This window comes from Nocardia pneumoniae NBRC 100136, from assembly GCF_000308755.1.
GTDB classification, from domain to species: domain Bacteria; phylum Actinomycetota; class Actinomycetes; order Mycobacteriales; family Mycobacteriaceae; genus Nocardia; species Nocardia pneumoniae.
In genome coordinates this window covers 1-57,671 of the sequence record NZ_BAGF01000024.1, presented here as the reverse complement: position 1 = coordinate 57,671, position 57,671 = coordinate 1, and the positions used below count along the sequence as shown (strand labels likewise).

Annotated in this window: 36 protein-coding genes and 1 tRNA gene (1 of these 37 running past the window's edge); 15 read left to right on the top strand and 22 right to left on the bottom strand. The window is 67.9% G+C overall.

The window, feature by feature from the left end; all coding sequences use genetic code 11:
• The 4 genes from ON34_RS06450 to ON34_RS06435 form a co-directional block, all read left to right on the top strand.
• Positions 1-199: the end of an NAD(P)/FAD-dependent oxidoreductase gene (locus tag ON34_RS06450; RefSeq protein WP_040775539.1), read on the top strand. 1,022 nt of this gene lie to the left of the window's left edge; the window shows 199 of its 1,221 coding nt (coding positions 1,023-1,221); the start codon falls outside the window, past its left edge; its stop codon occupies positions 197-199.
• Between the two features lie 108 nt (positions 200-307).
• Positions 308-709, top strand: coding sequence for a YciI family protein (locus ON34_RS06445; RefSeq protein ID WP_040775536.1), 402 nt, complete (start codon positions 308-310; stop codon positions 707-709).
• Complete coding sequence (locus ON34_RS06440; protein ID WP_051022202.1) at positions 706-1,971, top strand: RNA polymerase sigma factor; 1,266 nt, start codon at positions 706-708, stop codon at positions 1,969-1,971. The genes ON34_RS06445 and ON34_RS06440 overlap by 4 nt, the downstream gene beginning before the upstream one ends.
• A gap of 214 nt (positions 1,972-2,185) precedes the next feature.
• Complete coding sequence (locus tag ON34_RS06435; protein ID WP_040775534.1) at positions 2,186-2,668, top strand: NUDIX hydrolase; 483 nt, start codon at positions 2,186-2,188, stop codon at positions 2,666-2,668.
• 7 nt (positions 2,669-2,675) lie between these two features.
• Here ON34_RS06435 and ON34_RS06430 read toward each other — a convergent pair whose 3' ends face one another.
• On the bottom strand, positions 2,676-3,500 hold the full coding sequence (locus tag ON34_RS06430) for a phosphoribosylaminoimidazolesuccinocarboxamide synthase (protein WP_040775532.1): 825 nt from the start codon (positions 3,498-3,500) through the stop codon (positions 2,676-2,678).
• A gap of 210 nt (positions 3,501-3,710) precedes the next feature.
• Here ON34_RS06430 and pepN point away from each other — a divergent pair, with 210 nt between their 5' ends.
• Positions 3,711-6,293, top strand: a complete 2,583-nt coding sequence (pepN, locus tag ON34_RS06425; RefSeq protein ID WP_040775528.1) for an aminopeptidase N — start codon at positions 3,711-3,713, stop codon at positions 6,291-6,293.
• Positions 6,294-6,345: 52 nt separating this feature from the next.
• Here pepN and ON34_RS06420 read toward each other — a convergent pair whose 3' ends face one another.
• From ON34_RS06420 to ON34_RS06405, 4 genes are all read right to left on the bottom strand, one after another.
• A complete protein-coding gene (locus ON34_RS06420; protein WP_040775524.1) occupies positions 6,346-6,810 on the bottom strand; it encodes a DUF5130 domain-containing protein in 465 nt (154 codons plus the stop codon).
• Positions 6,797-7,075, bottom strand: a complete 279-nt coding sequence (gene ctaJ, locus ON34_RS06415; protein WP_040775521.1) for an aa3-type cytochrome oxidase subunit CtaJ — start codon at positions 7,073-7,075, stop codon at positions 6,797-6,799. The genes ON34_RS06420 and ctaJ overlap by 14 nt, the downstream gene beginning before the upstream one ends.
• 103 nt (positions 7,076-7,178) lie before the next feature.
• A complete protein-coding gene (locus ON34_RS06410; RefSeq protein ID WP_373291874.1) occupies positions 7,179-8,783 on the bottom strand; it encodes a glycoside hydrolase family 13 protein in 1,605 nt (534 codons plus the stop codon).
• 82 nt (positions 8,784-8,865) lie between these two features.
• The gene (locus tag ON34_RS06405) at positions 8,866-9,270 is read right to left on the bottom strand and encodes a globin (protein WP_040775514.1); all 405 of its coding nucleotides are present in this window, start codon (positions 9,268-9,270) and stop codon (positions 8,866-8,868) included.
• Positions 9,271-9,506: 236 nt separating this feature from the next.
• Between ON34_RS06405 and ON34_RS06400 the strand changes: the two genes are divergently transcribed.
• Positions 9,507-10,211 (top strand): HNH endonuclease, encoded by a 705-nt coding sequence (locus tag ON34_RS06400; RefSeq protein ID WP_174372004.1) that lies wholly within the window; start codon positions 9,507-9,509, stop codon positions 10,209-10,211.
• 4 nt (positions 10,212-10,215) lie between these two features.
• Here the strand turns inward: ON34_RS06400 and ON34_RS06395 are convergent, their stop codons facing one another.
• Positions 10,216-10,782 carry a helix-turn-helix domain-containing protein gene (locus tag ON34_RS06395; protein ID WP_040775509.1) on the bottom strand — a complete coding sequence of 189 codons (567 nt, stop codon included), beginning with the start codon at positions 10,780-10,782 and terminating at the stop codon, positions 10,216-10,218.
• Positions 10,783-10,835: 53 nt separating this feature from the next.
• Between ON34_RS06395 and ON34_RS06390 the strand changes: the two genes are divergently transcribed.
• Both ON34_RS06390 and ON34_RS06385 read left to right on the top strand, forming a co-directional pair.
• Positions 10,836-11,531 (top strand): AzlC family ABC transporter permease, encoded by a 696-nt coding sequence (locus tag ON34_RS06390; protein ID WP_040775601.1) that lies wholly within the window; start codon positions 10,836-10,838, stop codon positions 11,529-11,531.
• Entirely contained in the window at positions 11,528-11,839 is a 312-nt protein-coding gene (locus tag ON34_RS06385) for an AzlD domain-containing protein (protein WP_040775505.1), read from the top strand. The genes ON34_RS06390 and ON34_RS06385 overlap by 4 nt, the downstream gene beginning before the upstream one ends.
• Positions 11,840-12,363: 524 nt before the next feature.
• On the opposite strand, the gene ON34_RS06380 is transcribed toward ON34_RS06385, so the two are convergent.
• The 8 genes from ON34_RS06380 to ON34_RS06350 all read right to left on the bottom strand — a co-directional run bounded on the left by ON34_RS06380 (position 12,364) and on the right by ON34_RS06350 (position 24,620).
• Positions 12,364-13,029, bottom strand: a complete 666-nt coding sequence (locus ON34_RS06380; RefSeq protein WP_040775502.1) for a DUF8185 domain-containing protein — start codon at positions 13,027-13,029, stop codon at positions 12,364-12,366.
• 46 nt (positions 13,030-13,075) lie between these two features.
• Positions 13,076-13,528, bottom strand: coding sequence for an acyl-CoA thioesterase (locus ON34_RS06375; protein ID WP_051022201.1), 453 nt, complete (start codon positions 13,526-13,528; stop codon positions 13,076-13,078).
• A gap of 8 nt (positions 13,529-13,536) precedes the next feature.
• Positions 13,537-18,477 (bottom strand): NAD-glutamate dehydrogenase, encoded by a 4,941-nt coding sequence (locus tag ON34_RS06370; protein ID WP_040775499.1) that lies wholly within the window; start codon positions 18,475-18,477, stop codon positions 13,537-13,539.
• Positions 18,478-18,669: 192 nt separating this feature from the next.
• Complete coding sequence (locus ON34_RS38025) at positions 18,670-18,792, bottom strand: hypothetical protein (RefSeq protein WP_281032437.1); 123 nt, start codon at positions 18,790-18,792, stop codon at positions 18,670-18,672.
• A gap of 413 nt (positions 18,793-19,205) precedes the next feature.
• Complete coding sequence (ettA, locus tag ON34_RS06365; protein WP_040775496.1) at positions 19,206-20,882, bottom strand: energy-dependent translational throttle protein EttA; 1,677 nt, start codon at positions 20,880-20,882, stop codon at positions 19,206-19,208.
• A gap of 80 nt (positions 20,883-20,962) precedes the next feature.
• Positions 20,963-21,460 carry a single-stranded DNA-binding protein gene (locus ON34_RS06360; RefSeq protein ID WP_174372003.1) on the bottom strand — a complete coding sequence of 166 codons (498 nt, stop codon included), beginning with the start codon at positions 21,458-21,460 and terminating at the stop codon, positions 20,963-20,965.
• A gap of 161 nt (positions 21,461-21,621) precedes the next feature.
• The gene (locus ON34_RS06355) at positions 21,622-22,590 is read right to left on the bottom strand and encodes a serine/threonine dehydratase (RefSeq protein ID WP_083889177.1); all 969 of its coding nucleotides are present in this window, start codon (positions 22,588-22,590) and stop codon (positions 21,622-21,624) included.
• Positions 22,587-24,620, bottom strand: coding sequence for a bifunctional copper resistance protein CopD/cytochrome c oxidase assembly protein (locus ON34_RS06350; RefSeq protein WP_040775494.1), 2,034 nt, complete (start codon positions 24,618-24,620; stop codon positions 22,587-22,589). Before ON34_RS06350 ends, ON34_RS06355 begins: the two co-directional genes overlap by 4 nt.
• 201 nt (positions 24,621-24,821) lie before the next feature.
• On the opposite strand from ON34_RS06350, the gene ON34_RS06345 reads away from it, so the two are divergent.
• Positions 24,822-24,895: transfer RNA gene (locus ON34_RS06345), tRNA-Arg, on the top strand.
• A gap of 378 nt (positions 24,896-25,273) precedes the next feature.
• Here ON34_RS06345 and ON34_RS06340 read toward each other — a convergent pair.
• From ON34_RS06340 to ON34_RS33355, 3 genes are read right to left on the bottom strand one after another with little or no spacing between them, the layout of a single operon-like run.
• Positions 25,274-45,442: a helix-turn-helix domain-containing protein gene (locus ON34_RS06340; RefSeq protein ID WP_157172191.1), complete on the bottom strand. Its 20,169-nt coding sequence runs from the start codon at positions 45,440-45,442 to the stop codon at positions 25,274-25,276.
• 3 nt (positions 45,443-45,445) lie between these two features.
• Entirely contained in the window at positions 45,446-47,068 is a 1,623-nt protein-coding gene (locus ON34_RS06335; protein ID WP_040775488.1) for a hypothetical protein, read from the bottom strand.
• Positions 47,058-48,479 (bottom strand): hypothetical protein, encoded by a 1,422-nt coding sequence (locus ON34_RS33355; protein WP_245547907.1) that lies wholly within the window; start codon positions 48,477-48,479, stop codon positions 47,058-47,060. Before ON34_RS33355 ends, ON34_RS06335 begins: the two co-directional genes overlap by 11 nt.
• A gap of 284 nt (positions 48,480-48,763) precedes the next feature.
• Here ON34_RS33355 and ON34_RS06325 point away from each other — a divergent pair, with 284 nt between their 5' ends.
• From ON34_RS06325 to ON34_RS06310, 4 genes are all read left to right on the top strand, one after another.
• Positions 48,764-49,582 (top strand): class II glutamine amidotransferase, encoded by an 819-nt coding sequence (locus tag ON34_RS06325; RefSeq protein WP_040775485.1) that lies wholly within the window; start codon positions 48,764-48,766, stop codon positions 49,580-49,582.
• Between the two features lie 67 nt (positions 49,583-49,649).
• Positions 49,650-50,507, top strand: a complete 858-nt coding sequence (locus ON34_RS06320; RefSeq protein ID WP_245547906.1) for an ABC transporter permease — start codon at positions 49,650-49,652, stop codon at positions 50,505-50,507.
• A complete protein-coding gene (locus ON34_RS06315) occupies positions 50,500-51,327 on the top strand; it encodes an ABC-2 family transporter protein (RefSeq protein WP_040775482.1) in 828 nt (275 codons plus the stop codon). Before ON34_RS06320 ends, ON34_RS06315 begins: the two co-directional genes overlap by 8 nt.
• 2 nt (positions 51,328-51,329) lie before the next feature.
• Complete coding sequence (locus tag ON34_RS06310) at positions 51,330-52,343, top strand: ABC transporter ATP-binding protein (protein ID WP_040775479.1); 1,014 nt, start codon at positions 51,330-51,332, stop codon at positions 52,341-52,343.
• A 13-nt stretch (positions 52,344-52,356) separates the two neighbouring features.
• Here the strand turns inward: ON34_RS06310 and ON34_RS06305 are convergent, their stop codons facing one another.
• Positions 52,357-53,034, bottom strand: a complete 678-nt coding sequence (locus tag ON34_RS06305; protein ID WP_040775586.1) for a DUF4389 domain-containing protein — start codon at positions 53,032-53,034, stop codon at positions 52,357-52,359.
• 296 nt (positions 53,035-53,330) lie between these two features.
• Between ON34_RS06305 and ON34_RS06300 the strand changes: the two genes are divergently transcribed.
• Positions 53,331-53,603: an excalibur calcium-binding domain-containing protein gene (locus ON34_RS06300; protein ID WP_040775475.1), complete on the top strand. Its 273-nt coding sequence runs from the start codon at positions 53,331-53,333 to the stop codon at positions 53,601-53,603.
• Between the two features lie 58 nt (positions 53,604-53,661).
• Here the strand turns inward: ON34_RS06300 and ON34_RS06295 are convergent, their stop codons facing one another.
• Positions 53,662-53,988 carry a hypothetical protein gene (locus tag ON34_RS06295; RefSeq protein ID WP_083889176.1) on the bottom strand — a complete coding sequence of 109 codons (327 nt, stop codon included), beginning with the start codon at positions 53,986-53,988 and terminating at the stop codon, positions 53,662-53,664.
• Between the two features lie 388 nt (positions 53,989-54,376).
• On the opposite strand from ON34_RS06295, the gene ON34_RS06290 reads away from it, so the two are divergent.
• Entirely contained in the window at positions 54,377-54,904 is a 528-nt protein-coding gene (locus ON34_RS06290) for a DUF4254 domain-containing protein (protein WP_040775473.1), read from the top strand.
• Here ON34_RS06290 and ON34_RS06285 read toward each other — a convergent pair whose 3' ends face one another.
• Genes ON34_RS06285 through ON34_RS06275 form a run of 3 tightly spaced genes read right to left on the bottom strand, consistent with a single transcriptional unit; the run spans position 54,905 to position 57,496 of the window.
• On the bottom strand, positions 54,905-55,171 hold the full coding sequence (locus ON34_RS06285) for a hypothetical protein (protein ID WP_245547904.1): 267 nt from the start codon (positions 55,169-55,171) through the stop codon (positions 54,905-54,907).
• Between the two features lie 41 nt (positions 55,172-55,212).
• The gene (locus ON34_RS06280; RefSeq protein ID WP_040775468.1) at positions 55,213-56,361 is read right to left on the bottom strand and encodes a fatty acid desaturase family protein; all 1,149 of its coding nucleotides are present in this window, start codon (positions 56,359-56,361) and stop codon (positions 55,213-55,215) included.
• Positions 56,362-56,380: 19 nt separating this feature from the next.
• Positions 56,381-57,496, bottom strand: coding sequence for a ferredoxin reductase (locus ON34_RS06275; RefSeq protein WP_040775465.1), 1,116 nt, complete (start codon positions 57,494-57,496; stop codon positions 56,381-56,383).
• Between the last annotated feature and the right edge of the window lie 175 nt (positions 57,497-57,671).

The window sequence follows — 57,671 nt, the reverse complement described above, 5'->3', positions numbered from 1 at the left end:
GGGCGAATACGCCAGGGTCGTCGTCCGCGGCGACCGAGCGGCCCGCGAGTTCGTGGCGTTCTGGCTCGACTCGGACAACCGAGTGCTCGCCGGGATGAACGTGAACGTCTGGGATGTGACCGACCGGATCAAAGAACTGATCCTGGCGGGCGAGCCGGTCGATCCGGATCAGCTCGCCGACACCGGGACGTCACTGTGACGTGGATCACGCGATGAATGTGTCGAATCCGTGCGCTGGGCGCCGACCCCATCGCGGGCACCACCGGGCGCCCCACGCGGCCGAGCGCCGGAGGAGAGGAAACGAACCGTGAAGTACATGCTGTTGAAGACCTACGGACCTACCGCCTACTGCGACACACCGATCGACCAATGGTCCCCGGAAGAGATCCAGGCGCACATAGACTTCCAGCGCGCGCTGGGTGCGCAGCTCGCCGAGTCGGGCGAGTTGGTGGACGCGCAGGGGTTGGCCGCGCCGAGCGAGGCACGGGTGGTCAGTTCGGACGGGCGCTCGGCGCCGGTGATCACCGAGGGACCGTTCCCGGAGACCAAGGAGTTCCTGGCCGGGTACTGGATCGTCGACGTGGACGGTCCCGAACGGGCCTACGAGATCGCCGCGCAGGCCTCCGCAGCACCCGGCCCCGGCGGCAAACCGATCGGAGAGTACATCGAAGTTCGCGCGGTGATGGGCGCCCCTGCCACCGAGCAATGAGCGACCGGCGTGCGGTGCCCGACGACACACCGCTCCCGGCGAGCACCGAGGACCTGCTGCGCACACTGGCGCCGCAGGTCCTCGGAACGCTCGTCCGCCGGTTCGGCGATTTCGACACCGCCGAGGACGCGGTGCAGGAAGCCCTGCTCGCGGCCGCGACACAATGGCCCGACCAGGGCATTCCCGAGCATCCGCGGGCCTGGCTGACCCAGGTGGCGCAGCGACGCATGGCCGACGCGGTGCGCGCGGAGGTGGCCAGGCGGCGCAGGGAAACCACCGCTTTCGACCGCGAGGTGACCGACGCCGTCCCGGTCGACCACGACGACACGCTCACCATGCTGTTCCTGTGCTGCCATCCGGCGCTGGCCCCTGCCGCCGCCATCGCACTCACGTTGCGCGCGGTCGCCGGGCTCGGCACCGAACAGATCGCGCATGCCTTCCTGCTGCCGGAAACGACCATGGCGCAAAGGATCACGCGGGCCAAGAAGAAGCTGGCCACCGTGCAGCGGCCTTTCGCGCGGCTCGATGACGCGCAGTGGCGCGAACGGCTCGGCGCGGTCCTGCACGTGCTGTACCTGATCTTCAACGAGGGACACACCAGCAGCTCGGGGCCGGCTCTGCAACGCACGGATCTGGCCGACGAGGCGATCCGGCTCGCCAGGGCGGTGCACCGGCTGCTGCCCGAGGACCCGGAGGTCACCGGGTTGCTCGCGCTGATGCTGCTCACCGATGCCCGCCGTGCCGCCCGCATCGGCGCGCACGGCGAGCTCATCCCCCTGGCCGAACAGAACCGCGCGCTGTGGGATCGGGCACTGATCACCGAGGGAACCAGGCTGATCACGGGCACGCTGACGGGCGGCCTGCGCGGGCCGTACCAGATCCAGGCCGCCATCGCGGTTCTGCATGCCCAGGCCGCCCGCCCCGAGGACACCGAGTGGGCGAAGATCCTGGCGCTGTACGACCGGCTCGAGCAATGCACCGACAACCCGATGGTGACGCTCAACCGAGCGGTGGCACTGGCGCTGGTGTCGGGGCCCGAAGCCGGTCTCGCGCTGGCCGGGACACTCGACGACAAGCTGGCGGGCACGCACCGGCTCGACGCGGTGCGCGGCCATCTCCACGAGATGGTCGGCGACGTCGACGCGGCCATCGCTTGGTATGCGAAGGCCGCCGCGCGAACCACCAGCATCCCTGAACGCGACTACCTCACCATCCGCGCAGCGCGGCTACGTCACGCCACGCGCACCGATCTCCCCCGGTAACCCGGAGAAGCTCCTCCGCAATTCACTCGGCTCCCAGATGTTTCGCATGGGGGCAGCGTGCGAGGCCTCAGGCGAGAATCCGCGGCCCACCCGAGGCGCGAGCGGCAACTATGCGGAGAGCAGCAGTGCATACGCGCGCGTCACGGCTGCTTCGGCGGCGTGCCGGGGCAGGGCGGAGCGAATTGCCGACCACAGCGAGGGCAGACTACGCGGTGTGGCAGACAAACACAGTGCGGGCGTCCTGCTGTTTCGCCGGAGTTCGGGCGGCACCGTCGAGGTTTTGCTCGGACACATGGGCGGGCCGTTCTGGGCGCGAAAAGACCTGGGGGCGTGGTCGATTCCCAAGGGTGAGTACGAGCCGGAGACGGAGGACGGGCGCGCCGCGGCGGCCCGTGAGTTCGCCGAAGAGCTGGGAGTGCCCGCTCCCGCCGGTGCGTGGCTGCCACTGGGCGAGGTGCGCTACGGCAGCGGCGCGGGCAAGAAGATCCTCACGGCGTGGGCCGTGGAGGGCGATCTCGATCCCGCGGACGTAGTGCCGGGAACCTTCCAGTTGGAGTGGCCGCCGCGCTCCGGCCGGTTGGTGGAGTTCCCGGAGATCGATCGCGCCGAGTGGTTCGATCCGGCTACCGCGCGGGACAAGCTGGTGGCGGGCCAGCGGCCCTATCTGGACCGGCTGACCGAGCAGCTGGCGGGCTGACCCGCCGCTACGCCCAGGTCCGGCCGGTGATGAGCTCGTAGGCCTCCACGTACTTCTGCCGCGTCGCCGCGACGACATCGGCGGGGATCTCCGGGCCGGGCGGCTCCTTGTCCCATCCGGTGGAGGTGGCCCAGTCGCGGACGAACTGCTTGTCGAACGAGCGCTGCACGCGACCCGGTTCCCATTCGGCGGCGGGCCAGAAACGCGAGGAATCGGAGGTGAGCACCTCGTCGCCGAGGGTGAGGACATCGCCGTCCCAGCCGAACTCGACCTTGGTGTCGGCGACGATGACACCGCGTTCGGCGGCATGCGCGGCGCCGCGGGTGTAGATGTGCAGGGTCAACTCGCGCAGCCGCTCGGCGACCTCGCGACCCTCCTGGTTCACCACGTCGGCGAAGGTGATCGACTCGTCGTGTCCCTCGGACGCTTTGGTGGTCGGCGTGAAGATCGGCTCGGGCAGCTTGTCGCCCTCGCGCAGCCCCGGCGGCAGCGCCACCCCGGACACCGTGCCCGTCCGCCGGTATTCCGCGAGACCCGACCCGGTCAGGTAGCCGCGGGCGATGCATTCCACCTGCACCATCTTCAACGGCTTGACCCGGATGCCGCGGCCGGCGAACTCGGCGGGCACGTCGATGGCGGAGACCACGTGATTGGGCACGTCGGTGAAGTACTCGAACCACCAGTTCGACAGCTGCGTCAGCAGCGCGCCCTTGTCCGGGATCGGCGTGGGCAGCACCACGTCGTACACCGACACCCGATCGGAGGCGACCAGCAACAGCGTGTCGCCGTCCTCGTACAGGTCACGCACCTTCCCGGCGTGCACATGCTTCAACGTCGAGCCTCCGAATCCGTGATGGTCTGCACCAGGCACAATACCGCCGCCCCTTGGGCCGGCCCGGTACGCCGTCCACCTGCTGCGCTCGGCCGCTGCCCCGGACGACCCGGGTTACTGGCGTTGGCCGGAAAGTCCCGCGCGACCGGCCGCCCTTTGATGGCATTGTGGGTGGCGCACGTGCCAGTTCTTCGACCACGAAGGAGCCTTATGTCCGCACCCAACCTCACTCGTGAACAGGCGATCGAACGCGCCTCGACGGTGTCGGTCGAGAACTATCGCATCGAGCTGGACCTGACCGACGGGGCGGGCAAACCCGGCGAGCAGACCTTCTTCTCGCGCAGCACCGTCACCTTCACCGCGACGCCGGGGGCGAGCACGTTCGTCGACATCGTGGCGCGCGGCGTGCGATCGGCGGTGCTCAACGGCGCCGCGCTGGACGTCTCCGGCTACGACGAGTCGACCGGGATCGCGCTGAACGATCTGGCCGAGCGCAACGAGCTGGTGGTGGAGGCCGACTGCGAGTACTCCAATACCGGCGAGGGCCTGCACCGGTTCGTCGACCCCACCGACGACGCCGTCTACCTCTACTCGCAGTTCGAAACCGCCGACGCCAAGCGGATGTTCGCCTGCTTCGACCAGCCCGACCTGAAGGCCACCTTCGACCTCACCGTCACCGCGCCGACGGACTGGCAGGTCGTGTCCAACAGCGCCGTCGTGGAAACGCTCGCGCCGCAGCCGGGAAAGCACGTCTTCCGCACAACGCCGAGAATGAGCACCTACCTGGTCGCGCTCATCGCGGGGCCGTACGCGCAGTGGACCGATGTCTACACCGACGAGCACGGCAGCATCCCGCTGGGTCTCTACTGCCGCGCCTCGCTGGCCGAGTACATGGACGCCGAGCGGCTGTTCACCGAGACCAAGCAGGGCTTCGGCTTCTATCACCGCAATTTCGGCGTCCCCTACGCGTTCGGCAAGTACGACCAGCTGTTCGTGCCGGAGTTCAACGCCGGTGCGATGGAGAACGCGGGCGCGGTGACTTTCCTGGAGGACTACGTCTTCCGGTCCAAGGTGACCCGCGCCTCCTACGAGCGTCGCGCGGAGACCGTGCTGCACGAGATGGCGCACATGTGGTTCGGCGACCTGGTCACCATGAAGTGGTGGGACGACCTGTGGCTGAACGAGTCCTTCGCCACCTTCGCCTCGGTGCTGTGCCAGTCCCAGGCCACCGAATACGCCAACGCGTGGACCACGTTCGCGAACGTGGAGAAGTCCTGGGCCTACCGGCAGGATCAGCTGCCCTCCACGCACCCGATCGCGGCGGACATCCCGGATCTCGCCGCGGTCGAGGTGAACTTCGACGGCATCACCTACGCCAAGGGCGCCAGCGTCCTGAAGCAGCTGGTGGCCTATGTGGGTTTGGAGCCGTTCCTGGCCGGGCTGCGCGCGTACTTCGCCGAGCACGCCTACGGCAACGCCACGTTCGACGATCTGCTGGCGGCGCTGGAGAAGTCGTCCGGGCGGGATCTGTCCACCTGGGGCGCGCAGTGGCTGAAGACCACCGGCCTGAACATCCTGCGTCCGGACTTCGAGGTGGACGCCGACGGCAGGTTCAGCTCGTTCGCCGTACTCCAGGAGGGCGCCCAGCCGGGCGCGGGTGAGCGGCGCGTGCACCGGCTGGCCATCGGCGTCTACGCCGATCAGGACGGAAAGCTGGTGCGCACCAAGCGCGTCGAGCTCGACCTCGACGCCACCGACCGCACCGAGGTACCCGAGCTGGTCGGCGTGCCGCGCGGCCAGTTCGTGCTGCTCAACGACGACGATCTCACCTACTGCTCGGTCCGGTTGGACGCCGACTCGCTCGACGTGCTGGTCAACCGCATCGCCGACATCGCCGAGCCGCTGCCGCGCACGCTGGCCTGGTCGGCGGCCTGGGAGATGACTCGCCAAGCCGAGTTCCGTGCCCGCGATTTCGTCGCGCTGGTGCAGCGCGGAGTCGGCGCCGAGACCGAAATCGGCGTGGTGCAACGCCTTCTGATGCAGGCCAACCTCGCGCTGGGCAGCTACGCCGACCCGGCCTGGGCCGATGCCACCGGCTGGCCGGACTACGCGAACCGGCTCCTGGAGCTGGCTCGCGAAGCCGAAGCGGGCTCCGATCACCAGCTGGCCTTCGTCAACGCGCTGACCGGCGCGAAGCTGTCGGACTGGCACACCGAGGTGCTGCGCGAGCTGCTCGACGGCGACCCGGCGAAGGTCGGACTGGCCGGACTCGTGGTGGACACCGACCTGCGCTGGCGGCTCGTGTCCGCGCTCGCGGCGGCGGGCGAGATCGATGCCGACGGACTGGAAACACCCGTCATCGACCAGGAGCTGGCAGGCGACCCCACCGCTGCGGGCAAGCGTCAAGCGGCCGCGGCCGCGGCGGCGCGCCCGATCGCCGAGGTGAAGGAACAGGCGTGGACGACCGTGATGCGCGACGACTCGGTGCCCAACGTCACCGCCCGCTCGATCGTCGGCGGCTTCGCGCCGCCCGGACAGGGTGACCTGCTCGCCCCCTACGTGGAGCGGTATTTCGCGGAGATCCCCAGCGTCTGGGAGCGCCGCTCCAGCGAGGTCGCCCAGACCGTGGTGGTCGGCCTCTACCCGCAGTGGGCGATCAGCGAGGACGCGGTGTCCGTCGCCGACAAGTTCCTCGCGGGCGACCACCCGCCCGCCCTGCGCCGCCTGGTCAGCGAGGGCAAGGCGGGCATCGAGCGCTCCCTGCGCGCCCGCGCCTTCGACGCCCGGTCGTAAACGAAACCGGCGCGTCCACCCCGTCGAAGGGGTGGACGCGCCGGGTTACGACCTACCTCCCGATGGCCGCGGCCATCACGCGGACCGCCGAGACCAGGCCGTCGATCAGCTCGCCCTGCCGGAACGAACTCAGCGCCGCGGTGACGCCGAGCTGGCAGACGCGATCGTTCGCGCGGTCGGCGACCTCCCGGCCCGCACGCACCTCGATCGCCTTTTCGTTCGGCGAGACGGCGATGAGCACCGAGTGCGCCGCCTCGGGTGTGCCGGGGAAGAGGGCGTCAGCGCCCGCGGCCGGGTCCTCGCCCAGATCGCCGATGTAGACGTTGAAGCGCACCTTGGTCGCGCGGGTCGCCTCGGTGAGCACGTTGTCCATCGTGAGCCGCTCGTGGTCGTTGAACGGCGCTTCCTTGAACACGTCGCCCGCCTCGTGCACGCCGGAGACGCGCCCGCTGCTGGTGATCGCGTATCCGTGCGGCAGATCGGCTTCGACCACCGCGGGCCACTTAGAACCTGCCACTTGCCCGTCCTCCGATCAGTTCCACCTCGGTGGACTCGATGGCCGCATGCTGCCCATGCGGCGTTTCCGGAAAGTGGTGACCCGAGCCGATCACCTCTCCGGTGGCACTCCACAGCACCGGCGGCTGGGTCCACTTCTGACCGAGGGTGAAGTGGACCGGCTTCTCGCCAGGCAATGGCTTACCGAGAAACGACAATCCGGCGATGACGCCGTAGATCACCAGCGGGATGCCGGCGAAGATCAGCACTGTCTCGAGAATGCTCACGGGTCAAAGGTAGACGATCGTGTGTAGTAGTTCTGCGTCCGGTCGAACCGTTGGCCGGTCGATGTCGCCGTCGTCACGCCGTGACCTGGGCTTTCGGCCTTCCTCAGACCAACCAGGCGGTCGCGTTCGGCGGCAGCTGCCCGCCGTCGGACGGCGCGCTGGCCAGCAGCACCTCCCCCGGCGGCAGCTGGATCGGCGCGCCGGAGGCGTTGAGCACGCAGACCAGTCCGCCGGATCGGCGGAATGCCAGACAGCCCGGCGGGCTGCCGTACCACTCGATCCGGTCCCCGGTGAACTCCGGACGCAGCCGACGCAGTTCGATCGCCATGCGGTACAGCGACAAGGTGGAGCCGAGTTCCTCCAGCTGCGCTTCGACCGTCAGCCCCGCCCACTCGGCGGGAATCGGCAGCCAGGGCCTGCCGGTGGTGAACCCGAACGGCGGCTCGGCGCCCTCCCACGGCAACGGCACCCGGCAGCCGTCGCGGCCGCGCTGGGTGTGCCCGGAGCGCTCCCACACGGGATCCTGCAGCACCTCCTCCGGCAGGTCGTCCACGTTCGGCAGCCCCAGCTCGGCGCCGTTGTAGATGAACACCGCGCCGGGCAGCGCGAGCTCCAGCAGAATCATCGCCCGCGCCCGCGCGACACCGAGCGCGCCGCCGCCGTACCGGGTGACCTCGCGCTCGATGTCGTGATTGGACAGCGTCCAGGTGGGGACGGCGAAGACCGGCCCGACGGCGGCGAGTGAGTTGTCGATCGCGTCGCGGACCGCCTCGGCGCTGAACGCGGACTCGGCGAGACGGAAATTGAACGCCAGGTGCAGTTCGTCGGAGCGGACGTACTCGCCGAAGCGGGTGTTGTCGTTGACCCACACTTCGCCGATGGTCACCGCGTCCGGATACTCGTCGACCACCTTGCGAATCCGGCGGTGGATCTCGTGGACCGCGGGGTTGTTGAAGCGGGGGTCGGTGTCGTCGTGTGCGAGCAGCGCCGAGACGGCGAGCTCGGGCATGTCGGGCAGGCCGTCGGGTTTGGCCATACCGTGCGCGACGTCGAGCCGGAACCCGTCCACGCCACGGTCGAGCCAGAACCGCAGGGTCTGCTCGAAATCGGCGGCCACCTCGGGATCGGCCCAGTTCAGGTCGGGTTGCTCGCGGGCGAAGATGTGCAGGTACCACTGGCCCGGTGTGCCGTCGGGTTCGGTGATCCTGGTCCAGGCGGGCCCGCCGAAGATGCTCGGCCAGTTGTTCGGCGGCTCGGCTCCGCCGGGTCCGCGGCCGTCGCGGAAGATGTACCGCTCCCGTTCCCGGCTACCGGGGCCCGCCGCCAGCGCCGCGCGGAACCACGGGTGCTGATCGCTGGTGTGGTTGGGCACCAGGTCCATGGTGACCTTGATCCGGCGGGCGTGCGCCTCGGCGATCAGCGCGTCCATCGCGGCGAGACCGCCGAAGAGCTGGTCGATGTCGCGCGGATCGGCGACGTCGTAGCCGCCGTCGGCCATCGGGGAACGCATCACCGGACAGACCCACAGCGCGTCGACGCCGAGCAGTTCGAGGTAGCCGAGTTTGTCCCGGACTCCGCCGAGATCACCGACCCCGTCGCCACTGGAATCCGCGAAGGATCTCGGATAGACCTGGTAGAACACGGCCGACCGCCACCACGGCTGGGTGGCGCGATCCACCGGGGCAGTTACGGCTGATGCATCACTCACATCCGCAATAGTGCCAAAGCCGAACTTTCGCCGACCGCAACGCGGTCGAACGCAGCCCGGCCCGCCGCGCGAGCAGGCGTGGTCAGAACGGGGCGTTCACCAACGAATTGGCGGCCATCTCCAGGTAGTCCAGCAGCGCCTTGCGGTGCTCGTCGTCGAGGATTTCGGGCTCGATCTCCGCGACCGCGATGCGCATGCAGCGCAACCAGGCGTCACGCTCGATCGGTCCGATGGTGAACGGCATGTGCCGCATGCGCAGGCGCGGATGACCGCGCTCGTCGGAGTAGGTGCGCGGACCGCCCCAGTACTGCTCGAGGAACATCCGCAACCGGCGCTCGGCCGGAGCGAGGTCCTCCTCCGGATAGAGCGGACGCAGCACCTCGTCGGCCGCGACCTCGCGATAGAACGTCGCGACGATCCGCCGGAACGTCTCCGCCCCGCCGACCGCCTCGTAGAACGACGTCGCTGTCTGCTCGCCCGAAGTCATAGACCCTCTCGATTCACCGGATGCGCCGCTGTCCATTGTGCCCGCGGCAACGCGCGGCTGCTGTTCCGCGGCCGCTCAGCGCCGGGAAACGTCGCGGCCGGGCAGCTCTTCAGCCACAGTTAACCGGACATTGTTGGAAATCACCGTGCAATGCCCGACGTTCCATGGTCAACTGGGTGACAGTCTCTGCTCCGCAGATACCACATGATCCTGCCAATCATGAAATCGAGGTCGAGATGAAGCAGCGGCATAGTGCGCGGTCACACGAGGTGCGAGCGCACCGACAACTCCAGCCCGCCGACGTCCACAATCGTGGGTCGGGGGCTACTCCGCTGCACATCTTGTCCGAACATTATCCGGGTGGACATCGTGGCCATCACGACCATGGCCCCCGCCCCACCGCACCGCCCGCCGAGGGCACGAACTGGCTCAAGACCAGGGTGCTGCTGCTGAACGCCACCTACGAGCCGCTCACCGCTTTGTCCGCGCGCCGCGCGATCGTCTTACTCATCTGCGACAAGGCCGACGCCGTTCATCACAACGACGAGGGACCGGTGGTGCACTCCGCCGAGACGTCGGTCGCCATCCCCTCGGTGATCCGCCTGCGCAGTTACGTTCACGTGCCCTACCGCGCCCGGGTGCCGATGACCCGCGCCGCGCTCATGCACCGGGACCGCTACCGGTGCGGCTACTGCGGCGGCAAGGCCGAGACCATCGACCACGTCATCCCGCGCAGCCGGGGCGGAGAACACTCCTGGGAGAACTGCGTCGCCAGCTGCGCGCCGTGCAACCACCGCAAAGCCGACAAGCTGCTCAGCGAGCTCGGCTGGACGCTGCGATCCCCGCTGGTCTCGCCGAAGGGCCCGCACTGGCGCCTGCTGTCCACCACCGCGGAGCTCGACCCGGTGTGGTTGCAGTATCTCGGCGAAGGCGCGGCCTGATCGCTCAGGTGTACTCGATCACCAGCGTCGCCCACGTCGGCGAGGCAAGGGCTTCGAACACATGCGGCCGATCGCCTGGATAGGCGATGTAGTCGCCGGGATGTAATTCGACCGGCGCGTCGACGGGACCGACCAGCGCGCGTCCCTCGGCGAGCAGCACGTGTTCGACGACGCCCGGGATGTGCGGATCCGATCTGCGCGCATGCCCGGGTTCGGCCGTGATGCGGAACAGATCGCGCCGTGAGTTCGCCGGACCGGCGGCCAGCAGCGTCGCTCGATACTCCGACTGCTCGGCGGCGACCACCGGCCCTTCGCCCGCCCGGATCACGTGCACGTTCGGGCGCGGCGGGTCGAGCAATCGGGAGAACGGCATGTCCAGCGCGACGCACAACGCCCACAATGTCTCCAGGCTCGGATTCCCGGTCCCCGATTCCAGTTGCGACAACGTGGATTTCGCGATGCCTGCCCGGTGGGCGACCTCGCTCAACGACAACCCGGCCCTGGTGCGCTCGCGGCGCAGCGCGGCGGCGATCACCGCCTGGGGCGTCGTCGTCGCGTCCTGCTGCGTCATGCCAACAGAAAACCATATTGACGAACCGGCCTGCCATGTTCACCATAGAAAACATGCGTTCGATATGGCGAACACTGGGCCGGGACGAGGTGATGGGCATCGTGGCGGTCTGCGCCGCCGTCGGCGTCATCGGGATCTCCTACGGGGCCACCGCGGTCGGTGCGGGCTTCCCGATCTGGTTGCCGGTCCTCCTCGGGTGCGTGGTGCTCGCCGGAAGCTCGGAATTCCTTTTCCTCGGCATCGTCGCCACCGGCGGTAGTCCGATCGCAGCGGTGCTGGCGGGGCTGCTGGTGAATGCCAGGCACCTGCCGTACGGACTGTCGGTCCCCGACGTGGTCGGCACCGGCTGGCGCCGCACGCTCGGGGTGCATCTGATGAACGACGAGTCCGTGGCACTGGCCATCGCGCAGCCCGACGCGCGGCGCAAGCGGGCGGCCTATTGGGTCACCGGCGCCGGAGTGCTGCTCGCGTGGCCCAGCGGTGCGGCGATCGGAGCGTTGATCGGGTCGGTGGTCCCCGACACCGCGGCCCTCGGATTGGACGCGGTGTTTCCCGCGGTGCTGCTCGCGCTGGTGCTGCCTGCCCTGCGCGATCGCGCCACGCTCGGCGCGGCCGCCGCGGGCACCGCGGTCGCGCTGGCCAGCGCACCGTTCCTGCCCACCGGACTGCCCGTCCTGCTCGCTCTTTCGGGCGTGCTCGTCGCGGCGCGCGAACGACCGGATCCGGCCGTCCAGCAGGAAGCGCGATGATGCTGGCCGCCGGAATAGTCGCCCTCGCCGCGGGCACCTACGCGTTCCGCTGGGCCGGTCCGGCGCTGCGCGAACGAGTCCGCATTCCCGCACGCGCGGTGCGCCTGCTGGAGATCGGCGCGGTCGTCCTGCTCACCGCACTGGTCGCCGTCATGACCTTGCCGCTCGGCACGGGTGATCTCGGATTCGCCGTGCCCGCAGGAGTTCTCGTCGGCGGAGCACTCGCCTGGAAACAGCAACCCATCCTGGTGGTGATCCTGGCCGCCGCCGCGACCACAGCGCTGTTGCGCCTGCTCGGCGTCTCCTGACCAATCCGAAATCCGTTCTCGGCCAGGCTTTCCACAGTACTCATCCGGGACGGCGCCGTCCCCTCCTACCGACGGCGCCGTCCACTCCATCGATCGTTTGCGGGCAGCCATGTGATACAAGGGAATTCGCCCCGGAACCCAAACACGCAATGACCGTGCTTTCGCAGAGCACAGCAATCGCCTGACCGCGCAGCAGGATCCGTGGGTCCCCCGATCGAGTCGCCACCTGCGGGCACTGGCCGGCAAGCCCTCCGGATAGCGCACCTCGATGGCGCGCTGTCCATCGCACAAAACCGGACCGACCCAACCCCGACTGTGGATGTAGCGATCGCCTGCCATCGCAACACGTCGGCCCGGCCCTTGTTTTCGAGCGAAGCGAGACCGAGCATTCCCCGTTCGCGGCCCGGCTCGCGTCCGAGCGGCCGCCGCGCAAGCGACGAAGTCGCAAGCGGCGGTCGCTCGGACGCGAGCCACACAGGGGCCGCGAACACGCAGCGCCGCAGGCGCTGCAAATCAAACACAGCTCACTGCGGCAGCAGGGGGATTCCGCCGCCGATGCGGCGGGCAACCGAGCCGTAGCGAGCGTCCAGCCGCAACCATGTCCTGGTCGCGCGGACCCGAACGATCTCGGCGGGCGGGATGCGGCGCGGATCGGCCTTCTCGCCCGAATGCGGGATGAAATCCATTGCGGTGAGCGCGAAGACGACCCGCATCGGCACCTGTACCTGGGTGCCCGCCCCGGAAACGGTCAGCACGGCCTGGTCGAGCAGCGAGGCGGGCGGACCGTGGCTGCTGCCGTGTTCCTTCGCCAGCCGCGCACCCTGTTCGGCGAGTTCGACCAGGGTGCGCGCGGGCACGTCGTCGACATGCGCGAAGCCGTCCGCGGGCGGCAGTGCGCCACGCCAGGCGGAGTCCATCGAATATCCGAGGTCGATCGGGCTACCGGCGGCCAGCCCGGCCAGCACCAGCTCGGCGCCGACGGTCACATCGTCGACGCCGAGCTCGGCGACCACGGTGCGCACCGCCAGCGCCTCGAAACCGGTCGCCACCCATGCGGCGACATAGTGTTCCCCGCGGCGGCGCAGGCGCACCACCGCCGCGGGATCCAGACGCGCCGCCCTGGTCAGGAAGGTCGCCAGATTCTCCCGCTCGGCGGGATCGGGTACGTGCAGCACTCGTTGTTCCGTCATCACGGCTGCTCCGCCGTCACCGCTGGACGACCACCGACGCGAGGGCTCACTCCATCCACTCGGACAGATAATCGCGCTCGGCGTCGGTGAGCCTGCGCAACCGCTGCGCCCGCATGTCGAACGCCGCGATCTGGGTGGACGCCACCACCGCCGCCGGTGAATCGGGCTCGGCGCCGGAGGCGCGCACCTCGTAGCCGATGGTGAAGTCGACCGCGCGCACCTGCTCGATCCACATGGCGATATCCAGCGGCGTGTCCTCGTGCCGCAGCTGGCCGCGGTAGCGGACCCGCAGGTCGGCGAGCACGCAGCCCTCGCGCAGCGGGGCGGTCGGGCGGCCGTCCTCGAACAGCCACGGGATCCGCGCCTCCTCCAGCAGCGTCACCATGCGGGCATGGTTGACGTGCTGGAACACGTCCATGTCCGACCATCTGACGTCCACTTTGGCGTGGAAGCGTTTGGGCAGCACCAGGCTGCCCGCCGCTCTCCCGTCTCCGTGCATAGACCTCGTCACCGTGGTACCTCCGACTGAGCGCCCACCCCGCTCACCATGCTCCGCACTTGCCGCGCCGCAACCGACAGCGTGGCGAGATCGTGGGTCCCGGACTCGAACAACTCCGACAGCGCCGCCCTGGCTCGGCCGAGGCGGGACTGGTTCTTCGACTCCCAGTATGCAATCTTCTCGTCCGCCGTCTCCTCGGGGTCACCGCCGGAGAGCACGTCGAGGGTGAGCGAACGCAGCGACCCGTACATGTCGTCGCGCAACGCCAGCCGCGCCAGCGCGTGCCAGCGGTCGCCGCGTTCGAGGTGGCTGACCGCCTGCAGCAGCCAATCGATCTTGAGGTGATCGTTGAGCGCGTAGTACAGCGAGCCGACCTCGTCACCGTCCCGATCGGTGATGTCGGCGATGTCCACGATGTCCAGCAACGGGAACAGGTTGAGCAGGCCGAAGACCTCGGTGGCCAGATCGGTGGGCGCACCGCGCGCGATCAGCTCGGCGGACTGGTCGGTGAGCGTGGACACGTGGTGTCCGCGCAGCCAGCCCGGCACCTTCGGTGCGAGTACCCGCACCTCGTTGCGGTACCGGCTGATTTCCGAGCCGACCGCGATCGGCTGCGGCCGGTTGCTCAGCAGCCACCGCGACGCTCGATCCAGTGTCCGCTTGGTCTCCAGCTCGAGCAGGTCGCGCACCGAGGTCGGCGCGTCGCATGCCCGGATCCGCGTCCACATCTCGTGCAGGTCGAAGATGCCGCTGGCCGCGGCGAAGGCGCGTACCGCGTCGGTGGTGGTCGCGCCGATCTCTTCGTTCAACCGGTGCGCGTAGGTGATACCGCCGTAATCCACCATCTCGTTGGCGATCATGGTGGTGACGATCTCCCTGCGCAGCCGGTGCCGCTTGATCGCCGCACCGAAACGGCTGCGCAGCGGCGTCGGGAAGTAGTCGGGCAGCCGCGCGGCGAAGTACTGGCTGTCGGGCAGGTCGGAATCGAGCAGATCGGCCTTGAGCGACAGCTTCACGTGCGCCATCAGGTTGGCCAGCTCCGGCGATTCCAGACCACCGCCGTCCTCCAGCCTGCGCTTCATCTCCTGATCCGAGGGCAGCGCCTCGAGTTCGCGGTCCAGGCCGCGGCGCTGCTCGAGATCCTCGATGAGCCGCATCTGGACACTGAGCATCTGCGGCGCCTCGGTGCGCGAGATTCCCATCAGGAAGTTCTGCGCCACGTTGTCCCGCAGGACCAGCTGCGCGACCTCGTCGGTCATCGAGGCCAGCAGCGGGTTGCGCTCGGTGTCGGGCAGCTGTCCGCCGGAGACGACCGCGTCCAGCAGGATCTTGATGTTCACCTCGTGGTCGGAGCAATCCACACCCGCGGAGTTGTCCAGCGCGTCGGTGTTCATCTTGCCGCCGTTGCGGCAGAACTCGATGCGCCCCAGGGCGGTCGCACCGAGATTGCCGCCCTCGCCGATCACCTTGACCCGCAATTGGTTTCCGTTGACGCGGACCGCGTCGTTGGACTTGTCGCCCACCTCGGCATTGGTCTCGGTGCTGGCCTTGATGTAGGTGCCGATGCCACCGTTCCACAGCAGGTCGACCGGCGCGAGGAGGATCGCGCGAACCAGTTCCGGCGGTGCCAGCGATTCGACATCGTCGGGCAGTCCGAGCGCCGCCCTGGCCTCCGGGCTGATCGGCACGGCCTTCACCGTCCGGTCCCACACGCCTCCGCCGGTGCTGATCAGCGAGGCGTCGTAGTCGGCCCACGAGGAACGCGGCAGGGCGAACATCCGCCGCCGCTCCGCGAAGGAGACGGCCGCGTCCGGGTTCGGGTCGAGGAAGATGTGCCGGTGGTCGAACGCGGCCACCAAACGAATGTGCTCCGACAACAACATCCCGTTGCCGAACACATCACCACTCATGTCACCGACACCCACAACAGTGAAATCCTGCGTCTGGGTATCGATCTCCATCTCACGGAAGTGCCGCTTGACACTCTCCCACGCACCCTTGGCCGTAATCCCCATCGCCTTGTGGTCATAACCCGCCGACCCACCAGAGGCGAACGCATCACCCAGCCAGAACCCGTAGCTCTGAGCCACCTCATTGGCGATATCCGAAAACGTCGCCGTCCCCTTGTCCGCGGCCACCACCAAATACGTGTCGTCACCATCGCGGCGCACCACCCGAGCAGGCGGCAACACCTCACCGGTCGCCCGATCCACATTGTCGGTGATATCCAGCAAACCGGAGATGAAGGTGCGGTAGCAGGCAACACCCTCCGCACCCAACGCCTGCCGATCCGCCACCGGATCGCCAGTCGCCGCGGGCGGTTGTTTGACCACGAACCCGCCCTTGGCACCGACCGGCACGATCACCGCGTTCTTCACCGCCTGCGCCTTCACCAAACCCAGAATCTCGGTCCGGAAATCCTCCAACCGATCCGACCACCGCAAACCACCACGCGCCACAGGACCGAAACGCAGATGCACGCCCTCGACCCGCGGCGAATAGACGAAGATCTCGAACTGCGGACGCGGCCGGGGCAATTCGGCGATCTCCTGCGGTTCGACCTTCACCGAGACGTAATCGCGCGACCTGCCGTCCCGGTCCGTCACGTAGTAGTTGGTCCGCAGTGTCGCCTTGATCAAGCCCAGCATCGCGCGCAGGATGCGGTCCGCGTCCAGGCTGACGACCTCATCGATCCGACCGCGGACCTGGATCTCCAGTTCGGCGGCGTGCTCGGCGGAGACGGTGTCGGGATCGAAACGCGCCGCGAACAGGTCGACGAACAACCGCGCGATATCCGGATAGGTGAGCAGCACACGGCAGATGTTCGCCTGGCTGTACGGAAAACCGGCTTGCTGCAAGTACTTCGCATACGTCCGCAGGATGGAGACGGCCCGCCACGGCAGCCGAGCGCGCAGGACGAGCTCGTTGAGGCCGTCCGCTTCCGCGAGGCCATACCACATCGCCTCGAACGCTTCCACGAACCGTTCGCGCAGACCTCGCACCTCCGCCTCCAGCACGTCGGCGCGCTTGGAGGACTCGAGCAACTCCGCGTCCAGATCCCGGTCCAGCGAACTGCGCAGCAATTCCGGGCGAGCCAGCAGACCGAAGTCGTAGATCCACCGCTCGCCGCCCGCGCCGCCGTCGGCCGCGGTCTCCAGCTCGACCTGGTACGGCCGCTCGTCCACCACCTCGACGCCGAGACTCTGCAAGACGGGCAGCACCTGGCTCAGTGAGATGCCCCGCCCGCCGATGTAGAGGGTGAAGCGCCACAAACCCGGCTCCGAATCCGGCTTGCGGTACAGGTACTGGTCGATGCCGCCGTCCTGCAGCCGCTCCAAGCGCACGATGTCGGCGAGCGCGCGAGCGGCGGAGAAATCCTGCTTGTAGCCCTCGGGAAAGGCTTCCGCATACCGCTGCACCACGGCGGGATCGAGCACCGTCGACGTACTCACCTCGTCGTTCAGGTGGTCGTCCCAGGTGCGGCTCGCCTCGGCGAGCAGGTTCTGCAGGCGCAATCGGTTGGCTTCGGAGGTGTCGGCGGCCGGTGGCGCCTGACGCGGAGCGCCGGACTCGGCCTCCGCCATCCGCACCGTGAAATACACACGGGCCAAATCGCTTTCGCCCACTCGCGCGGAGTAGTCGATGGACACCCCGCCCAATTCGCGGACCAGGATGTCCTGCATCTCCAGCCGCACCCTGGTGGTGTAGCGGTCCCGCGGCAGGTACACCAGGCAGGCGACATAGCGGCCGTAGGTGTCCGCGCGCAGGAACAGGCGCACCTGGCGGCGCAGGCCCACGTTCAGCACGGCGGTCGAGGTGCGGCGCAGCGTCTCGGCGTCGGAGGAGAACAGTTCCGTGCGCGGGAAGGACTGGATGACCTCGAGCATGGCTTGACCGGAGAACGAATCCAGATCGAATCCGCTCGCCTCGATCGCCGAACGCACCCGGCGTTCGATCACCGGAATGTCCAAGACGTTCTCGTGCACCGCGGTGACGGTGAAGACGCCGATGAACAGATGCTCGCCGACGATCGTCCCGGTCGCGTCGAAGTCGGCGACACCGACGAAGTACGGGTACACCGAGCGGTGCACGGTGGCGGGCACCAATCCCTGGGTCAGCGTGAGCAGCGGACGGTCGCCGCCGTTGACCGGAACGTGGAAGTCGGTGCCGACGTCCGGCCGCAGCACGCCGAGGCAGGTGCCGGGCAGCGCGGTGGACGTCTCCTGCCCCTGGTCGGCGCTCAGGCGGTAGCGGGCATAGCCGAGGACGGTGAAGTTTCCCTGCGCCAGCCAGCGCAGCAGATTGGCCGTGTCGACCAGATCGGTGGCGGCGAACGGCGCCGACCCGGACCGCGCGGCCAGTTCCAGGTCGTCGGCCAGCTTGCTCTGCACGTCCCGGATGGCCTCGGTGTCGCCGATCACCTGGCGCACGTCGTCGACCACGTCCGGCACGGCGGCCTCGACCCTGGCCAGCAGCGCCGGACCGGTCGACGGATGCAACTGCACGTGCATCCAGGATTCGCGGAGCGCGCCCGCGCCGGTGCCGTCGACCTCGTGCGGCGCGGCGTGCGTCAGCCGCCCTTCCTCGTCCCGCTCGACCTCGAAGATCGGGTGGATGATCTCGCTGACGCTGACACCCATCCGGCTCAGCGACGAGCTGATCGACTCCACCAGCAGTGGCATGTCGTCGGTGACGATCTGCACCGCGGCGCCGATCCCTGACCCGTCATCAGGGTGGTACACCCGCACCAACGCGCGACCGGGGAGGCGAGTCACCGCCAACTCCATGTGCCGGCGGAAGATCTGAGTGATGCCCGTGATCGCACAGTCCACATCGCCCGCGTCGACGTGGCGGAAATACGCTTCCTCGAGCGTCGCGAGTTCGCCGCGCAGCGACTGCGGCAAACCCGCGGCCCACGCCGCGCTGGACAATTCGGACGAGACGGTCATTTTTCGCCAACTCCCTCGGATATCGGTTCCGTAACAAAGTGACGCCGGTCCGAGAGTAACTGTGCGCCGAAGACGCGCGGGTGAATTCCCTTCCGGTATCTGGGTGTTCACCACGGCCGCGGAGTTCGCCGCTCATGTGCCGAGGTCGAACGGTCGAGACCTCGGCGCCGTACAAGATCGGACCCGCGAACGTCAGGTGAGCGCTACCGGTCGTATCCGCGGCGGCAGTGGCGCCGTACCGGTACCTCGGGTCAGCTCGGCCACCGCGTCGGTGGTCCCGGCCACCGATTGCTCGAACTGCGCCTGCGCATTCACAACTCCCACCCTAGCGAGCTACGCGCGGGTAGGTGTCACTCCTGTTCCGGGTTGTCGATCAACGTTCCGGATTCCGCTTCGTCGGGCCAACCATCCAGCCGCTCAGCCGCTGACGCGGGGACCCTGCACGCCACGCCCGGGATATCAGCAAAATACCAGGCCACAGTCGAGATCCGCCCACTCCGCGCACCGCTGCCACTTATCGGCCGGAGGTCGCCTCAGCCAAAATATGGCGCCGCGAACCTATCTGATGCCAGAACCCTCGTGCCGGACAGCCTGGTCCGCTTCCGACCCACCGGTGCAGCCCGGACGGCCCGACGGCGGTGGCGATACCTGCCGCCGTCATCAGAGAAGAGAGACCCGGCGAGCGGGGATGGGTGCGGATCGGCTGCACCCATCCCGCCGTAGCCGACCTAGCCGCGAGTCAGCTTCCGGTGCGTAACCCGGTGCGGGCGGGCCGCTTCCGGGCCGAGACGCTCCACCTTGTTCGCCTCGTACGCCTCGAAGTTGCCCTCGAACCAGAACCACTTGGCGTCGTTGTCCGCGTCGCCCTCCCACGCCAGGATGTGGGTGCAGGTGCGGTCGAGGAACCAGCGGTCGTGCGAGATGACCACGGCGCAGCCGGGGAACTTCTCCAGGGCGTTCTCCAGCGAGCCGAGGGTCTCCACGTCGAGATCGTTGGTCGGCTCGTCGAGCAGGATCAGGTTGCCGCCCTGTTTGAGGGTCAGCGCCAGGTTGAGGCGGTTGCGCTCACCGCCGGAGAGCACGCCCGCGGGCTTCTGCTGGTCGGGACCCTTGAAACCGAAGGCGCTCACGTAGGCGCGCGAGGGCATTTCCTGCTGGCCGACCTCGATGTAGTCCAGGCCGTCGGAGACCACCTGCCACACCGTCTTCTTCGGGTCGATGCCCGCTCGGTTCTGGTCGACGTAGCTCAGCTTGACCGTATCGCCGACCTTCACTTCGCCGCTGTCGGGCTGCTCGAGCCCGACGATGGTCTTGAACAGCGTGGTCTTACCGACACCGTTCGGCCCGATGACACCGACGATGCCGTTGCGGGGCAGGGTGAACGACAGATCCTTGATCAGCTGGCGGTCGCCGAAACCCTTGTCCAGGTGCTCGACCTCCACCACCACGTTGCCCAGACGCGGGCCGTGCGGAATCTGGATCTCTTCGAAGTCCAACTTCCGCATCTTCTCGGCCTCGGCCGCCATCTCCTCGTACCGGCCGAGGCGGGCCTTGTTCTTCGCCTGCCTGGCCTTGGCGCCGGAACGCACCCAGGCGAGTTCTTCCTTGAGCCGCTTCTGCAGCTTCTGGTCCTTCTTGCCCTGCACCTCGAGGCGCTCGGCCTTCTTCTCCAGGTAGGTGGAGTAGTTGCCCTCGTAGGGGTAGGCACGGCCGCGGTCGAGCTCGAGAATCCACTGCGCGACGTTGTCCAGGAAGTACCGGTCGTGGGTGACCGCCAGCACGGCGCCCTGGTACTGCGCGAGGTGCTGCTCGAGCCAGTTCACGCTCTCGGCGTCCAGGTGGTTGGTCGGCTCGTCGAGCAGCAGCAGGTCGGGCTTGCTCAGCAGCAGCTTGCACAGCGCCACCCGGCGGCGCTCACCACCGGAGAGATTGGTGACCGGCTCGTCCGGCGGCGGGCAGCGCAGCGCGTCCATCGCCTGCTCGAGCTGCGAGTCGATGTCCCAGGCGTCGGCGTGGTCCAACTCCTCCTGGAGCTTGCCCATCTCGTCCATGAGCTCGTCGGAGTAGTCGGTGGCCATCAGCTCGGCGATCTCGTTGAAGCGGTCGAGCTTGACCTTGATCTCGCCGAGCCCCTCCTCGACGTTGCCGCGGACGGTCTTCTCCTCGTTGAGCGGGGGCTCCTGCTGGAGGATGCCGACCGTGGCACCGGCGGCGAGGAACGCGTCACCGTTGTTCGGCTGGTCCAGTCCGGCCATGATCTTCAGCACGCTGGATTTCCCCGCGCCGTTCGGGCCGACGACGCCGATCTTGGCGCCGGGAAGGAAGTTCAAGGTGACATCGTCGAGCACGACTTTGTCGCCGTGCGCCTTGCGAACCTTCTTCATTTGGTAAATGAACTCAGCCATAAGTGTGCAGCCTATCGGTGCGGGAAACGAGGGGACGAGGCAGAGCTACCACTGCCGTCTGGACGAAACCGGTCATGCGATCAAGTGCCGACGGGCTCGGGCGCGCTGCCGCGGGGAGGTGTGGAGCTTGCGGCCGCGACGTCCTCCCCCGGCGCGTCGCCGACCGGCTCGTGACTTTCAGCGCTGGAACCCGCCGAAGTATTCCGCGGCGCGAGATCGGACCAGCGCGTGACGTGCGCGGCACAGCGGGACAGGTCCGGGCCGACCGCGGTCGCGCGCATCTCCAGATCGCGCCGCTCGACGCCGTCCTTGCTGCGGTACTCGTGCGAGCGCAACTGACCGTAGGCGATGATCGGGTCGCCGCGGCGCAGGGACGCGTCGACACCCGCCACCAGCCTGCGCCAGCAGCTGACGGTGAGATACAGCGTGCCGTTGTCCACCCACTGCCCCGAGGTGTGATCGAGCCTGCGGGAATTACTCGCCAGCCGGAACGTGACCACCTGTTCGCCATTGGTCAGGTCCCGCTTGATCGGATGAGTAGCGATCGTCCCGATGACGGTCGCGTTCGCCTCGTACATTGTCACACCCCTTCGCATTCGGGTCCGGGCTGGTCCGGATTTCCTCCCCCTCCAGGAGGGCCCCTTCAGCGTGCTCGGAATCCACCCACGCCGGGAGACCCGATCCGCGATTGTGCACAACTATCCGACGTGTGAAAATGAGATGTTTCATACATGCCGGGTCAGAACACCGCCACGTCGGTGTTCGCACCGCACAGGACGACGATCGGTCGTTCATCCGGCGCGGGGACGTACACGCCGCTGTGAATGGCGGCCAGCGCGGTGGCTCCGGTCAACTCGACCAGGATGCGGAACTCGCGCCACAGGTACTCGCGCGCCGCGCCGATCGCGTCCTCGCTGACCAGCAACGACCGCACACGGTTGCGGCGGGCGACATCGAGCGCGATGTCACCGATCCTGGTCGGGCCGAGCGAATCCACGGTGACCCGGGACCCGACCACATCCACGGGACTGCCCGCCTCCAGCGCCGCACCGAGGATGGCGGCGCCCTCTGGCTCGATCCCGATCACCTGCTGACGGCGCCCGAGCGCGGCCGCGACCCCGGCGACCAATCCGCCGCCGCCCACCGCGGCGAGCACCGGCGGTCGTCCTCGCACCTGCTCCTCGAGCTCCAGCCCGAGCACGCCGATCCCGGCCACCACGGCGGGCAGATCGTAGGCGTGCAGCAGCAGCGCGCCCCGATCGGCGGCGAGCTCGGTCGCGTGCCGCCGCGCCTCGGCGTAGCTGGTTCCGTACCAGAGCACTTCGGCGCCGTGCGACCACATCGCGGCCACCTTGGCGTGCGGCGCGGTCTCCGGGACGACCACGGTGCAGGACTTGCCCAGTCGCGCGGCGGCCAGCGCGGCCGCGATGCCAGCGTTGCCGCCGGACGCGATGACGACCTGGTCGTTGTCCTGCCCCGATTCCAGCAGCGCGTTCAGGCTGCCGCGCACCTTGAAGGTCCCGGCGTGCTGCAGGTGCTCGAGCTTCAGCGTCACCGGCACCGGACCCGACGGGCTCTCGACGGACGTGTGGAAGACCGGGGTTTTGCGGATCTGCCCGGCCATCCGCCTGCGCGCGATTCGCACGTCCGACCGTTGCACCCGCCCGATCGGTCTGTGTGGGGAGACCGTGGTGGCGCGTTCACTCACTTACGCACTTCTCCATCTCGCTTGGCCAGTTCGGCGAACATGGCGTTGTGTGCGGCGAGGGCGGCGTCGTTGTCGCGTTCGGCGGCTCGATCGGTGCGCTGCGCGAGCCGCTGGTCGCTGCGGGACCATTGGATCAGCAACGCCAGCATCACCACCACCAGGGGAACCTCGCCGCTTGCCCAGGCCAGGCTGCCGCCGGTGCGTTGGTCGCCGAGCAGATCGGCGTTCCAGCCGAGGCCGAGGCCGCGGTAGAACCAGCCACCCAGCACCGTCGCCATGCTCATCAGCGCGATCCCGAAGAACGCGTGGAACGGCAGCGAGCCGAACACCATGGCCAGCTTGGTCAGCGGCTGCACTTCCCTGGGTTTGGGATCGATGCCGATCACCACCCAGTAGAACAGGTAGCCGCTGAGCAAGAAGTGCACGTTCATCAGCAGGTGCGCCGCATGCGAGTCGGCGTAGGTGTCGAAGATGCCGCCCAGGTACAGCGCGTAGAAACCGGCGACGAAGATCGCCGAGGCCACCACCGGGTGGGTCAGGAAACGCGATACCGGGTTGTGCACCGCGGCCAGGAGCCATTCCCGCGGACCCGGCACACCGCCGCGGCCAGCGGGCTTCAGCGCCCGCAGCGCCAGCGTCACGGCACCACCCAGCGCGAACAGGATCGGCGCCAGCATCGACAACGCCATGTGCGCACCCATGTGCACGCTGAACATCGCGGGCGAATACCGGCCGACCCCGGAGGAGGTCGCGATCAGCAGCACCACGCAGCCGGACAGCCAGGCGAGCGTGCGCCCGACCGGCCACGCGTCCCCGCGCGCACGCAGCCGCCGCACACCGAGCAGATACAGCACCGCAAGCACGATCGACAGCGTTCCGAAGATCAGGTCGAACCGCCAGTCGAACAGCAGCCGGGCGACGGTCGGTGGCCCGGCCAGGTTGTAGCCGAGTTCCACTTCCGCCGGGGTGGGGACCGAGTCCGGTGGTGGCGGCGGCGTGCGCCCGAGTCCCACCGCGAGGCCGACGGTCGCGGCGAAGATCAGCACCTCGACGCCCGCGTATCGGATCAGCGCGGCACGATCGCCGGCGTCCGCCGCCAGAGCGGGCAGCGCGGCGCGGCGCTGGAGATAGCCGAACACGCCCAGCAGCACCAGCGCCGCGGCTTTGGCCAGCACGAGCCTGCCATAAGTGCTGGTGAACAGCTCGTCCAGCGGTACACGGACCCACGAGTTGAGCACGCCGCTGACCGCGATCACGGCGAAGGCGACGGTCGCGGTCAGTGAGAAACGCCGCGCCGCCACGTCGGTGTACGCCCCGCCGCGCAGGGCGTGCGCCAGCACCGCGAACAATCCGCCGACCCAGACCGCGGACGAAACCAGGTGCAGGATCAGACTGTTGGTGGCGACGTCGTGCGATCCACCCGAGGACGAATGCCCGGTCAACGCCAACGGCATCATTGTGATGATCGAGGCGCCGAACAACGCGGGCGTCCAGCCCCAGCGCAACGCCAACCTGCACCCGACCGCGACGACCAGCGCGAAGATCACGGTGGTGCGCCAAGCGCCGGCCAATTCGATCTGCGCGATCGCCCGCCACAGACTCTCCGGCCGGAGGATGTCGGTCACCGGCTGGCCCGTGGTGTCGGAGACGGTCAGCGGCACGAGCAGCGCGGCGCAACACGCCCAGACCAACGCGAAATTCGATGCCCTGCGCACTGCGCGGTATCCGCCGACGTCCAGCAGGCCGTTCGCCTGTGGCGGCACCAGGAACGCCGCGAACAGCAGAGAGCCGACCGTCAGCGCCGCGGAGAGATCGGCCAGCGCACGGACCGCGGGCAGGCCGTAGGTGGTCGACGCGCCCGGGTCGGGAATGCCGAGCAAGCTCAGCGCCTGCGCCGCGGACAGCCCCACCACCAGCGCCGCGACCACGGCCGCGATGGCGCCGGACAACGCCGTGACCGCCGCGAATGTCGCCCCGGGCCGGGAAGCCTCGGCATCGGGTGCGGCGGACGGGGCAGACGCGGACGACATGCGATCGAGCGTAGTTCGGCTGGTATTCCGTGGCCCGGTCGGGTTTGGGCGGATATTCTGGGCCGCGGATCACCACAGTGCGTCGACTACGGTCTCGGGGTGGCTGAAACGTTGCTACTGCTAAGAAACTGGCGACCTGGACGGTCGCTATAATTGGCCCGCTGGACAGCACGGCCAATGTCGGCCATGGTGGAACCCACTGCCTCCGTAGCTCAGTTGGATAGAGCAAGGGCCTTCTAATCCCTAGGTCGCAGGTTCGATTCCTGCCGGGGGCGCAACAGCACTGGTGACCTGCAACGATGCCGGTCCCCAGTGCTATTACCCGCTCGCCGCGAAACTCAAACACCCCAGAAATCTTCGCCGGGCCGCCCGCTCGCCGGGTGAGTGGTGCGCAGACCGGCCCGGCTTTGCCGAGACCTTCGCGAGCCGGTTGCGGGCGGCACGCCGCCGCACTCGCGACAGGCGCTGTGCGTACCGGAGGACCGATCGTCGTGGACGTCCGCGACGAGGCGCCCCACCCGGACCAGCCGCCACCACGGCGTGACGGCGCACGAACCCGGCGGCGAGGTGACGAGCTCGTCCCGGCCCCACGGAAGCCGGGCGATCGGCTGATGTGCTTCAAGGCGAGCGAGGGCAGGCGACTGCGCCACTGCCTAGGGTGCAGGGCCCGGCTCATCGGTGCCGGATTGCGCTGCCGCCTCCGGAAAGAACTTTCGCAAAAACGCGGCAGCGACATTCTCCGGCGCGGCCAGCGCCTCGAGCGCGCGCCGCGCTTGCTCGAGGGAAACCTGAAACTCCCTGGTACGTGGGTCCGATGCGCGCTCTTTCATCGCCCATTGGGTCAAACTCAGGCCGACGTGGGCGGCCAAGTCCTTCTGAGACATTTTCCTGCGCTTGCGCGCGGCTGCGATCCACGCGTTGGGGTGCGGGAATTTGGTATCGGTCGGATCGGGTAGGTCGTCAAGCTCTGAGCTGTCGATCGGCCGGGACCACGGAGTGGTACGCGACGGCTCGGGGCGATGGGTGGAATCAGCCGGGTCGAACGCTCCGGTCCGATTGCTCGAGCGTGACCACGGCGTCGACTGATCCTGGGGGCGGGTCCCGATGAGCCCGGATGGGCGATCGCCTTCCTCTGGAGCCTGTGTCGTCACCATGCTGGGGTTCGTCCCGGTCAGCGTGGCGATCGTCGCGGCCGAAGCATCCTGGGCGTGCCGCCATGCGTCGATGGCCGCGGCCTCCGCACCGCGTACGGGTGGCTGTTCATCCGCGTCGGCGGACTCGTGCGGCCGACTGCCGATGAACCCGTCCGGCCGGTCCGGGCCGGACGGCGTGATGGTCTCGTCGGACAGCGTGGGGGGCTCGTAACCGAGACCGTCGATGCGGCTGCCGATGTAGCCGTCGGGCCGGTCTTGCGTGGTACCCGGACGATCGTGTGGCCGACCGAAGATGACGACCACATCATCGGTGTCGGGGTGGAACAGGACACCGTCGGACTCGGATACCCATCTGGTCATCCGCTCGTGGAAGGCCTTGAACACCGGCGCAACCTGTTCAGGTTCGGCGCCTGGGTCACAGTCGCGGTACTGCACGATGATGTGCGCGCCCTGACGATATACGACTACGTCGACGTGTCCGGGCGCTCGGCGCAACGGGCCCAGCGTCAATGGCACCCGCACCTCGTCGGGGCTTTGGGTGATCATTCCGCTATCGGTCCGCACCCAGAAACGGTCGTCGTACGCGCGGAAGGTCGCCTCGATGCTGTTCAGCAGGCCCCACTTGCGCATCGTGAACAGATCCGGCAGCGATGGCAGTTCGCCCTGCCACAGTCGGCCGAGGGATTCGTTGTTGAAACCGGTGTCGGTGAGGTCGAATCCTCCCCGCATCAGCACATCGCGTAACTGGGTTGTGCACATCGGGTCGGACAGGCCGCCCAATACATAGGGAGACAGTTGCCCAACCGGGCGGCCGTCCTCGTCGGTGTAGACCACGCCCCAGCCGGCCGCCTCCTCCCCCATGGCAGCCAGCACGTGCATTATGTCGGCGTGCTCGCTCTCACCGACCATCCGGCCCCACCGGTCCATGACAAAGGAAATCCCTTCTTTCCCGGTCCGTAGTGGTTCCAATGACATACCTTGCGGCGTGAGGAACTGTCCGTCGTGCACGCCGAGCACCCGAGGCCGGAAATTCGTGCCGATGACTTCCCGATAGTCGTCATCGGTGAACGGTTCCTCGGACGTCACCGGATGCGAGTCATAGGCGGGCCGAATAGGTCTCGGCATTTCCGAACCGTGGCGGGCCAGGATGTCGAGGTCAGCTACGACCCGGGTCACCATCTGCGGCAGGAGTGGATTTTCCTCGAGCCCGAGAAGAGTGCTCGACCGCATCTCCGATGCCACGGCGTCGGCCGCGTATGCCATGGTTTCGTGAATATCGATGCGCAGCTGAAGTAGCGACAAGCCCGCGTCGGCGGCGGGCCGGGACGATCCGAGACGCTCCACCGCAGCCGCGACCGCCTGGTCTACGTCGCGAAGCCGATCCATTGCCTGCTCGACATCTCGGGTTCGGGTCAGGAAATACAGTGCCGCGCGGTAGGCATCCGGAATGTACTGCGTGGCCGCCGCGCCGAAGTCGCGGTCCGAGCCGGCGAGCGCGCGCGTGAACTCGGCTGCCTTCGCCGGCAGCGATCGCAGTGACCGGATCAGTTCCGAATCCCAATCGCCGCCTTGGTGTTCGGTCAGGAACGCGTCGGCGACTCCTGCCCAATCCGTTGCGTCGACCCCGGCGGCCTGGTCCAGCTCGGCGGCCACCAGCAGCCGCTCCGGGAATCGGGTCAGCAGGTCGAGCAGACCGTCGGGATCATCGGCGAAGGCCGATGGCAGCGCCGCTGCCATCGGCAGCGCTCCGATGATGTGGAAGACGGCGGCCGCGGCGTCGGCTGCGGTCTTGGCATCGGTGATCGACGGTCCAGTGCTGCTGTCGGTGAGCCGCTGCCATCGCTCGGCCACCAAGGCGATCTGTGCTCGTGCCGTCCCGATGGCCACGTCGACCGCGGGTGGCCGCCCGCGATGCACGGCTGCCACATGAGCCGACGCTTCAGCCTGCTTTTCGGCGAGGAAACGCTGTAGTTCACCATCCGACAGCTGAGCGGCCCAGTCAGTGAGTCCCTGGTGCGTGGCATGCACCGGATCCGGCATCGAGCGCTCGTCCCAGACGGCTGGATCTTCTTCGAATGGCTGCCGACCGACCGGCTCCGGTGTGGAATCCGACGGGCGGCTGCCGATGTAGCCGTTCGGTGGACCTTCCGGTGGTGGTGTCGAGGGTGCGGACGCCGCGGGTATCGGTAATCCGCTTTCGGCGACCTCCGCGCGCAGGAGTGCGAGAGCTTCCGTCTTTCCCGTCCATATCTCGCCGACGTCCATCCTGAGCACTTCGCGCATCCGGGCGGAACCGGTCACGCCCCAGACCGCGAGGCGTATTCCCGCCTCGCCGGTCTGCCGCACGAAATCCTCGGACAGCAGCGGGTATGGGATCGCGATACCGGTAGCCCCCGCACGGCGCGCATCGTCGATGATGGCGTCGATCCTGTCGGCCCCCGGCCGCAGCGCGCGAGCCATCCAGCCGGCGGCGACACGCATCCCCTTGCTGACTACCGTCAACGTGTTGACTATCGCCACGCGCTGCCAGTCCGGCGCAAATTCCTCGGCTGCCGTCAACACCCGGAGGTCGAACGCGTGCAGCTCCCCGCGTATGCCGTGTCGCTCCAGCGTGGCCGCGATCTCCGCCACCTTCGCCCGGACCTCCGACTCGGACCAGGCGGGCCCCGCGGCCACCTCCACCGACAGCACCGCATCCTCGAAGGCTGCCGACCGGCACATCACGTCGAGGGCAGCCATGTCCGCGGCAGCCCGGCCCACCTCCACGACGATCGCATTCACCCCGATCGTCAGGGCGTCGGCACACGCCCGCCCGGCATCCGCGAGCCCGGCTTTCCCGAGTCGCACCGCGAGCCTGGGTCCCACCCGGGCTGCGTCGGACTGACCCGCCGCCGCTTCTGCTGCCTCGACCGGACCCGACGGCAGCTTGCCGACCCCATCGATCGCCGCAGGTCCCGGCAGGTCACGGCGGGAGGGGTGATCGCCAGGTGCGGCGAGTGCCGCGTCCAATTGCGGCGCACGGCGATCACGGGCCGCGTCGACCACCGTCGCTCGGATGCGGTGCATCACCGTCGGATTGTCGACCGTAGGCCGGTGCTGCTCCGTCGGCACCTCATCGCCCCGCCCGGCAAGACACCACGCCGCATGCCGCAACGACTCCGTGGGCTGTGCGGCACCGACCAACGAATACTCCAGGTACTCGCCGTGCCCGTCGAAGGGAGCCAGCGAATACGGGAAACCGCGTTCGGCACGCAATCGCGTCGCATTGGTGTCGGTGGCCGGATCGGTGCCCAGCCCGAATGGCCCGTCACCGAGCAAGCGGCCCCGCGTATCGGGCGCATCCCCGCCGAAACCGGTGACCGGGTCGTCGGACTGGGCCAGCACCCAGGCGTAGCGACAACTGGCGTCCGTGGCGCTGTCGAACCGTAGACCGCGCCCGGGCGAGCCCATGACCACGCCGTGTTCGAAGATGCCGTCCAACCGGCCACCGACCCCGCCTTCGGCAACGACCGGGGTCCCGTAGCTGTAGCCGAGCTTCGACATTCTCGCGTTGGTCACCGCACGCGACGCCAGCACGTCGCGGGCGAACAGCCTGCCACCGGCCTCGGCCAGTTCGGGCCTGGAGGCCCAGGCTTCCTTGTTGTTGGCGGGCGCTTCGTAGCCGATCCAGCACACCACGGCGACCTTGGCGGAACGGTCCGCCCGCACCAGCTCCTCGTACAAATTCCGCGCACTGCCCAGGCGGGCCGGCGCCGACTGCAACCGGGTGTTGACACCGTCCACATACCAGACCACATGGTCGGCGTCCTCGAGCCGGCAGTTGCCGATGACGAACGCGCCGGATCCGTTGCCGCCGAACGCCTCCGGATCCAAGGCCAGTGTGGCGACGACCGGCCGAGGGATGTCGCGGTGCACAGTGACCGAACGGGTGAGCGCCTCGCCGACGGCGTACAGGTTCCGGAAAATCTGGCGCTCGGTCCGACTCGCGTTCTTCCTGCCTTTCGCATGGAGATCGGAGATGGTGGCATATCGCCAATAGTCGTTCGCGTAGTTCGCCACCTCGGACGGAAATCCCGGGGCGTTGCCCACGATCCCGGGGTGGACCGCCACGACCGCGCGCTGCTGGTCGCGGTGCAGCGAGTCCCACCACCGTTTGTTGTCGGCCGCAAGCCGACCGGCCCTCGTGAAGTCGTCCGGCAGACCTCGATGCAGCAGGACTTCGGGCCTCGCACCTGGGCCGCCGCGCTTCTCGATCGCGCTCCGGGCGAGAGCGGCGTCGCTGCCGGTCTCGCTCAACGTGGGCATGCCGCTGTGTGGGTCACGCGGCAGGATGTCGGCGTAGACGGACTCGGTCTGCTCATCGACGGCGCGTTCGATGCATTCGGCGAAGCGGATCCACCCATCCTGCATGGGATCATGGCGCGCGACCCGATCCGGAAGACCGGCCAGGATGCGACCCATACTTTCCAGCGACTCCGTCGGCGCCTTGGTGCGATCGTCGACGTACAGGAGGAATTCGTCGTCGATCGGCTTGCCCGCCTCGAACGGCTCCTTCTCGTATCTCTGCGCCCTATGGCGCATATCCTTCAGCACGGTATTCGTCCGTCCCGCATCGCCGGTGGGAAACCGGCACGCGAATTGCACGCCCGGCAAATCCTTTGGTTTCGCGGGGCTGCTCGCCCGGGATGCGATTCCGTAGTACACGTCGGTGGACGATGCGATGCCCGCCAGTGCATCACTCATGGTCGCCAGATTCGACTCGCCGCAGACCACCACCGTGTCGACGGTACGGGCGGCCCACTCGTGCGCCAGAGCCTTCTTCGCGGGTCGACCGCCGTTGCCGTGGACAACCAGCTGGCGTTCCGGCCGGACCGCCGGATGCGGCGCTGATCCGGTGCCCACGTCAGCAGACAACGCCGCCATATCGCCGGCTAGGCGGTGACCGTCGGTCCCGGACCACACCACGACCCGGACCGGACGCTCCGGGTTCTCCCGCACCGCGATCTCATAATGGTTGGACGCCAATTGCATTCGCTGATCGAGGCGGCGTAGATCGCGGTCGGTGCCGTCCACCTGCCACGCCTCCGCGACGGGGTCTGCGCTGCCGAACGAGATCACGATCGAGCCGGCACCCGGGTTGTCGGCATCGAACCGCTCGAGCAGCACCGTCGGCGCAGGCATTCCTGGCGTCTGGACCGTCGCGGCCCGCTGGCCCGCCCGGATCAACAGGTCCTGGACATTCAGCAGATACTCCCGCAGCGCCCGCTCCCGGCCCTTCGGCCGGGTCGTCACCGCCGCGGTCTCCAGCGCGTCCCACGTTTTCGCGAAATCCCAGCGATTGGCCTGGTCGCGCACATTTCGCGGGAATCCGCCTGCCTTCCCGACGAATTCGGGCCACACCCGCACCAGCGCTCGCACCTCGTCCACGCTCAGATTCCGCGCCCGGCGCGCGTTCTCGGCAGCGTGCTCCGCACATTCCTGAGCGGCGGCCACTGCGCGTTTCGCGGTAGATCTCCGCCACCGGTACACCAGATCTTCCGGACTCGCTCCGGGACCCCAATGCTCCCGCAACACCCGAGCGGCCCGCATACGCATCTCGGGATCGGGCGGGGTGTAGGTAGGAAGTCCGGCACGCACATCGACCGGCCCGATGACATCGGCGGAGGTGTCCGCTCCGGCATGCCATGGCTGCCCTGCACGCGCCGGATCCACCGGCGCGTCATCCTCGGGTCGGCTGCCGATGAATCCGTCGGGGCGGGTGCTTCGTCGCTCGTCGGCCCGCGCTTCGCCGTCCCAGCCGGGATAGAAGCGACTCATGAACGCCGTGGCGATATCGCCCGGGACGTCCAGTCCGGCGAGTAGGCGCAGCGCGTAGTCCGGGCTGATGCCGAATTCGCCGCGGGGGTTCATCGCCCGCTCTTTCTGGTTCAGACCGGTCAGGCCGACACCTGCGCGCGCGGCCAGCTCCGCGCGAGACAGTCCCCTACTCGTGCGAGCGGCGATGATCCAGTCCTTGGGATGGCGGAACCGGTCGGACCGGGGATCGGGAAACTCGACGTCTTCGCCCGAGAAGTACACTCGGAGAACTGCCCTGGCCACCTCGTCGGGAGCACCCAGACCTTCGAGCAGACGCACCGCCATAGTCCGTGTGATCGTCACGCCCCGCTCCAGCGAACCGATATATTTCGCCGATTTCGGCACGCCCATGCGAGCAGCCAATCCGGCCTGAGTCAATTTGCGAGCCAGGCGGGCAGCCTTCAACCACCGCCGGAACGGATGGGTGGCGTCCGGGGTGGGCCACGCCGCTGTGGGAGCCGGCCCGTCGGCCGGATCGGAGGCGAACTCCTCGGCCGGCAACCGCTTCGGGTCCGCGACGCCGGGCGACGCGGGTATCGCGCGCGGTTCCACTGTGCCGGCCACCATCTCGGCCGTTTCTCCCTCGCCGCCGACACCATCGTGCGCATCACTGTCCGAGAGCCGCGACCATGGCGTCGTCCCCGGCAGCTCCTCCGATCCCGGACTACCGGAGGACTCACCCGGTTCGGGTGGTTTGCTCCCGATGAATCCGCCCGGCCTGGTCGTGCCCTCCCCTGGCGCGGAATCGCCATGCGACACCGATGAATTCGGAGGCTGATCCGGCTCCGCCCTCGACGTGCTCCACGGCGTCGGCCGGTTCTGCTCGCTCGTGGTGACATCGGCGGGTTCACGATGGTCGAACGCACGGCGCAATCGTGCGACCGCATCGGCGAGAATGTCTGTCGCGGCAGCGGCCGGCAACCCCAGCCGCTCGGCGGCGCGAGCCAAGGGCATGCCCTCCACCAGATGAATGATGACCAGCCGCTCCGCGATGGCGGGGTCGGCCATGTCGGCCAGTGCGGCGCGGACGGTCATCGCGAAGTCGGTGTCGGAGAACCCTGCTCCAGCCGGATCGGCGATCTCGCGACGCAGCGGGCCGGACTCGCCGCTCATCGGCTCATCGGCCCGCAGCGTGGGTCGGTCCAGAATTTCTCGCGCCAGCACGACATCGGCCACGCTCAATCGCAATGCCCGTGCGATCGCCGCGTCATCGAGAACCTCGCCTCCGGCGACCATCCTGCCGATCTGAGCACCTACCGTGCTCACCATCTTCCGTGTGCGATTATCGAGGTCCGGGAATTTGCGTTCGAGACGGAAGCGGAAAAGCGCTCCGCGGCAGCTGGCCCAGGCATGAGCGGCAAACGATGCGGAGGGGATATGGCTCGCGATCGCGGTGAGAGTCGCGATGCGGGCGACATGAACCGCTTCTTCGCGGATCTCCGGTGATTCCCGACGCGCCACCGCATTCGGAACCCAGGCAAACTTTTCCAGTATTTCATCCTGGACTTCACGCTCTTCCCGGGATCCTACCCGGGCTACCACATACCGCTGGAACAGCTCTTCTTCCTCGCGATAGCCGGATCGCTCGTAGCGCTCGGCGTAGAAACGCTCGACTATTTCCAGCAACACATCGCCACCGACGCCCAGCGCCCGACACAGTTGCCGCAATTTCCTCAACCGCGGAAGATAGCGATTGTTCTCGATACTGGAAAGAGTGCTGCGAGGCATCCGGGCTCGCCGCGCGAGCTCGGTCGCCGACATTCCTTCGTCGTAACGCAGCGCCGCGATCCAACGCCCCAGCGATCCGTGTGCAGCGGGATCGATATCCGCGGTGATATCCGGGTAGAAATCCCGCACCGCCTGGATCAGCAGGCCACCCGAGACTCCCAGCGCCCGGCAGATTCGCCGGAACGTGCCGAACCGCGGTCGCCGATTCTCGGTCTCGACCTGTGCCAGGTACTTCGTGGACAGACCGGTCGCACGGGCGAGTTCGGCGCGACTCATGTCCTGGTCGTGACGCAGCGCGGTGACCCACGTGCCGAGGTCGTGTGCCGCCGGCTCGAGGTCGAGATCGATATGCGGATAGAAGCGCCGGGTTGCCACCCGCAGTAGTTTGTCGTCGATGCCCAGAACGTCGCAGATTCGCCGGAAAGCCGCGAACCTCGGCACGTAATTTCCGGTCTCGATATGGCCGAGATGACCCCAGCCGGGCCCGATCGCTTTCGCGAGCTCGGTCCTGGTCATATCCCGGTCGTGACGCAGAGCCACGATCCAGCTGCCGGGTGATGCGGGATCGTGCGTGGCCGGATTCAGGTCGAGTTCGAGATCCGGATAGAAATGGTGTGTGGCCGTGCCGAGGAGTTCCGGCGCGATTTCCAGTGCTCGGCAGATCCGCCGGAAGATGATCGAGCTCGGGGTGTATTCTCCGCCCTCGATTCCGGCGAGGTATCCTGCCGACGTGCCCGCGGTTCGTGCCAGCTCGGCCTGGGTCGTGTCCCGGCCGTGCCGCAGCGCCATAATCCAGTTACCGGGTGCGGCGGGATCATGCGCCGCCGGATCGAGATCGAGCACGAGATCCGGGTAGATGCTTCGCGCAGCCTCCGCCAGCGCCTGCTGTCCCAGGCCCAGTACTCGAGCGATCCGGAAGAAAAGGTTCGGTGGCGGGCGATTCCCGTTCTCGATCTCCCGGATCCGCGTCGGCGTCACTCCGACCGCACGTGCGAGGCCCTCCCTGGTCATGCCCTGGTTGTTGCGATGCGCGGCGATCCAGCCATCCGGCGAATCATCCGCAGTAGCATCGGTCTCCAGCTCGACATCCGGATAGAACCGCCGAGTGGCCTCGGTCAGCGCCTCGCCCCCGACTCCCAGCACGCGGCAGACCTGCTGAAAAGTGCCGAGCGACGTCCGTCGTCCATTCTCGATATTGGACAGTGCGGCATTGGTCAGGCCCGCGGCTTGCGCGACGTCCTTCTGCTTCATCCCCTGTTCGAGCCGCAACGCCTTCAGCCACGCGCCCCGAGAGGCGTCCAACGGATCGGACTGCTCCCTGGGACGGCTGCCGATGAATCCGGGCGGACGGTCACCCTCGCCCGCCACCCTCCGCGCGTCCGCGCGACCCGCGGCGTCCGACTGACCGGCCCGCTCGAGCGGTCCGCTGCCGATGGATTCATGGTCGCCCGTGTCCGGCTCGCCCCCGACGACAGTTACCGGGCCCGGCGACAACCGCAGCACCGTGCCGTGCCGGTCGATGGCCAGTACTTCGCGCAGGTTCGGGATTGGGTGCCGCCCCAACGCCAGACTCAATTCGACCGGGTCAGCGACCGAGTCGGCCAGGTTCACCACGACCCGCTCGGCCTGGCGTTTCACGTGTACCTTCCGGCGGATTTCGAAGCAGATATTGCTGACCTTGCCGGTAGTCGGTGAGTAGCAGTCGAAGATCCGGGCTTCGATACGGAAGTCGGGCAGACGCGCACCGGATTCGACAGGGTGCTGCTCGACCCGAAAGCCTGCCCGAGCGAGGACCACCGCCGCCTCGTTCTGCCGCTGCAAGCCCCGCTGTGCTTGCAGGAAACCGGGCGGCACGTGGCCGGGACCGAGAACCGGGACGACGGCGTCCGATCCGAATGGCACCGCCTCGGGATCGGGATCACGAGACGGCCGGGTGAGGTCGGCGTCGCCCACCCCCTCCGGGTGCGGGTCCGAGGCCGAAGTTGTTTGGGCGCTGACCGGCTGGACGATGTACGCGCATCGGGTGACGTTATAGCCGTTGAATTCGGAATCGCTCGGATCGACCTGTACCGGAGTCAGTTTCGGGCGCTCCGCGGCCAGGTGCCCGAACAACACGGGGCGATTTGTCGCGGCACCGCCGGAGCGGCCGTCGATGACGATGGCCAGGCCACGCCCACGTGCCGCAGCGATGCCCTGCGCCCAGTCGATGAATTTGCGGTAGAAATCGGCGACGGAGACGTGGTTGATATACGTTTCCAACGGGTTGAGACCGCGCACGAGGAGGATGGGTTCGCCGGATGCGCTCGTGGTCTCGATGAGGAGTCCGGCCCCGGCCAGCGCGGTGCGTCCAGGGTCGTCGGGATTCCGGACCATGATGACGGCCGTCATATTCGGCATAGCCGCGGCAACCGAAGGATACTTACCCGCCCAACAGGCGCTGGCGATATGTCCGGAAAGTTCGATCAGCGGGCCCCTCGTCGGAACGAACTGCAGCCGAGTGGTATCGCTCGAAACTCCGACGCCCTGGGTGCGCAAAATCGCTTTGCCCAACGCCGCTACACTGGTAATTCGACGGAATGTGTTCGCGCCCTTTCGATTCGAGAAGTACTGTGCGAACACCTCCTGGTTGGTGATGTGCTCGATGAAATCGTGGACGAGACTGACCTCCTCCAGCGTAGGTTCGCCGGACCCGAGACTTCCCAGCCTGTCGACCCATTCTGGGTGCTGGTGCATCGTCCAGGCGAAACAGATCGTCCGCAGGTCGTCATGCAGTTCGCCGACGCGTGCCAGTCGCTGAAAATTCTGTTCGAAATCCCGCAGGGAACGCAGCGCTGGGAAATCCTGCGCACCTTCGGCCTTGGGCGCGACGAGTTCCTTCAGCTCCCGCGCCCTGGCCACCATATTCCGGCGCGCGATGTCGTTCATGGGCGAACCGTCGGCCAGTGTTCCCGAGCGGATGGAACGCTCCAATGACTCGATGTGCTCGGCGATGCCACGGCCGAGCTTTCCGAGCAGATAGGTGAACGGCCGCGGTTCGTCGGTCAACGCCGCGCGCGCGTCCCGCAGATTCTCCGACAGGCTTCCGAAACGTGTCAGCAGGTCCTCGGTCCATTGCGGCCCGGACGCACTGTCGCGAGTCCGCAGTTTCGCGACCTCGAGCACGCCGCTGGGCCGATATTCCGTTGGCATCGGTGCTATGCGGCCTTCCGCCGCCGCCCGGTCGTGGTTGCCGAGCAGTTCACGCAGGGATTCGACGCCGCGGGGGCCCCACCCCGAGTCGTCGTAGTGGGTGACGGCCATCAGCAACAGGGCGAGGAATTCCGAAGACTGTACCTTCGCCAGGTTCGCGGCCGATATGCTCGCGCTTCTCACTTCGGTCACGAAGGAGCGCGCGATCTCTTTCAACTCGCGGATGCCCGCGTCGCCCGTGTGCCGCAGCCCGAGCGCCTGTCGCTCGGCTCCCCGGGCAGCGGCGTCTGCCACCAGATCGCGAACGCATCGGGCGAACTCCGGCGTCACGTCGGGGACGAATTCCATCGCGGCGCGTATCACCGGCGGTCGCTGGCTGGCAGGTAGCTCACCGACCTTCTCCACGTAGCGGGTGAAATCGCCGCCGTGCGGCCCGGCGAGGTAGATTTCCTCCACGTCACGCAACCGCTGCGCGGTGAAGGTCACCTCCGAACTCACATGTTTTGGGATGTTCGCGATTTGGCCCGCCTCCAGGAACAGATCGGCGAACTTCTGCCTGGCTGAACCGGGGGAGAAATCCTCGAGAGCGAGCAGGAAGTCCCAGGCTCGGTCTTGGGAGGTCACCTCGTCACCACGGGACGAGCCGCCGGCGATCACCCGGCCGATGTCAGCGATCTGCGTCGGTGACACATATCTGCCGAACCCCTGGAGCAAATCTGCATCCACTGTGTCGGCCGGTATCTCCGCAATCCGGCGCAGTTCCCAACCGACACGGTCGAGATCGGCCGCAATAGATTTCGACATCCTTCTCGCGACGTAGGGCGCGAAGTGACTATTGTTTCGATGGATCTTTCGCAGCGCGGCGGCGACCTGGGGTCCGACCATGAATTCGATAGCGTTTCCGATGGTGGCGCCGGTCCACTGCGTGCTCTGCACCATTTCGAACAGGATGGCTTCCGACATCGGAGTCAGAATCACATCCACGATATCGGGATGAGCGGCGAGAGCGATCCGCATGTCCTGCAGACGCAGACAATTGTCGAGCCGGTCACGGTCCCCATCGTCGGCGTAGACCTCGGCCGTCATTTTGCCTAATTCGAAGTCATCCGCGAGGTGGCGAAAAAAACCGGCGATCTTCTCCTGGTCATCGGCCGTTCGTCCGGCCAACCGCCGGGTCAGCCGCTCGATATCATCGATACTCGACGAGAGGCGGGATCCGGCCCGCGCGACTTCTGCTGCGGCATCCGCCGGTGGCGGCACCCGATCGAACGCCTCCAGTGCGGAGGAGAAGCTCTGCGCGAACTCGCCGTGCACCTGACGGTTGACGATTCGGACGTTCAGCTCACCGTGGGTCAGCCACTGGGCGTCGGCGAGCTGCCTCCCGTCGGCACCCGCATCGGTCCGCTCGGACGCCTCGATCGCGGCGATGCCGACTGCCGTGCTCTTCGACAGAGCCGTGGCCTGCACGTTCAACTCCGCTGCCTCGCGCGCGGACGGCAATCGCCACAAGCCCGGCCCACTGTCGCCAGAGATATCCTTGACCACCAGGAACCGCTCGACACCTACCGCATCGACATGCCTCGCCAGCACACCGGCATCCGGCGACCGGACACCGGGAAAGCGCTGCCCGACAAACCCGGCGACGTCCTCGCCGGAGCGGCCATCCTGGTCAACGAGCCCGCGCATCCGGTCGACACGGGCCGTTCCGAGGTCCTCCGCTCGCACCACAGGGCTTCCCGGAAGCCCGTATTCCACAACCGGTTTCAGCCGTTGCACCGCGTAGCCCGCGGTACGGAGTTCGTCGCGCAGCTCGATATTGCGCAGCAGCATGTCGGTCAGGGCGTCGTCGTGACGGCCTTCCTCCGCGATCACCACGACGGTACGACTCGGCAGCAGGACGGTGTTCGGCGTCACCCACCGGGCGCCGGGGTGGCGCCGCACCACATCGGCGGCGACCGCGGCGACGGCGGCGTGATCCTGCGCGTCCTGCTCGGCCCACCACTGCGCGACCCACTCGGCCAGCTGCTCGACCCGCGCGACCTTCTCGTCGATCGCCTGCTGCCAGCTCAGCCAGTCTGCGGAGACCTCGGCGGCGCCCGGACGCTGCGAGCGCGTGCGCCGCATCGACGCGTGTTGCCGGGCGGCGTGCTCGCGCAGGCGGGCGATTTCGGAGGACCAGCCCTCCCGGTTCAACAGTTCCGGAAACTGGACTCCGGTCTGGTGAGCCAGGGTGCGGCAGCGTACCTCCCAGAGGCGGCTCGGCCGAACGAAGGTCACTTCGACTTTGTGGTAGTCGCCGGGTTCGCCGTCCAGGTCGCCGACGACGACCTCGGTGAACCCTTTGCGCTCCGCCATCTTTCCGGTGAACGTGGCGCGCGCCGCGTCCTCCGGTGACAGTCCCCTCCGGATGCCCGCGTTGAATGTGTCGAGATTGTCGGTGAGGTGTAGGCGATCCCGCACCCAGTAGCCCTCGATGCCGTGGACGATATCGCCGAGCTGGTCCCACATGTCGTCGAACATCACCCCACCGGGCGGTGTGCCCTGGGATGTCTTCAAGACAGCGTGCAGGTTTCCTGCCAGACCGACCTCGCCCGACGCGCCGAGAGGGACACGCCTGTCATCGACACCGCCCTGTTCGGCCGCGTAGTAGTTCCGGTACCGCTGCACCGGCGTCGACACCACCCAGCTGGTCAGCCGCAGCATGGTGCGCTCGTACCACTGCCCGAAGCCTCGGTTTTCGAATTCGGCGGCGAGTGCGCCGAGGCGGTGCCACAACGACAGGATGTCGGCGCAGAGCGCGTCTTCGGGGCGTTCGCCGAGCACGGTCATACCGACCGGCGAATCGAGATACGTGGTCGGTACACCCAACACGGACGTCAGCCAGCCCAGTTCGGGTGTGCCGCCTTGCGCGGCCCGGCCTGCCCTCTCCGCATCGGCCGCAGTGAAACCCGCCGCAATGCGCTCGTACCAGGTCGGCTCGCGGTCGCGTCCCGCCGGTGGCCTGCTACCGATGCGGCCGTCCATGTAATCCGCGTCCGTGCCGCGAGTTTCCGGCTCGTCGTGCGGCATCGCCGGACCGGAGCCGACGTTCGACGACACCGTGTCCGGTTCGCTCGTATCGGCCGGGACCGAGCTGTCCGGTGACGAGCCGTCGCCGGGCGGGCGATAGCCGGCGAGCGCGAACTCGTTCCGCCGCAGCGGTGGGGCACGACTCGACCAGAGCGATGGTGGCGGGAGCCCGGGGTTCTGGGCGGCGACAGCGGAACGCTGTGTTGCCGAAAGGCGGGCGAGGGGTTCGCCCTTGTTGTCGAACTCGATGGCGAAAACGCCGCGATCGGCCTCCTTCAGTCGGTCGACGAACGCTTGCTGCTCGCGCCGCCACTGCTGGAACGGGACTGCCTTGTTCAATAGCGCTGGCCGGCCAGCCAGATCCGCCGGGGTGATCGGAGCCTCTCCGGGGGCAGCCGCGATGTCCAGGACGACCAGGTTCGGGGCATCTGCCCGGTCACTGTCGTTGACCAGCAGCACCAGGTGGCTTTCGACTTGCCCCTTGTTCAGCCACTTGTAGACCAGCGCCTGGCTACCGCCGGGCCGGTCTTTCAGGGTTTCGGCGGCCTCGTCCAGCGACCCGAATGCCCGGAAGGCACCGCCGAAGGCCCGCTCGGTGTCTTTGGCGTCGTGGCCCCGCAGTGGCATGTCGTCCGGCATGTGGTAGGCGTGCTCGTTGTCGGGGTACAGCACCCGCATCATCGTCACGCCGTTGTTGACGCAGCTCTTCGGGCTGCGCTGGTGGATGGCGACGGCGAGGTCGAGCAGGGCGGCGACGGCCAGGTAGCTGGAGGCGGCGAAAACGACGAGTTCGGTGGCCGGATCGTCGGCGGTTTCGGTGCGGGTGAGCAGGCGGGCGATCGCGTCGGCGAGCACGTCGCGGACGGTAGCGGCGTTCACCTCGGTGGCGGGAACCTCCAGCAGGGCCGCCAGCTCTGCGCGGGCCGTGTCGACGGCGGCGCCGACCTGGCGCACGCCCTCCGCGCCGCCGACCTGGGCGGATTCCCAGCCGAGTTCGGCGGCAAGCCGGTTGCGCTGCGGCGTCAGATTGTTCAGCGCTTGCTCGTCGGTGAGGGTGTCCGCCCGCAGCACCGCCGCGGGCGGGGCGTGGTCGAGGTGCTGGTTCAGCGCTTCAACGGCAGCGGAGGAGACGCCTGCTCGTTCCAGCAGTCGGCTCAACGGGTCGTCGTCATCGTCGGTGTCGAACACAGCCGCGGCCGCCTGGACCGATGCTGGGATCCCCAGCCATCCGGCAAGCCGCGCGAACCGGTCCCCCCGCAGGTGCGGCTGGACGACGTCAGGCCCGGCGTGCACGGCCTCCATCGTGGGACGGTCCATATCCGCCCCGACACGGTCGATATCCGCCCCGACACGGTCGGTATCCGCCCCGGCTCGGCCGGTGTCTGCCCCGGCCTGGCCGACACCCGCGCTCTGGGCGGTGCCCGGCCCGGTGTCGAGGAGGCCCGCGGCGGTGGTGGTCGGGGGCGAGGCGGTAGCGGGAGCTCCTGCGGTGGGAGGCGCATGGGCCTGGTTGGCGCGGCGCATCGCACGCTCCAGATACATGCGGTCGGCCGCGTCGTTCTGCAGCGGAGACGTCAGGCTGCGCATCTCCCGCTCGGCCGCGGCGACATCGGCCGCGGTGGCCGCGACCTTCGTCCGCGCCGCCTGCACGGCCTGTCCCGGTTGCGCCGCATCCGTATTGCCCACCTGGCGGACCGCTTCGCTGTATTCGGCGGTGGCCTCGGCGTGCTTGGCCACCGCGGCCCGATAGTGGGTGACGGCGACCCGCGCACCGTGCTGCTGCGCCTCGGTGTAGAGGCGGTCGGATGCGGCCACGTTGAAACAGAAGCTGCCGTTGCGGCCATTGCGGCCCGCGCGCGCCGACCACTGATGGTCCTCGTCCGGATTGGTCGGCGAGCGCCCCAGCATGTGCGCGTGCACCCCGCCCAGCTGATCGACCTCGTCGCTGATCGACACGTCGAAACCTCTGCCGAGCATCCCCGTGCCGACGGTTACCGCGCCCCGGACGCCCGCGGTGTCCTTGATCGACAGCAGGTGTTCCTCGGCGGCATTGTTGTCGCGGTGCTCGGCGAACCACCGGGCGTCGATCGCATGGTGTTCCACGTCCGCCTTGGTCAGCATCAGCGAGAATTTCCGAGCCAGATCGTTGAACGGGCAGATCACCAGCACCGGCCGCCCCTCGGCCTGCAACTGCCGCACCCGGTCCACCGCGTCCCGCAATTTCTCCGGCTCGGTGAGGAAGATCCGATCCTCCTCCCCCACCAGTTTCGACCGGCCGAAGTCCTCCACCTTCGCCAAACCACCCTCGACCGGGAAATTCTCCTTGATCTCCGCCGCGGTCCGCTCCAGCGTGCCCGACATCAGATGCAATTGTTCGTACCCGCCGAGTACGTCCTCCACGGTGACCTGTTTCGATCCCGTCCCATCGGAATACACCGGGGCGCCGAACATTGCCTCCACCATTTTGTGGCGGCCCCCGAACCACCGGCTCTCGGTGCCGATCTTCGGATCGCTTCGCGGCTTCCCGTACTCGTCCAGAATCTGTACCTTCTTCTCGGAATCGTGTCCGAAGACCTGGAAATCCCGATTCAGTTTCAACCGGCCCGCCTTGACGTCCAGGAAGGCCCGGGCCATCTCGGTTTCCTCGGCGGTGAATTTCCGTCCGGCGTAGCGTTCCCACAACCGACTCACCGTGTCGAGGCACTGCTCGGGTTGCTCGCGCAGCAACCGCGCCGTCAGCGTCCGCGCCGCCCCGACCTCCTCCGCCGACAGCGCTCGTACCGCCCCGGCCTCCTCCGCCGTCAACGGCCCATCGTGGAGTGCCTCTTCCAGATGCACCGACAGGTCCTTCGCCGACGTGGTTCGGCTGCGCAACACGGCTTTCAGGAAGTCACGCACCCGGTACACCCCGGCGGCCTCCACCTCGGAGGCGAGCTCCCGCTGTCCCTCGGACTGGTAGTGCACCGTCTGGTTGTGCACCAGCACCGCGTCCGCCTCATCGATGGTCGCGGTCTTCCCCGGCGGCGGCCGGTCGAACAGCTCGGCGGTCGCGCGCTCGTCGTAGGTCATGTAGTACACGGTCGGGCGGTCCACCTCGCCCGGCGGGTTATGCGGATCCCAGCGCGCCACCTCGTACCCGAGACTGCGCAGCATCGGCGCGAATTCCCGGACCCCCTCGTTGGCCAGCACCTCGGTCGTGGTGATCACATGGTGGACCCGCACCGGCTTGCCGCTCGCCTGCTCCACTGGCTCCCCGCGCGACAATTGCCGCAACGTATCCAGCGCACCGACCATGGACTTGCCCTGGCCTGTACCCATCTGACGCATGAACCCGTGCTCGCCGAGCAGGAACGCTTTGATCTGATTCCACCGCGGCGTCTTCCCGGTACCCTCGCGCATCGCGTCGATGTATCGCAGCAGCGACTCGGCCCGATCACCGTGCTCCATCGCGTGCCTGCGCTGTTCCCACGACTCCCCGGCCAGCTCCTCCTGCCGCTGCCGATACAACGCCAGCGCCTTCTTCGCCGCAGCCTTGAACTGCGTCTGCTGCTCGACGGTAAGGTCCTGTTTCGTCGCTGGATCCGCCGAGGGCAACCCCACCAGCTCCTGTGCCAGCTCCTCCGCCGGGCGGTCTGGTCGGTCGTGCACGGACGGGCGAGCGTCAGCGGGCAGCGCATCCTTGGCGTGCTCCACGGCCGGCGGTTCGTGCACCGGCGGTACGTCCGCGTGCTTCGGCGCCGTAACTCGGGCCGGGCCCGCACCACCAGCACCGTGGCGGCCGGACGCATTGCCCACCTCCACCGGTGAATCGACCTTCGCCGCCCCCGGCCCCGGCCGCGCAACCGCCGGCTCGTGCCCAGCCACACCGTCTCCGATCGGAGCCCGGGCGTTCCGGCCGCCACTGACCGCATGCGCGTCGTCGTCGCCGTCAGCTGCCGAATGCCGCGGTTGCGAACCGGAGTTGTCGCCACCTGTGCTCGACAACACCGCGCCGGAAGCGATACCACCGGCACCCTGCGCGCCACGAGCACCGTGAGCACCACCGGCGTTCGCATTGTCTCCACCGCCAGCGCCGTGTGCACCACCACCGGCCTGCCCACTGTCAGCTTGCGCACCGCCGGTCTGCCCGCCGTCCCCGGTTTGCGCATTGCCAACGCCACCGGCCCGCGCACCGCCGCCATCGTGCCCGCCACCGCCATGCGCACCATCACTGCCATGCGCGCGAGCACCATCCCGCGCATCATCATCGGCCTGCGCAGGATCACCGGTCTGCGCAGCGCCACTACCGCCCTGCACATCCGCACCGGCCTGCGCGCCCCCACCGGAGGGCTCCTCGCCACCGGCGGGAAGGTCTACACCGGGCTCTCGATCGCCAGCATGGTCGGCGGCTGCCCGGTCGCCTTGCCGCGCAGGCGAATCGGGCTCATCCGGTTGCGTGTCTGCCCCCGTCCGACCGTTCGGGTGTTCATCCGGGGCCGGAGCCTGCTCACCCGATCCCGAATCGGCGAGGCGCCGCGCCGGGTCTCGGGCCTCATCCGGCTCGTGCTGCCCATCGCCCGTCGCTCCCGGTGGGCCGGACGAAACCAGGTTCCCTTCAGGCTGCGCTGCTCCGGCACCCGTTGCGTCGCCGGGCGCGGCCCAGTCCGCGAGCTGCGGGATGGTGCCGCCGTTGCTGTCGCCCAATGCAGGCAGAGTAGGCGTCAGCGATTCCATACCCTGCGGAGCCCCCGCCAGCCGCATCACGGCATCCTTGCTGAGGCTCACCGTGGAAGGATCCGGAGGGACATAGGCCCCGCCGCCGTCGACCACCTCGCTGATCGGGGAACCGATACCCGGGTGGGCGCCACCGTGGACATCGACGACTCCGGCGAATCCGCCGCTGAGCAGCGACGCCAGGACGTCTTCGAAGTGTTCCGGCCAGCCCGTGATCAATGCCGCCGCACCCAAACCGGACATCGCGCCCGCGACCCCTTGCACCAGCCCGAGCGCCGAGCGGTTGGTCTCCAGCCGGGGAACCACCTTGGGCGCGAGCATGCCCGCGGCCATGCCGCCCACCGCACCCCCGGCGCCCGACACTGCCGCGGCTTCGACCGACTTCAGATCGATGCCCCTCGGGTTCTCTCCGTTCGGTCCCTTGACGGTCGGGTTCCGGTCGCCGGACCAGACTTGCCCGAGCTGTACGCCGAAATCCACACCCGCGGGCAGCGCGGCGGCCGTGCCTACCGCGAGAACGAACCGGTGCGGCCCCAACGCCGACAGCCGAGCCGCCGTTTTCGCCGCGCCCGCCTTGTAGGCCTGCTCCAGGCCCGCGCGCATCAGCGCGACCTTGCCTCGGCCCTCGATCAGCATCGACTCCACCACGGGAGCCGCCGCGACCTGTCCGGCCGGACCGGCCGCGGCGGCTGCCGACACCGTCGTGATGATGCGCCAGGCCAGCTCGACGCCGAAAGCGAACATCACGCACAGCGTCTTCTCCGCATCGTTGGCGGCCGCGTGCGCTTGATCGGCCAAGGCCAGTGCTTCCTCCCGCAGCCTGGCCGCGCCCTCTCGGTGCAGATGCAACACCTCGCGCACTCGGTCACCCAGCGCGCCGAGCGACTCCTCTTGCGCGAGGAGGTTTTTCGTGTCTTCCGCGTGACCGTTCATGGCGGCGGCCTTGGCCCGCAGCTCCGCGGCCATCCACCGCATCCCGGACACGTCGGCGCGCGGCAGGTCTCCACCGAAGACCACCAGTTCGATCGGGCGCCGCACCACGGGCGGCAAACCCTCGAACAATCTGCGCAGCTCCACGACCGGATTCAGCGACCACGAACTGTCCACGGGCACCGTCTACTCCCGCCGCGACGTCGCGTCGACCAGCACCGCGTGCAGTGCTCGCGCCTGAATGCTGGCCTCGTCGCCGCGCAGCACGACATCGGCGAACGCGGCGCCGACGGCCCGGCTCCCGTCGAATCCGCCTGCGTCCGCGGCGTCGCCGGTCAACTCGGCACGCCAGCGCCGGTAACCGCTCACCACCTCGGCGAGTGTGCTGGTCCGTCCCGCCTCCAGTCGCAGGTACTCCGCGATCAGGACGCGCTGCGCCTGCCTGCCTGCGAGACCGCCACCGGCGAAGTCGAGTGCCCGGCCGAATGCGCGGAGCGTCGCCAGGTAGATTTCCGGCTCCGCCGACTCGGCGTCGGACTCCGACGTTGCGGTCGGTCGTCTCGGTTCCTGCGCGGTCCGCTGGTCGAGGGTGATCGACCGACCGGCGCCAGTGCCCCGCGTATCGCGTGGTTCGGGACTCCACCACACCGGCCTCGATTCGGCATCGAGCTCTGCCACCGCGACGACGTCCAGCGCGATCACCGGGTAGTCGGTGAGCACACGGTCCACAGCGGCCACGAATGCCCGCATGACCGGCACCTGCAAGCCGGGGGTATCGAATCCGGCCACCCGCACGTCGTGATGCTCGGCCAGGGTCCGCGCCAGCCAGCCGACCACGGGATTGGTAACCGGGCGCGCGGCGGTGCGATGCCGATCGCGCTCGCGCGGCGACTCGTCGGCGGGATTCTGCGTCCGCGGCGGAGAACGGAACCGAGGGCCTGCGGGCCTCGGCTCGGCACCGGCGGGTGGTCCGCCCGTTCTGGGCGGCCCGGACCACGGGGTGTCGCGCCGTCCCACACCGTCCGATGGGCTGGCCCCTGCCTGCCGCCCGGCTTGGGCTCGGGGTGCATCCCGGGTGGCGGCCGGGGGGAACACCGCGGACGCCGGGGGACGGCGACCGGAGTCTCCGGCAGGCTTGCCGGAGTTACCGCTGCCGGGTCCGCTTACTCCCCGGTCTCCCTCTCGGCCCGCTGCGCGATCCGGGCGATCCCGTTGCGGACCGCCCTCCGGCGTGGAGCGTGCCGCGGACGCGTCCGGTGTCCGCGACCCGCCGGGGTTGGGTCGCTCGGTAGAGGTAGCCCGGTCCGTGGGATACACCGGGTCCGCGGCTGCCGGAAAAGTCGCCACGGGATCGGCGGGACACGCCGGGTCAGTCGCTGCCGGAGCGGGTGCCGCGGGATCGGACGTGGCAGGCGCCTGTACGCCCGCGGGCGAGGACGTGCCCGCGCTGCCGTTCGGGCTGGGCGGCGCCGGCGCGCCGATCGGGTCCAGGTCGTCGGCAGCAGTGCCGACGCGGCTGGCGCCGTACCTGTCCTGCACTTCGAATTGGCTTGCGGCGTCCACTATTCCGGCGGCCGTACCGTGCAGGCTCTCCTGCATCGCCCGCAGATTGGCCAGCAACCGGTCGGCGTGCGGCTTGAACTCCTTGGCGAACGCGACACCCAGATCGTCATCTCCCCAACTGCCTTCGGCGCGCGCCAGGGAATCGCGCAGTCCCGCATAGGTTTGCCCGACGCGGTCTCCGAGTTCGGCCAGCCGCGCTCCCCGATTTCGCAGGCTGTCCGGATCCAGCCGAACTTCACCGACCACGTCGCGCCCCCTCCGGCCAGGCTCGGCCGCTGCCCCGCAGCCGGAACCGTCGCTCGAAACCGGTGACGAACACCGACAACGGCACCGACGTGGTCGAGCGCTCCACAACACCATCGTCGGCGACATAGAAGACCGCACGATCCAAGGCAATCCCGCCGTCGGGCACCGGCGAACGCACCACCCAGCCCACGCTGATGCGATCGGCTCGCAACGTCGACAGCGGATATCCCGTCGTGTCATAACCCTGTCGTCGGATGTGATCCCGGACGAGGCCGAGCGCATCCGCTTCGCCGATCCCCTGGGCGTGGTTCGCGTCCAGATCCGCGAGCACGAACTGGAACATCGCGCCATCGATGTCGATGCCGTCACCGTCACCGAAGACCTGCACGATCGCCTCGCGAGTCACCGCACCGGCCTGCGCAGCCGACACCAGCAACTCGGCCGCGTCCGACGTACCACCCGACCGGTCGTCCAGCAGGTTGCCGACGACACCCGCCACGGTGCCGACCGTCCACACCGCGGGCAGCGCCGGCGCGCAGTCCGGTATCGGCGCGGACTCACCCCGGTACCACTGACCGGCCTCCCACCAGTAACAAAACGACAGCAAACCGGTCGCCGCTCGCGGATTGAGCACCGGGTCGGCCACCCAGTCCGGCGCTCCGGCAAAAAATTCCGGCATCGCAGCACCGGCGTTGTAGGCGGCGTCCAGTACCGGCGCATCCCACACGCCACCCGACAGCACGGCCCGGTCACCGGGCAGTAGCGTCAACGTCGAACCGCTGCGTCCCGCGCTTTCGAAGATGGCCACCGACGGACCGACCCGCGGTCCCTGTTTCGACCCGACCGCCACGAAGGCTGCCGCCAGCACCGCCCACCGGGCCCACAACACGGCCAGCTCCGGCAGTTCGTTGTCCACGGCCACCGCCCGCAAACCCGCACGCTGGTCCGCGCGCATCGCGTCGGCGGCGGCGCGCGGCGGCCGCGTTCGACGTTCGCCGCGCCCGAGGTAGGCCGCCAGCCACACCGGAAGCCGATCCCGCGGATAGCGTTCCAAATCGGCAAGATAGGCCTCCGGTGCGAACAATTGCTCGCCGGGGAACGGCACCTCACCGTAATCGGCGGCGGCCTCGACACCGTCCGCATCGATGCGTACCAGCAACCGCCACCAGGGCCCGCCGTCGGCCCCTGCCGACACCTGCCGATGCCGGCGCACCGCATCCCACACCACATCCGGTACCGGGCACCGGAACGACCGGAAACCGTCGTCGACCATCAGCAGCGCCGATTCGGCGACCACGGTCATCGCGAACCACGCCTCCATCCGCTGCCACCCGGGCGGGGCCACCCCACGCAGCCCATCGGCGATCCGCTCGGTCACCCCGGCGAGATCCTCATCCTCGGCCCACGTCACGGCGCTCTCCGTGTTCCGGGAACGACGAACACGCCGAGGCCCCGGAGGCGTCGACGCGCGACATCGACCGCGAGCAGTTCACCAGCAGTTCCCACAATCGCCTGATCGGTAATCGTCAGGATCCGAATGTCCCAACCTGTCAAGATTTCGCACTTCGCGTCCCGGCGCAATGCGGCGTATTTACCAGCGATGGCAAGCCCATGACCCCGCCCGCTTTCGCCGACATCCAGCAACTGGAACCACAGCGGCGGGTGTTCTGCTTCAATCGATAGATGTGCAGGTGGATGGCTTATTCAGGTGAGCCCATCCTGGCCGAGGCGCTGCTGTTCCGGCCGAATCATTCGCTGATCGATCAGAGCTTGCACTCCCGGCTCGGCGCGACGACCACGAATGGCGACGGCTTCGGGATCGGCTGGTACGGCCTGGGCGGGCGACCGGCGGTGTTCAAGAACATCGAACCCGCCTGGAACGACGAGAACCTGCGCGAAGTCGCGGGGCAGGTGCGCACGTCGCTGCTCTTCGCGCACGTGCGCGCGTCGACCGGCAGCAGGGTGCAGCGCAGCAACTGCCACCCGTTCCGGCACGCCCACTGGTTGTGGATGCACAACGGGGAGCTGAACGGTTTCCACGACACCAAACGCGACCTGATCACCGCGGTGGAGCCCTCCCTTTTTCCCGACATCGAGGGTTCCACCGACTCGGAGCTGCTCTTCTTCCTGGCGCTGACTTTCGGACTGCTCGACGACCCGCTCGGCGCGGTCGCCCGTGCGGTCGGTTTCGTCGAGGACGTCGGCCGCGCCCACGATATCGCCGCCCCGGTCCAGATGACCGTCGCGACCACCGACGGCAGGTCGATGTGGTTCTTCCGATATTCCAGCGAACGGCGGACGCGATCGTTGTTCTACTCCACCGACATCACCACCCTGCGCGCACTGCATCCCGAGGTCGAGGTTCTGTACCAGCTGGGTGAAGAAGCGCGATTCGTGGTCTCCGAGCCGCTGCGCGACCTCCCGGGCGCGTGGAACGAAGTCCCGGAATCGTCGGCCGGTGTGATCTATCCGGGCCACGACGAAATCGTTCCGTTCCAGCCGGTCGCTCCGTGACACGCCGCTGACGCGGCCGTCCCGAAGCCTTCCCCGCTCGCGCACCGGGCGGTAAGGTGAATTCCTTGTGCGCGGCATACCGGAGGGGGACGGACAGCGTGCCGTCGGAGAACGAATTCGCAGCGCCGTCGCCCTCTACGCAGCTCTGCTGGGCGCCGGATTCCGCAGACAGTGGCAGTACAAACTGGCCATGTTCGCCGGGTTGTTCACCAACTGCGTATTCGGGTTCGTGCGTGCGGCCGTGCTGATCGCCGCCGTGGACGCCGCAGGCGATTTCGGCGGCTACGACCAGGGCAGCATCGGCGCGTACGTATGGATCTCCCAGGGACTGCTCGGCGCGGTGCAGTTCACGGCTGCCCCGCTGGGCGCGCTGGACGACCGGGTGAAGACCGGCGACATCGCGATCGACTTCCTGCGCCCGGTCGACATCCAATGCGGTTATCTCGCCGATGATCTCGGGCGAGCGGCCTGCACCTTCCTGCCGCGCGGGCTGCCGAGCGTCCTGGCCGGCGCGCTCACCTTCGGCCTGGCGATGCCCGCCACGCCCGGCCCGTACCTGCTCGGCATGGTGAGTGTGGCGCTGGCCGTGGCGGTTTCGTTCCTGTGCCGGTTCGTCGTGGTGCTGATCGGATTCTGGGTCGTGGACACCCGCGGCATCCGCGCGCTGTACTACGGCTCGGGGACGTTCCTCGCCGGACTCTTGGTGCCGGTGCACATGTTCCCGTCGTGGCTGGCCGCGATCGCGGCGGCCACGCCCTTTCCTTCGATCCTGCAAACGCCGGTCGACGTGCTCTCGGGACGGATCACCGGAGCCGAGGCCTGCTCGGTCGTCGCCGTCCAAGCGTTCTGGGTCCTGGTGGTGGGGATCGCCGGGCGTGCGCTGCTGGCCGCCGGCCGCCGCAGGCTGGAGGTGCAGGGTGGTTGAGGTCGCCCCGCCGCGCTCCGGCACTTGGTCGACGCCCTATGTGGCGGTGTTGCGCTCCCGCATCCGCGCCCAGCGCAGCTACCGATTGTCTTTTGCGAGTGATGTTTTCAGCGCGTTCATGTTCGGAGTGATCGAGCTCGCCGAAGTGTGGCTGATCTTCCGTAGCGCGCGGGTCCTCGGCGGGCTCGACCTGGACGCCGCGCTCCTGCTGTTCGGACTGAGCCATTCGAGTTTCACGTTGGCCCAGGTGTTGTTCGGGCACCTCGACACGCTGCCCGTCCTGATCAGGATGGGACAGCTGGACGCCTATCACCTCCGTCCACAACCGCTGCTGCTGCAATTGATCACCAGCGACATCTCGCTGCGCAGATTCGCCCGCGCCTCGGTGTCGCTCGTCGCGCTCGGAGTCGGATTGGCGCGCAACGACATCGAGTGGAGAGCAAGCGTCGCCGCACTGCTGACCCTGACGCTGCTCGGCGGTATCGCGTTGTTCGGCGGGGTGTTCGTCTGCGCCGCCGGGCTCCAGTTCTACCTGATCGATGGCTCCGAGCTCACCAACAGCTTCACCTACGGCGGCTCGTTCGCCGCGACCCAACCGGCGTCGGTATTCCCGACGCCGATGAAGCTGCTGTTCGGATTCGCCATACCGGTCGCCTTCACGGCCTATCTCCCCACCCTCGCGCTCCTGCGTCTGCCCGGTCCGCCGCTGCTGCCTTCCTGGCTGGCCTGGCTGACTCCGGTCGCGGCGCTGTGGGTGTGGCTACTGGCGCTGAGTTTGTGGCGGTCGGGCACACGGCATTACCAGGGAGGCGGCGGATAAGCATGGCGCAGTCACCGCGCGCGGAAGCGATCATCGACATGAACGACCTGACCAGGCAATTCACCCTGTACCGCAAGGACGGCCGACGCTGGCGCAGGCGCCGCGAAACACTCACCGCGGTCGACGGGATGACCGTCCGAATCGAGCGGGGCGCGGCCGTGGGCTACATCGGCGCCAACGGCGCGGGCAAGTCCACCACCATCAAGATGCTCACCGGCATCCTGGTGCCCACCTCCGGCAACGTACGCACCTGCGGGCTGGACCCGGTGCGACAGCGGCGTCAACTGGCCGGGCGGATCGGCGTGGTGTTCGGGCAGCGCTCCCAGCTGTGGTGGGATCTGCCGCTGCGCGAATCGTTTTCGATCCTGGCCGCGATTCATCGGTTGGAGCCGGATACCGCGCGCAAGCGCGCACACGAGCTGATCGAGCAACTGGAGATGGCCGACACCCTCGACACACCAGTGCGGCAACTCTCGCTCGGCCAGCGCATGCGCGCGGAAGTGGCGGCGGCGCTGTTGCATTCACCCGAACTCGTGATCCTCGACGAGCCGACAATCGGTCTGGACGTGCTGTCCAAACAGCGATTACGTGAGTTCCTCCGCGCCGAGCGCGCCGAACGCGGCACCACCTTGCTGCTCACCACCCACGACATGGGCGACATCGAAAGGCTTTGTGGCCGTGTGCTCGTCGTCGATCACGGACGGCTGGTGTACGACGGCTCACTGACCGGATTGGCGGCCACCGTCGGCGCCCGCCGCGTCCTGGTGGTCGACCTGGCCGAACCCGCGCCGGACTTCGACGACCTGCCCTCGGCCCAGCTGCTCAGCAGCGAAGGCAACGGCATGCGACAGCGATTGGCCTTCGACCCGGAGCGGATCACCGCCGCACAGTTGCTGGCCGCCGTGTCCGATCGGGCCGAAGTGCGGGATCTGTCGATCGAAGAGCCCGAGATCGAAGACGTGGTCCGCCGGATATACGAATCCGCCCGTGGAGACGGGCGGATTCATTGTGGCTGATCGGCATTCGGGTTCAGTCGGCTTCGCGTGCTCCCTGATCGAGCCGGAAGGGCGGATACTCGTCCCGCATCAGACTCGCGTAGGCCTGCACGCGGATGATCCAGCGGTTGATGCCCATCACGAAGTCGTAGACGCCCTGCGGGTAACGCGCCGTGAACAGCAGCGCGATCAACGCGACGATCAGCAGAATGCTCAGCAACGGGAACGAGGGACCGCTCCAATCGTCGCCGTCACTCATCCCGATGGAGACACCGCCGCTCACCATCGCGCCGACGATCAGGTAGTGCGGAATGGCGAGCAGCCACCATTTCACCAGCACCAAGCCGCGGTGCAGGGTGTCCGGATAGTCGATTTCCAGATCGGCCGGGTATTCCGCGCTCGGTTGCAAGCTGAACGGCGGGTACTTGTCGGTGCCGAGCACGGACAACGCGTAGAAGGTGACCCGCCAACCCCAGCGCATGACGCCGACATTGAAGTCGAACAGTGCCCGCGGGTACTTGCCGGTGATCAGGATCGCGAAGAAGGCGACGATCGTGAGCACCAGGTACGCGACGTGCAGGAAGAACAGCACGACGTAGTGCGGTATGGCCAATAGCCACTTGACCAGCCACATCCACCGCGACAGCCCCGGGTCCAACTCTCCTCGCACCCGAATCGGGTTGGCCGGCACGACGGATTTCTCAGGTTCCATGATCGACACTCCTTCCGGATGTTTGTGATCCAGGCCACAAACAGTGCGGTATGTCCTGATTGTGGCGTATCCGGCCATTCCGAAACGGCACCATTCGATACCGACACGCCAACGAATCGGTGCAGCACGGCGTGGCGCGGGTCGGCCCCGACCGGATGTCCGCGCCGCGCGGCCCAGCCATCGCCAGGAGTGCCCGAGAATTGCACTTCGCCACGGCGACATGGATACTGACGGGCGTTTTGACCAAATTCCTTGACAGTGGGAGTAATTCGACTATGCGCAGGTCTCGTCCTGTTGTGGTGATCGTCGGTGCGCTGATGATCGCTGTGCTGGTGTTGAGCATGAGCGGATGCGGCAAGAGCAAGAAGCGGCGGCATTCGACCTCGTCCCAGCCCGCGGCCACCTCGACCGCGCCGCAGCAGCCGTTCCGGGATTGCGCCGAGGCATGGGTCGCCGGGAAGGCGCCGGTGCGGCGCGGCGACCCCGGCTACTCGATACGGCTGGACCAACTGGACGGCACAGCGGACGGCACAGCCTGCGCGGTGCGGCCGACCGCCGTCCCTCGCTGAGCGTCGCGCGGGGCGGCCGATCGGATCGGATCGGCCGCCCGACCGCGGGGGTGATCGGTCAGGCCGGGCCGTTCGACTGCGCCGAATACAGGCTGACCTCGCCGTCCTCGCTGAGAAAAGCGTTGACCAGCATGGTGCGGGTGGCGCGCAGCTCATCCTGATCCGGAGCGGCGGTGGTGATGGAGATCTGCGGGATGACCGCCCAGTTGACCACGTAGCGCTCCGGCGGGCCGTCGTCGTCGGACAGCCGGGCGAGACGGAAGACCGAGACGGTTTTGCGGACGATCAGCGTGCGCACGACCTCCGCGATTCGCTCGGGGTCTTCCAGCGCGAACATGAACCCGAATGTCAGCTCGGGCGATGACACGTAGGCGGGCACGAACATCGAGGCTAGCCGATCGGACCAGGACGCGCAGCGCGGCGGCGCGGCGGGTTGCCATTAATGCGCTCGGCTATTCGCGCGGGTGCGCGGCCGCGGGTAGGTGACAGGTGACCGATCCGTAACGGAACATAACGATTTCCCGGCAGCTTTCGGATTCGTCCATGACCCTATTGCGTGGCTTGGACTACCGCGCTTTCCTGAAAGTGTCCCGATTTCTCGGACCGTCTTCTCTCGCATCGTCGCGGATTTCCCGGTTTCTCTGCCGTGCTGGTGGACTGTGGGATGGCCGTCCGGGTGCGGGACTGCGCCGGAGCCGAGGGGCGCCCCTCCCCGAAATCCCCCTCGGCCCTGGCGTAACCAGGATTCTCCGATCGTGTCGCAGGGGTACACCATGCCAACCGAATACGCTCAGCGCAGATTCGGCGCCGAAGAGCTGCCACCGGCCGCCGCACTGCTGCGCGCATTTCGTGAACCCGACGACGCCGACCGGCACAGCGTGCTGCACGCCGCGCGGGAGCTCGTCGAATGCCATGCGCGACGACACCGGGCGCTGGAGCGGGCACATGCCCCCGAAGCCTCCAGCACCAGCGTCGCGGCGTGCAGTCACCTGGTGGAGGACATCGACGCCCAGCGCGCCGAGTGGATCGGGCGCATAGACGCCTGGGTCGCCGCGAACATCGAGCACCGGTCGGGCGCCTCGCTGCACACGGAGACGCTGGGCGCGGTCATCGATCGCATCGCGGAGAAATGGATTGCCGCCCAACAATGTCTGGGCGAGGAAATCACGATGCGGCCACATCCACTGCAGGTGGATGGGGAAGCTCACCTGCAGTGGACCAGGCTCGCCGAGCTGATCGACGGCTACCAGGATCTGATCACCGACGTCATCGAACACCGGCGCCGGCTGCCGGTGTGGTGATCAGCGCGTCTCGTCGACCTCGGCGTCGACGACCTCTGCTTCCACGAACCCCTCCGTCTCGGCCACCGGCGGCTTCGCGTCCTGGACGTCATCGGGATCGCGCTCGAGATCACGCTGTGCCGCCGCGTCCCGGCGAGCGGCGGCGGCGGCCTCGTTCATCTCGATCGCGTCGGTGACCCACTCGCCGATCTCCCTGGTGACTTCCGCGACAGTGCCGGTGATGATGTTGGCGATATTGCCGACATGCCGGGCGCCGGAGGATGTCAATTCCTGAATGAGATCTTTGTTGCTTTCGAATTTCCCGATCATCACACGCCCGCTTCGCTTGCCTTTCGCTGACGCATCACGATAACACCGGGAGTCGGCTCGCTCTTCACCCAGCGCGGCGGCAGCGCCAGTTTGAAAATCTTCTTCCACACCGAGCCGATCTGCTTACCGAGCGGTCCGGTGTTGTACGGCAGACCGTATTTTTCACACAATGCCCGCACCGTCGGCGCCATCTCCGGATACCGGCTGGCGGGCAGGTCCGGAAACAGGTGGTGTTCGATCTGGTGCGACAAATTGCCGGACATGATATGGAACAGCTTGCTGCCGGTGATGTTGGCCGAGCCGAGCATCTGGCGGATGTACCACTCGCCCCTGGTCTCCTCCGCGGTCTCCTCCTCGGTGAACGTCTGTACTCCGGTCGGGAAGTGCCCGCAGAAGATGATGGCGAAGGCCCACACGTTGCGCACCAGGTTGGCGGCGACGTTGCCGGTCAGCGTGTGGAAGAACAGCGGCCCGGTCAGCGCGGGGAACACCAGGTAGTCCTTGAGCACCTGTTTGCCCGCCTTGCGCCACTGACCGAGGATCAGCTCCTTGACCTCCGGCCACTTCCGCTCGCCGCGCACGATCTTCTCGACCTCGAGATCGTGGCCCATCACCCCCCACTCGAACAGCACCATCAGCACGAAGGCGTACAGCGGTTGCCCCAGCCGCAGGACGTTCCATTCCTGGGCCTCGTCCATGCGCAGAACGGAGTAGCCGATATCGCGGTCCTTGTTGTGGATATTGGTGTAGGTGTGATGCAGGTAGTTGTGCGAGTGCTTCCACTGATCGGCCGGGCACACCGTATCCCACTCGAACACACGGGAGTTCAGGCCCGGTTCCCGCATCCAGTCGTACTGGCCGTGCATCACGTTGTGCCCGATCTCCATATTGTCCAAGATCTTCGACACGCTCAGTGCCGCCACCGCGGCCAGCCAGAACGGCGGGAGGAAGCCGAGATACATCAGGCCGCGCCCGGCGATCTCGAAGCCGCGCTGCGCCTTGATGATCGAGTACAGGTATTCCCGGTCGCGCTCGCCGAGATCGGCGACGATCGCGGCGCGCAGCTCGTCGAGTTCCCGGCCGAGCTCCTCGATCTGCTCCGGGCTCAGGACCAGTGGTCCGTCTTCGGTTTCGGTGAGAATGGTCATGGATGCTCCCCTTCGGGTGTCAGATATCGATGTCGACGTCGCCGACCGCCGCGCTGACGCACAACTGGATCGGCTGGTCGGGATCGCTGTCGGTCTCGCCGGTGCGCAGATTGCGCGTGCAGCCCGAGCGGCGCACCGCCGTGCAGGAGAAGCAGATCCCCATGCGGCATCCGTACTCCGGGCTCAGGCCCGCTGATTCGGCCTGCTCCAGCAGAGGCGCACCGGTGTTCTGAGCGCTCACCCCGCTGGCCGAGAAACGCACCGTGCCGTGGGCTTGCGCGGCGTCGGCGGGCACGACGGGCAGTGTGAACTCCTCGGTGTGCAGCCGGTCTTCCAACAGTTCGGCTTGATAGATCGTGCGCACCGCGTCCATCAGCGATTGCGGCCCGCACACGTACGTCTGCGCGTCGGCGAACCAGGGCGCCACACGCTCCAGTTCGTCGTAGTCGAAGTACCCGCTGCTCTTCGGCTGCGCGATGTCGACCCACGGCGCGGCGGAGTCGGCGTATGGCGCATCCGGTCGGCGCGGATGCCGCAGTTCGATGCGAAAGTTCCGGTGCCGCCGCGCGATCGTCTCTAGTTCGCCGCGATGCGGCAGCACTTCGGGCGACTTCGCGTAGTGCAGGAAGACGACCTCGCCCGGATGCTCCTCGTCGGCCAGCGTGCGCAGCATGGACAGCACAGGGGTGATGCCGCTGCCACCGCTGATCAGCAGCACGCGCTCCGGCCGCGGCTCGGGCAGCCGGAACACGCCGTCGGCGGGCGTCAGATCGACCACCATGCCGGGCGCGGCGTTGTGGTAGAGGAACTGCGACACCAGTCCGCCGGGATGCGCCTTCACCGTGAGCTCGATGTGGCGATTCCGGCCACCTTCCGGGTTGACCGGCGAATAGCACCGGGTGTGCCGCACACCATCGATCACCACGCCGAGCTGGACGTACTGTCCGGCGCGATGGCCTCTCCACTGCCTGGTCGGACGCAGGGTGAGCGTCACCGAGCCCGGCGCCGAGTGGTGCACGCGGGTGATCTGCGCCCGCATGTCCCGCACGGTGAGGGTGGGCCGGACCAGTTCCAGATACCGATCCAGCGGGTGCGGCGAGGTCAGGGTCTGCACCAGGTTGACGAGATCCACCATTCGTTCTCCGCCTCCAGTCGGGCTGACGACGTGCGATCCACATTTCAGTGCACGTCTGTACACTCAACTAGTGTGACTGATGACTGCGGGCCGGTGTCAACCGGCAAAACATGTGAGCCGAACAACAGTTATGGATAGGGCAAATGGTGAACGGATGTATGCTCACCGGGATGAG

What these genes read in the sequence shown, in the direction of transcription:
- ON34_RS06385 (WP_040775505.1), top strand. Translation starts at nt 11,528, where the DNA reads ATGATGCTGGCCGCCGGAATAGTCGCCCTCGCCGCGGGCACCTACGCG.
- ON34_RS06380 (WP_040775502.1), bottom strand. Translation starts at nt 13,029, where the DNA reads ATGACGGAACAACGAGTGCTGCACGTACCCGATCCCGCCGAGCGGGAG.
- ON34_RS06275 (WP_040775465.1), bottom strand. Translation starts at nt 57,496, where the DNA reads ATGGTGGATCTCGTCAACCTGGTGCAGACCCTGACCTCGCCGCACCCG.
- ON34_RS06305 (WP_040775586.1), bottom strand. Translation starts at nt 53,034, where the DNA reads ATGGAACCTGAGAAATCCGTCGTGCCGGCCAACCCGATTCGGGTGCGA.
- ON34_RS06400 (WP_174372004.1), top strand. Translation starts at nt 9,507, where the DNA reads ATGAAGCAGCGGCATAGTGCGCGGTCACACGAGGTGCGAGCGCACCGA.
- ON34_RS06360 (WP_174372003.1), bottom strand. Translation starts at nt 21,460, where the DNA reads ATGTACGAGGCGAACGCGACCGTCATCGGGACGATCGCTACTCATCCG.
- ON34_RS06310 (WP_040775479.1), top strand. Translation starts at nt 51,330, where the DNA reads ATGGCGCAGTCACCGCGCGCGGAAGCGATCATCGACATGAACGACCTG.
- ON34_RS06440 (WP_051022202.1), top strand. Translation starts at nt 706, where the DNA reads ATGAGCGACCGGCGTGCGGTGCCCGACGACACACCGCTCCCGGCGAGC.
- ON34_RS06325 (WP_040775485.1), top strand. Translation starts at nt 48,764, where the DNA reads ATGGCTTATTCAGGTGAGCCCATCCTGGCCGAGGCGCTGCTGTTCCGG.
- ON34_RS06280 (WP_040775468.1), bottom strand. Translation starts at nt 56,361, where the DNA reads ATGACCATTCTCACCGAAACCGAAGACGGACCACTGGTCCTGAGCCCG.
- pepN (WP_040775528.1), top strand. Translation starts at nt 3,711, where the DNA reads ATGTCCGCACCCAACCTCACTCGTGAACAGGCGATCGAACGCGCCTCG.
- ON34_RS06395 (WP_040775509.1), bottom strand. Translation starts at nt 10,782, where the DNA reads ATGACGCAGCAGGACGCGACGACGACGCCCCAGGCGGTGATCGCCGCC.
- ON34_RS06295 (WP_083889176.1), bottom strand. Translation starts at nt 53,988, where the DNA reads ATGTTCGTGCCCGCCTACGTGTCATCGCCCGAGCTGACATTCGGGTTC.
- ON34_RS06290 (WP_040775473.1), top strand. Translation starts at nt 54,377, where the DNA reads ATGCCAACCGAATACGCTCAGCGCAGATTCGGCGCCGAAGAGCTGCCA.
- ettA (WP_040775496.1), bottom strand. Translation starts at nt 20,882, where the DNA reads ATGGCTGAGTTCATTTACCAAATGAAGAAGGTTCGCAAGGCGCACGGC.
- ON34_RS06350 (WP_040775494.1), bottom strand. Translation starts at nt 24,620, where the DNA reads ATGTCGTCCGCGTCTGCCCCGTCCGCCGCACCCGATGCCGAGGCTTCC.
- ON34_RS06390 (WP_040775601.1), top strand. Translation starts at nt 10,836, where the DNA reads ATGCGTTCGATATGGCGAACACTGGGCCGGGACGAGGTGATGGGCATC.
- ON34_RS06370 (WP_040775499.1), bottom strand. Translation starts at nt 18,477, where the DNA reads ATGACCGTCTCGTCCGAATTGTCCAGCGCGGCGTGGGCCGCGGGTTTG.
- ON34_RS06375 (WP_051022201.1), bottom strand. Translation starts at nt 13,528, where the DNA reads ATGCACGGAGACGGGAGAGCGGCGGGCAGCCTGGTGCTGCCCAAACGC.
- ON34_RS06405 (WP_040775514.1), bottom strand. Translation starts at nt 9,270, where the DNA reads ATGACTTCGGGCGAGCAGACAGCGACGTCGTTCTACGAGGCGGTCGGC.